Source organism: Candidatus Nitrosotalea sinensis, assembly GCF_900143675.1.
GTDB lineage: Archaea > Thermoproteota > Nitrososphaeria > Nitrososphaerales > Nitrosopumilaceae > Nitrosotalea > Nitrosotalea sinensis.
Genome location: NZ_FRFC01000005.1, coordinates 1 through 57291, shown reverse-complemented (window position 1 = coordinate 57291; position 57291 = coordinate 1). Strand labels below are relative to the sequence as shown.

Here is a 57291-nt window from a genome sequence, read left to right as displayed (position 1 = left end):
TAATTCCCAGAGTCAAGATATTTATCCACACCCAGTCCAAGTTGGGTTGTGCGAAAAATAAAAAAAAATGATAATGTGCTGTTTTTCTATAATGACAGCAAAAAATGGCTGATGAAGGTTACACCAAAACAAAAATTTCATACTCATGTTGGAATAATTGATCATAAAAAAGTAATAGGAAAACCATTTGGCAGTGCAATCAAGACAAACAAAGGAAAGATAATTTTTGCATTAGAGCCTACCATTTATGACTATGTAATGAAAAGCCAACGCGGCACTCAGATAGTTTATCCAAAAGACCTCGGATACATTGCAGCAAGAATTGGACTGCAAAGTGGGCAAAAAATAGTTGAGATTGGTACTGGAAGCGGTTCCTTTACAACCTTTCTTGCAAGTATTGTAAAACCAAAAGGTCATGTATACACTTTTGATGTTGATGAAAACTTTATGGCAATTGCGAGAAAAAATATCGAAAAAGCTGGAATGTCAAAATATGTAACCATGACAAAGCTTGATCTCAAGGTTGCCAAGAAAATGCCACAAAAAGATGTAGATGCAATAATTGTTGACTTGGGAGATCCCTGGGTTGTAGTACCTCAAGCAAGAAAAATGCTCAAAGGCAGCGGTGCATTTGTTGCAATATGCCCCACGATGAACCAGCTAGAGAATCTTGCCTCTGCTCTTAGGAAAAATGACTTTTTTGATATTGAATGTACAGAGCAAATAGTCAGAACCATAGAAGCACGAGAAGGAAAAACAAGGCACTCGTTTAGAGCCATAGGTCATACAACATATGTCGCATTTGCACGCAAAGTTACCACTCCTGCAAGCATGCGCAAAATTTTCGCGCCTGTTGAACCGCAAGAGATTGAATCAGAAGATCTAGATTCTACAGAAGACGAAAGTTTATCATCTCTTAAAAAATAAAATCAACATTGAGAAAAATTCTGCAACCTACTATTGTAAAAAATTTCATACCTTCCCGTAATGTGTATTCTAGAAAAGGAGATAACGGCAAAGTTCTGGTTCTTGGGGGAAACTATCTGTATCATGGAGCTCCTATCTTGTCTTCTATTGCTGCATTGCGTTCGGGAACTGATCTAGTATATACATGTGTTCCAAAGATGAATGTCGAACCTACTCGTGCATATTCTCCAAATCTGATTGTCATTCCTATAGTTGATGCTAAACTAACAAGAGGTGCAGTGCAGAAACTACTTGGAATAATTCCTACTGGTATTGATTCTGCAACAATTGGTATGGGTCTTGGAATCCAAGATAAAGAGGCACTTAAAATTCTCGTATCGTCTCTTTTGGATAGGGCCGTTATGGTTTCACTTGACGCCAGCGCGTTAATACCTGAAATTCTTGATTCGATACGTGGTAAGAAAGTCATAGTCACTCCACATGCTGGTGAATTCAAGCGATTGTTTGGAGAGATGCCTTTTGATGATGTAAAACAGAGATCTTTGATGGTGGAAAAATATGCAAAAGAGTATGATGTTACAATATTGCTAAAGGGCCCGATAGATATTGTATCTGATGGTAAAATCACATACTTGAATCCGAAAAATATTGCAGCCATGACTGTGGGTGGTACCGGTGATGTACTATCGGGTGTTGTAGCAGCAATGCTTTCAAAAAACAAAAACCCTGTACAGGCAGCAGCAGCAGCAGCATATGTTAATGGGAAGGCTGGACTTTTTGCACAGAAAAAATATGGTTTACACATTGTGGCAACTGATCTGTTGGATTTTATACCATCTGCAATCAAACCATTTGATAAAGTGAGAAAATAATGCAAGAAAAATACATTGATAAAAATTTCTCAAGCCTAATTTCTGATTTACAAAAACTGATACGACAACCCAGTGTCTCTGCAAAAAATCTTGGGCTGGAGGAATGCTCGAGATTGATTGTAAATATGATGAAAAATTCAGGAATACACGCAGAGTTACTTTATGTAAAAAAAGGAATTCCTCCAGCAATATATGGTGGAATCAAATCAAAACAAAACCCAAACAAAACCTTGTTATTTTACAATCATTATGATGTTCAACCTGAAGAGCCACTTGAACTGTGGGATGACAAACCATTTAGCGGAAAAATAAAAGGTAACAAGATTTTTGGTAGAGGTTCTGCTGACGACAAGGGTGAATTGATAACTCGAATAAAAGCAGTTGAAGCATTCTTGAAAACCACTGGGGATGTACCATGCAATATCAAATTTTTCATAGAAGGTGAAGAAGAAATTGGAAGTGTCCATATTGAAGATTATTTAAAAAAATACCAAAAAAAATTGTCGTGTGATGCAGTAATCTGGGAATTTGGATATGTTGATGAAAAAGACAGACCTATAATCAGTCTCGGAATGAAGGGCTTGTTGTATGTGGAACTCTCAAAAATGGAATCTATTCGTGACGCTCATTCTAGTCTTGCAGTGCTGATAGAAAATCCTGCCTGGAGGCTTGTTGAAGCACTAAAAACACTTCGTGATGAGGATGGAACTATACTGATAAAAGATTGGTACAAAGATGTAGTCAAATTCACAAAACAAGATATTCAAACAATCTCAAAAGAACCATTTGATAGTGTATCTTTCAAGAAAGAATATAGGATTAGAAAGTTTGTAGGAAATAAAACTGGTCTGCAAATTAAAAAAGCGCTTGTAGGTGATCCCACGTGCAACATAGCTGGATTTACATCAGGTTATGAAGGACCGGGTGCAAAAACTGTCTTGCCATCAAAAGCACTTGTAAAGATTGATTTTCGTCTTGTGCCAAATATGGATCCACATAAACAACTAGCTAGACTGAAAAAACACCTCAAAGAAAATGGATTTGATGACATCAAAGTAATCATGATCCATGGCGAGGCTGCCGCTAGGACTAGTATGTCAGATCCTTTTGTACGGACTGTAAAAAATGCTGCTGATGAGTCATTTGGAAAATCGATTCTAAGCGTTTCTTCTGCAGGAACAGGTCCGATGTTTTCATTTGTCAAATTCTTGCATTCTCCGTGCATTGCAGTGGGAAGTACCTACGTATTTGCAAGAATTCATTCTCCAAACGAATTTGCACGAATCGATCTGTTGAAAAAAACAACCAAGTGTATGTGTAAAATAATTAGAAATTTTGCTCTAGTCTAGGTCTTCTAGTGGGCAAATAATGATTAATTTCTTATCTTGATCCGTGACTAGTAATACAGAAAGGCCTTTATTGTGCTCATTTTGCAATTCAAACATGGCTTATATGTACATGCCAGGAGCCACTGCAGTCGGGATTACATACGACGGTGGCGTAGTTATGGCCAGTGAAAGAAGAATATCATATGGAAATTTTGTAGTAAGCAAGACTACTAAAAAAACATTCAAGATTACTGACTTTGTTGGTGCATGCTGTGCAGGAATGGTTGCAGATATGCAAGTTCTGGCAATGCAGATGAGGGCCATGACAAAGATAAGAAAAATGGAACTCAAACGTGAAATTCCTCCAAACTCTGTGGCAAAAATGATGTCTAGTTTAATGTATGAAAGAAGATACTATCCTTTGCTGACTCAGGTCATAGTTGGCGGGGTAGATGGAGAGCCTGTAATCTATACTCTAGATCCACTAGGCTCTGTTTTACCTGATGATTATGCTTCTGTGGGAACAGGTGCTGAGATGGCACTTGGAGTACTAGATCAAGAATTCAAACCAAAAATGAATGAAAAAGATGCAGTAAAACTTGCAATCAAATCAATAAAATCTGCTATCATGAGAGACAATGCCAGCGGTGATGGGATTGATGTGTTGGTTGTAGACAAGAACGGAACAAGAGAATTTACTGAAAGCTAACTATTTCTTTATCAGCTTGGCAGCTTCCCAGTATTTGTCTGATATGTAATGAAGATTTTTTACAACCTCGCCTTTTGTCATTTCTTGCATCTCGTTGCTTGACACTAGTGCTTTTCCAACTGCAAGGAATTTGTTGTGTGTTTCTTCTATGACGCATATGATGTCGTCTTTCTGAAATTCTGTAAATTTTTTAATTCCTGGTCGCATAACGTTGGCTCCATTGCATACGAACTTTATGGCACCAGTATCAACAGTTGCTTTGGGAAATTTTTCTAATAATTCGGTCTCTGAAAGAAATGGTATGTAAGAATCTCCAATTTGTATTGCAGTTATGTTGTCCCCTTTTATCAGATTCGAATTATCATCCATCTCGTGCATTACCAATGTCTTTGTCTTTGGAATCTCAATATGCCATTGTTCAGTCATCTTGTCTATGATTAGCGATATGTCGCTTTTGGATATATTATGCGATTTCAATTCTTGACATTTCCTGTTTTATGTCTAACAAATCACGTAAAATAGAACTTGCTGTCTCTATTCCTCCAGCTCCTCGGCCTGTTATTGTCTGCTGACCTGAATGCTCTGAATTGAATGTTATTGCATTCAAAGTACCGTTGACACACATTGGATCATCAATTGGTATTTCTCTGGGAGATACTATGAGATCTCTATCACAAGACGCAACTAGCTTCACAGCACAATTGTGAGATGCAGCTTTTTTGATGTCTGATGTGGTAACATCTCGAATTCCAGTTCTGTTAATGTCTTTCATGGTAACTTTCATGTCCATTATCCAGTTGGCAAGTATGACAAGCTTGGCAGCTGCATCAAATCCATCAATATCTAGAGATTCATCTGCTTCGACATATCCTTTTTTCTTGGCATCTGTAAGGGCTTCTTTGAAAGTAAGTCCAGTAGCCATGTTTGTTAGTATGTAATTGGTTGTACCGTTTAGTATCCCTTGAAAAGAAACTATTCTTTCACCTCTTAGACTGTTTTTTGCATAATCTAGGATGGGGGTTCCTCCACCAACTGTTCCACTGAATTTCAACTGGACTTGATTGTATGCCGCAAGTTCTATTAGTGATGGAAAAGCAAGTGCCAGCGGTCCTTTGTTTACTGTAATTACATGTAATCCTTTTTTCATGGCCGCTACAATATGTGACATACCTGGTTCTGCATCCTTGTAATTACTCGGAGTAGTCTCAATCAATACTTCTGCATCCATACCATTAATCATGTCTAATCCGTTGGCATCTTTTTCCTTGTTGTGATATTTTCGTATGTTTCCATATTTTTTCTTGACTTCTAACAATCTATTTAGATCAAGACCTGCAGAAGACGCAGCAGATCCTTTTGAATCAAATACTCCAACAATTCTTGGTTTTAATCCGTGCTTTGCATAAAGATCTTCTGATCTAGAAAGTAAAAGTTTTGCAAAACTTTGTCCAACAACTCCAAAGCCTGATAGTATTATTCGCAACATTCACAGAACATATTTTGGTATTAATTAAGATTGACCAATCCTGAGATTACTTTATTAAAGCACTAAAGAAAACCATCACGTGAAATCAAAGTATCTGTATGCAGGACTAGCTGGTTTGGCTATAGTTACAGCTGTAATTATTACTGTTCAATTTATACTTCCAATGACTGGACAGAACAATCCTCAAAAAAATCAAGTGGCTTTTCTTGATTTCTCGTATGATGAAGAAAACTCTGATCTGCGTACTACCCTTGCTTTACATCATATCAACATGACAAAACCAATACGCCTAAGTAGCAAGTCTGACGTTTCACAATATTGTAACTTTCTTACTGATCCTGCAAAACAAGCGCTTGTGACTTATTGTACCTCTACTGTACTTACAGGTAAACAAGGAAATTTGGGTGATATCACTATGGTTGGCTCTCCTGAAGTGCCTGGACTTGTAGTAGTGGCATTAGAATCAAATCCTGTAATGTCAAACTATGACGATGTGAAAACTGTATTTAGTGTAGTCCTAAACAGCACTATATGTCAATGCTGGGATAAAGAACGTCCAGGTGGATATCCTACCTTATCGGCAATGGTTGATGCATTAAGAGATTTCCATCTAAATGGCAAACAGCCAGATAGCACAACCCATGCTGTAGCACTTGGAGGAAAACACTTTGAAATAGAACTTAGCACAAATACGAGTGGATATCTGTGGAAACTTCTTGTTTCCAAGTAATTAACTCAATATCTTGGTTTACGAAGGTTGACGTGACTCTTTAATCTGTGGTGTATTCTTTTGGTGGTGTAATTGCTAGAGTATTGGTGGTTATTACCGCTTGGTTTTGTAGCTGGTGTAATTGGTTCCATGATTGGACTTGGAGGAGGTTTTGTAGTTGTACCAGTACTTACATTTTTTGGATTCTCTCCCACTCTTGCTGCAAGTAATAGTTTGTTTGCAGCTTTTAGTAATTCCATTGCCTCATCTGTCTCCTATGCAAAACAAAAAAGAATTGTGTATTCGCTTGGAATAAAACTTGCACTGTTGTCAATACCTGGAACTATTGTTGGAGCATATGCCTCTGACATAGTTTCGCCACCTGTGTTCAAATTGTTGTTTGGAGCTGTCCTGATTGCATCGGGAGTGTACATCTACATGAGAAGAAAAATGGAATCACGGGAGTATAATTTATCAAAACAGGTAATGTTGCTTTCTGCTGGTGCGAGCTTTTTTGGAGGTATAGTATCAAGCCTGTTTGGAATTGGAGGGGGAACTGTGTTTGTACCTTTGATGGTGATTGCAATTGGGTTGTCCATGAAACTTGCCGCACCCACATCTCAATTCATTTTGATGTTTACTGCAGCATCTGGAATGATAGTGCATTCTCTTATGGGACATCCTAACTATTTTGAGGCCGGGATGCTTTCAATAGGATCATTTCTTGGTGGTTTGGTGGGAAGTAAGTTGTCTACGCGTGTTAATGAGAGAAGACTACGATTGTTTGTGACTGTTATACTTGGTGTATCTGCACTCAAGTTGGTTCTTGATGCATTGGCGGGTCCTTTTTAATTCTATACAGGTTTCTGTTTGAAATTACTACTGCTTTGTTATCTTGATTGACAGCTTCAAAATCTACTCCCAGCAGTCCAAACTGATCATCAAGTTCTCGTTTCTCTGAAATCTTATATTTCACTTTTAATATGTCTCCAGTATAAACTGGCTTTAGAAATCTTGTCTGCCTGTTGTTCCAATTTGGGTCTCCGTCTATTCCATAGAAAATCAAAAGATTACCGTACATCTCCTCTAATCTTGTAAATTCTCCTTCTATTCTTGACAGTATTGCTCTTCCTGATACCATCTTTTTTTCTTGTTCTGATGGTTTTGCATTTTCATATACTATATTTTTAATTCTTGAAAATGTCAAATATGCATCAAGATCTGATGCACTTATGACAACTTCTGCGTAAAATTCTGCACCTATGTCTATCTGAGAAAATTTCTTCATCAAGTTCTTGCTTCATCTGGATAGTAGATTATCTCTGCATTGTTTACTGCTTTTCCAGATGTAAGATAGTTGATTGCCCTCATGACATTTTCATTATTTGGTTCTGTACCGTCTACGCTACCAGGCAAAATCAAATATGCTCTGAGTTTTGATTTTAGCACATCGCTCAACTCTTGATTTACAGTGGTGGCAAATGGTCTTAATGCTCCTCTAAATACTTCGACTCTTGCTCTATCTGCACCTGAAACCTTTCCTCCTGACGGCATATCTGGTCCTATTATTATCATGGTGCCCTCTTTGTTTTTGAATAATGGTGGATTCTTGGCTCCTCCTGGGACAAACATGCCTAAGGATTCCTGTAAAAATATGGCAGGTGTGTTGATGAATTTATCTACTAGGTTGTCCCACTGACTTCTTGTCAGGTCTACCAATTTGCTTGTCTGTGGAACTTTTCCTGTTATGTAAATTATATTTCCTATTGGGCCTACCTTTTGAGTAGCTGTATTTAGCATTCTTTTCACATTTTCTTGATTTGTCAAATCCATTACATGTGAATGAAATTTCGATAATTTCTCTTCTGCAATCTTGGGGCTTGTCTTTGAAATGAGTATGACTGTTTTCCCTCCGGCACTTTCAATTTTCTGTGCGAGAAACTCAGTTCTTGCAACATCTGCTTCATCGGTTGCATCTAATGCAAATACTGTTATCTTTGAACTAAAGTTTGTTTGAGTGTCTGGTATTGAACACGAAATATGTGGTTTAACTGGGTAAAACACTCTGTCACCTGGTATGACTTTTCCGTTTAGAATCTTTGATATGTTATCATCACTTAACATCAAAACAGTTTCTGCAACTTGTTGTTGTGTGAGAAATTGTTCATCTGCAATCATTTTACTTGTGTTATTTTGAACCTTTTCTGCAATGCTTTGTATCTTTGCAAGCAGTGCTGAGATTGTTACATTTAGTTTCTGTATGTCTGCTTCTGCTGTGATTGATTTTGACTGTGAAAGTTTTGATGCTGCTTTTGCAATTCCCTCTTTAACTATAGTGTCGTTTTCACCCAACAAGGGAAGGATGTCTGCATTTACTGATTCTACTTCTTCTGGAGTAAGACTTTCAAAACCGCTGACTCTCATAAATTCTGCAGCAGCTTTTGGATATACTGTCTTGTAAATCCTGTCAGAATGAACTGGTCCCGGATTTGTGGCTATTGATATTATTCCTTTATCTGTGATTTCCCATGACATTGCTTCTGCAAGTCGATTCTTTGCGCCTTGGGATGCAGTATATGGACTGCGGAATCTATATGGTCTTTGTTCGTATGGTCTTTCTTCAGTAAAGAATGTTGATATTGTTACGATCTTTGAACCTGGTTTCATGGTCTTGATTGCTTGCGATGAGGTCCAAAATGTACCTGTGAGATGAATTCCTACGGTGCTTCTAAATTCTGACATGGGGGCATTTGCAAAGCATGTAACTGGACCTGATACTCCTGCATTGTTTACTACTACATCTACTGCACCATGGGTTTTTTTGAGGTCCTCAAACATCTTTGAAACTCCTTCCTCATCACTTACATCTACACCTGGGAAAATTTTTACAAATGCATTACTCTTAACTCTGGAAATTACTTGTTCCAGTTCTTTTGCAGCTTCTTCAAGTGGTTCTTTTCTTCTGCCTAGTATGACTATGTTTGCGCCATTTTCTGCAAACTTTATGGCAATTGCTTTTCCTATCCCTGTTCCACTTCCTGTTATTACAACTATTTTATTCTGGAACTTTAACATGGACAGTGTCTGAGATTATTGTGGATTATTTAATCGATTACGCTGGTTTGATAATTCTTGATATTTGCGCTTACAAATTTGGTCAGTGATATCACAGACATATTTATTTGTGGGCTTGGTAAAGTCAGACCATGCACGATTCAGAATCTGATACTTTTAATCCAATAAATAAGAATGATGAATTCTGCAAATCATTGAAAAAGATCGGCATTGATGCACAAACCAAGCAAATTGACACTGATGATGTGGAAAAAGGAAATTACTACTCTAGACATTATACTCATACTCCTGCTATGGTGACAAATCATGGTACCATACAACTAAAGAGTTCTAATATCGACGTTGTACAGATAATACAAAAGGGCTAAAGATATGACACAAGATCTAAATCCGATGCCATGGGGCGCACAAGATAGATTCCAGGCTCACTTTATAGTCAAAACAGAACATGATCTTCCCGATGAAAGTTTCCTTGCTAAATCTAATCCTCAAACAAAAGGTCATTTTGCAACAAAAAAAGTGACTGGAGTAAAATGGTCAGGCGGAGAACTTGCAGATACTCTGAGTTCTGATAATGAACTTAGTACTTTGATGACAAGGCTTTCGTATAAAGACGCAGAGATATTTGTAGAACCGACTAATGGGGGTGTACGTATTCATGGAGGATGGAAAGATAGATATGAATTTTCTATTACAAAAGAATTGTTTGCAGTATATGATAGGATAGCATATCACATTAAAAGTAAATTACGCTCTCCACCAGTCCAAAGCTAAACAATCAACTTTGTTGCCCTTTGGTATTGCTAAAATGAATTGTTTTCTTACTGTTGTAGCAAGTCTTCCTGCTAATACTATGCTTGTTGCTGATATTGTGTCTGTTGAATTGTACACTTGCAACAAATATGGTGCATGATCAATTCCTGGACCTTTTTGATATACTGCAAAATCACATCCAAACTTGATTCCTGGATTTACAATGTATCCTTTATCTCTAAAGTCTTTGTACACTGTATATTTTTTATCAAAGTTGTGATATTCTCTTCTGCATATTTCGAGAAGCTCTTTTGACATTATTTGTCTCTTAGATTGAAAAATTCTCAATCTTGATTTTTCTTGTAGATAATATCCTTCAATCAGATCCAAAATTAATGGAACGTTTATCTCTTCAGGTTTTGGTTTTGTTATTCCTATTGGTTTTCCGTAATATCCTGAAACAAAAAGCTGACGTGAATCATCTATGTTTTTTACAATTATTCTGTTCTCAAGTAATTCTCCTTTCAAGTTGTGTTTGTGTTTAACGGTAAATGATTTTAGTGTTTACAATTGTATGTTGAAAAAATAAGAATATGTCTTAAATCTTAAAGGCTGAGTGCTAGTAAGATAAACGAGTCTGATACTTGTAATACTTTGTCAGACATCTCCTCTATCCCTTCTACTGCATCTTTGAGAAGAAGCAATTCTTTGGTTGCTGTTGTCTCATCAAGTACTCTTATGCTCAATGCTCTGTATTTGTCATCCACTTGTCTCTCGATTTTCTGTGCCTCGTGGGCAAGATCTATTGCTACTGTACTATTGTTGCTTGCAAGGGCTCTGATTATCTCATTGATTTTATGAATTTGGTCTACTGCTAATTCGATAAGCTCTGTTAGATCTTTGTCAAGTTTTTCTTTTTTGAGTGTGGCCGATTTGATGTTTGAGAGTTTGAATGCAATTCCTGTGATGTATCCTGCAATCTCATCCATGGTGTATGCTGAATTCAATAGATTCTCTCTGTTCATCATGAGGCCGCCTACATCGGAAATCTCTCTTGTTATCTTTCTTCGTAGGGCCTCTACTTCATCCTCCGTGTTCTTTATTCTCTCTAGGAGCTGTTTTATCTCAGACTTGTCTGCTTTGATTATCAAACTTGGCAGCACTGATAGATCTCTTACTGCATTGAGAATTCGGTTTATCTCGTCTTGTAAAACGGCAAGGGCCTTTCTCTTTGCCTGAACTTCAAGTTCTCCGCTATACATCTAGAAATTTTAGACTATGCCTGTGGCTAATAATCCTTGCGTAAATCTTCAAATCAATTTTTTACCTACTATTTTTCTTCCTGTACTACTCGTTTCTGACTGCTGTACAAGGTAGTCACTTCGTCAATGGTGGTTGCATTCTCTGATGTCTTCTCAAATCTTATTCTTCCTGTAAATTTTGGGAATCTAAGAGCAAGTCCGCTACCTTTTCTAATTTTATCCATCGCAACTTTGTGGATTGGACTGAGTGTTATCTCGGATGCCACTATTTCTATTACTACCTCCGGTTCAAACCAAACATCTGCCTCAAGACCGCTTTCAATTCTCCGGTCTTTTTTTATGGTTATTTTATCTGAAAGAATTTGATAAATTTGATCCAATCCTTCATCTGTAAACCCTGTGCCAACCTTGCATATGCTTGGAAACGTATCTGTCTGTTCATCATATGCAGAAAGCAATAATGCTCCATATCTTCCAGTTCTTCTACCTCTGCCATAAAATGCTCCTACGATTACAAGATCTAGGCTGTCTCCAAGCTCGTTTCTGTATTCACGTTTTAGTTTTAACCAGTTGCTTGCTCTAGCACCTGCCCTGTATGGAGAATCTAATTGTTTGAGCATTATTCCCTCACATCCTGAATTTATTGCATTTTCTAAACTGTCCTCCACCTCGCTATCTGTTCTTACTAGTGTCATTGGCATAATTTTTGCAAATGAGTCTTCAACAATGTTTGTTTCAAGCAATTTTCTTCTCTTGCTGTATGGCAAATCAAGACAACTCTTTCCATCTGATGATAAAACATCAAAGAAATTTACAGTGATGGGGTATTCTTGAACTGCTTTTGCTATCTTGTATTTTCTTCTTCTGTGCATAAGTTCTTGAAATGGCAAAAATTCTCCAGTATCATCATTTATTGCAACAATTTCTGCTTCTAATATCATTTCATTTGATTTGAGAGACTTTCCAATATTTTCAACAATGTCTGGATAATAACTTGTAATGTTCTCAAGGCTACGTGAATACAGAATTATTTTGTCATTTTGTCTGTGGATCTGTACTCTTTCTCCATCAAGTTTGTATTCTGATGCAAACTCTGGACCCATTTTTTCATGTGCCTCTTGTGGGCTCTTTACGCGTTCTGCAAGCATTGGACGAATTGGACTGAACGTTGTAACTTGAAAATCCTTCAATGATGAAATTCCATTTTCTGCAACAGACTGTGCAACTTTTCCCAAATCACTACATACATTGTATGCGTTCTCGAGCAGTGGTCTGTTGTCTTTAGTTCCTGTATATGATATTGATAATGCGTCAAGTATGGTGTAATCTGCTATGCCGAGCCTAAGATTTGATGTTATTATTTTTGCGATAAGGCCTCCTTCTATTGGAGTTGCATCATTTAGAAGACTTGAGATATATTTCATCTTCATATCTTGAGACCTGGCGCCTTTGAGTTCTGCTATTTTGTATAGTGTGTCATAAACTCTCTCCACTGTTATGTTCTGACTCAAGAAAGTGGTTTGGGTTTTTTGTTTTAATATCTTTGAAGCAACCTGCCCAAAATCGCCTGCTTCTTTGTACTCTGAGTCTATTTTTTTGATTGGTATGCCAGATGATTTTGCTAGTGCTTTTATTGCAATTTTCTCTGCAATGCCTATCTCAACACCCTCATGATCAGGCCTTAGTTTTCCTTGCAGTAGATAGATAACTTTGGGTATGACATTTGGAGGGGTTATTTTGAAAAGATCAACTAGATGTTGAGTCAGTTCTAGTCTCTTTGTTGTATTTTCCATATAACTTAGCGTATCTGCAACAAGTGAGAACTTCATCTAGGAATTCTAATTATATCAAGAATAAAAGCATGAGTTATTTTCTATGTATGTGTGACTGTATTTTTAATTTGATCTCGGCAGTTCTTTTAGATATGGCCGCATGAAAATCTACATGTTCTTCAGAATCTAAGAACCGCTTGTTTCTTCTTAGAAAACCATCAAAGAATACTCCACACACATATCCTATGTATAGGCCAACTGCAAAGTCTTCCATGTTTGTTGTAGGCCATGATTTTGTTTCAGATAAAACCATGGTAGGATAATCAAGCGCGTATGTTATCACATCATTTAGATTTTTTTCCTCTATGACATCAAGACCCATGCCCAAAAACATCATTTGCTAGTATTTAGAATTTCTCAAATTTTGTTCGTTTATAAATAGGAGTAGAAGAGACTCTGATATGGGTGGAGGAAAGAAACAATCTCCGGCACAGGCAGAAAAGTCTCAAGCAGCAGAAACTGCAAAGAAGGAAGGACAAAAGAAGGGTGACAGAAAAGATCAAAAACCCAAGGCAAACACAATATCTGTTATTATAGATGAAGGACAAGCAATGAATTTCATAAAGGGTGCAAAGGTTTTCACGGCACAAGAATTATCCAGACAGACTAATGTAAAAATTTCAGCAGCTAATGCATTACTGCAAAATCTGCTAAAGAAAGGCACTGTTAAAAGAGTCGGTGGATATAGCGGACACCATATTTACGTTCCAGCTTGAGTTATTGTAAAAATATCTCCAGGTTTTACTTTTAGATTTTCAAGATTTGCTGTTACTTTTCCAATCAATGTCATTGGTTTGGTTGATGATACGTCCTCGATGAAAAAACAGATTGAACCATTTGCAGCCAAAAAAGCAATATCTCCTTTCTTGAACTGGGTTTTTAGCTTCTCCCCTCCTGTTTTGATGGCAGTGTCTACATATGCAATACTTGAGCCCATCATGTGAGCATTACCCTCAAGTGGAATGGATCTAGATATCGTTCCAACTGTTTTTGGGGCAAGATGTCTCTTCAATTCTAGGGTAAAAGTAGATTTATTCTTCAGTGATAAGGTCAGATCAATCTTAGAAACAGATCCTGCGCTCATTTTTGTGGAGAAGGATTATGAATATATAACGTTTCTTTATCCAAGTCTTCAATGTCGGATGAACCTGAGGAAGTAAGTGTAGATACCGAAGAGGTTCAGCCAATAGAAGATGAAGAACCAGTTTTAGGTCCGGTAGTTGAGGCAACTGAAACACCAGTTGAGGAAGAAGAAGAGGTCAAGCCTGGAAAGAAAGGAAAGAAAGAGCTAAGTGCAGAAGAGATAGCTGAACAAGAAAGATTACAAAAGATAATTGACGCACGTGAGATTATTGATATTGATCCAGTTCATGAACCTGTGGAATATGAGACCACTGGTAAAGGCAAAATAATGATTGGTCCTCCTACTTTGACTAGATTTGAAAAAGCAAGAATACTAGGTGCTAGAGCATTACAGCTGTCATTGGGAGCACCACCTTTCATCTCTGTCCCAAAAGATGTGGCTACATCTCTTGATCTTGCATATGCCGAACTTGAAAAACGAGTGATCCCAATCACAATTAGACGTGTATTACCAAATGGCGATTTTCAGAATATTCCTATCGATCTTTTTGACTAATGGATGAATGGTCGATAAAACTTTAATAGAATGCAGAAATGGTGGTGGTAGTGTTTTGATGAGTGGCGTAGAAAAAATCCAGTTGAACAATTCTCCATATGCCGAAGGCCATGTTGTAACAATTTATCAACAAGATATAGTTCCATGCGCCCTTGACATATTGACCGATCTTGTAAAATACAAAACTGTCACACTTGTAGCCAAAGGTCACTCTATTCCTACTGCTGTAGCAGTTGCTAATGTAATCACAGAAAATATGATGAAGGGAAATTCAAAAATTCTTGATATTGTTGTAGATAGTGAAGAAACAGATGACAAACCACTACTTTCAATTATAAAAATTGTAATAATGAAGACTAACTAGAAAGAAGAATTTCCTGGACCTTTCAACAACATATTTTCACATTCCTTACATACTGCTTCATCTATGTTTGATTCAAGTTTGTGGTGTATGTCGCAAATTAGCAAACTTGATTTGATGTAATTGCATAGCCCTATGAATTTAGAAAGACTAGCAGGCGTGTATGCCATCTTTGATGCAAGATTGTTTGCTATGTCGTTTAACATGTCTGCAACCTCTTTTACTGATAATAGTTTGTTAATCAAAACGGGATCTCCTCGCGTGCCTCTGACATAATTGCTGATTGCTGCCTGTGTCACGCCCAATAATTTCGACACCTCTTCTTCTCTTATCTTGTGTTCTTCTATGAGTTTCTTTGCCAATATTGCCCTTAATGCCGGTATGAGTGTTTTGGTCTCTATTTCTGATGGGAGAAGCACATGAAAAAATGTTGTTATAAAATATTTAAACCTAGTCATATTTTTCGTGATAATTTAATTTAGAGACAAAATCACAGTTGTCGATTGCAAGAGATCCTTTCTAAAATAAGAATACTAGTGAATAAATCTGTACAACGTCATAGTTCTGATTCTATTGCGCTATCTGGGGGATTGGACAGCTCTATTCTTGCCTCCTGTACTGAAAATAAGACAATGAATGCATTTACTATGATTGCAAAAGATTTCGTCTCTACCGATCTTGTCAACGCGCAACTTGTTGCAAAAATAAAAGATCTACAACTTGATATAATATCTGCTAATGTAGACGATCTACTTTCTGCAGCAGAAGAGACGATCAAAATCCTCAAAGTCTTCAATCCAATTGAGATTCGTAATAACATTGTAGTATACCTTACAATGAACTCTGCCAAGAGATCTGGGTGTGATTCCATAATGACTGGTGATGGGGCAGACGAGCTATTTGCAGGGTATAATTTTTTCAAAAAAATGTCACAAACTGAATTAGAAAAAGATCTGGAAAGAATCTGGCGTGTAATGCACTTTCCATCTAAATCCATTGCTGATGCAATTGGCATATCTCTTCATGCTCCATTTTTAGATCCTATTGTTTCAGAGTATGCAAAGAATATGCCGTCTGGCCTAAAAGTTAGAGATGAAAAAGGGAAAAGATATGGTAAATGGATACTCCGTAAGGCATTTGAAAATGATTTGCCAGAATCAATAATCTGGAGAGATAAATTTGCAATGCAGGATGGTTCTGGCACTAGTGGACTTACATCTTTTATTGACAATTTGATACCTGATATTTTGTTTCTACAAAAATCACAATATTACGCAGAAAACGAAAATGTCCGACTAGCATCAAAAGAATCATTGTATTATTATGAACTATATCGCAAGTATTTTTCCATTCCATCCACTTTGTATGATTCTGATACGAAGTGTCCTAATTGTAATTATGCACTAAGTGCAGGTTCTCATTTCTGTCGTATGTGTGGAAGCTATCCTATTTAGATTTCTTCCACTTGTTAGGTTTCTTTGTAAAAATCCTCTTACAGCCGTGACAGCAGAAATAGTATTTCTTACCTTCATGTTCATAAACTAATGCAAGACTTTCATCCAACTCAATTCCACATACTGGGTCAACTGGCATATTGAGATTCGTCTTGTGTTTGTATTTAAAACTTACAATTACGATGATAATTTCTTTATCAGATCTGAAAATTCTCCCTCATTTAAAACTGGAGTATTCACGATGCTCAAATTCTCTTGTACATGTTCTTGAGATTTTTGTCCCACTAAAGGAGCAATGATTCCTGGAGTGGATCTAACAAACTGTATTGCTCTATGTGACGGTCTTGACATTCCTCCAAATTCTGGTATTATGTTTGGTCCAAGCAATTTTGATTGCATAAGCGGTACACTTGCAAACACTCCGATGCCAAGTTTGATTGCAGCTTCCAATATGCTACATTGTTCTTCTCCAACTTTTTGATTTTTCATAGTAAGTGCTTGGTCAAGATACATGTTGTATGGAAGCTGAATGAATCTAAACCCGTTATCTTTGCCTCCTACTTTTTTTGCCAGTTCCACAATTTCTGTAATTGGGAGATACTGTGGATTGTCTTGAGCCACTCTGAAACAATCCCATGTTGCCATGCCGTAATGCTTGATGAATCCGCTTCGTCTTTGTTCTTCGTAAAACTCAAAGACACTCTCTAATTTTTTGATAAATTCTTCTTTTGAAATGTCTTGCAGCTGACCTTCAGCAGCATTGTGTATGTATATCAAATCTATACAATCTAAATCCATGTTTTTTAGACTGCGCTTGAGCTGATCTTGTAAATATGGTATTGTCATACAATGATATCCTGATGATATGTCTCCTGGTTGTATCACTCCTGGCTTTACCAGTGTGTTTTGTATGTTTATCCAAAAATCCTCTTTAACATCTCCATCATTTGTAACATATCCATTCTTTGTGCTGATGAAGATTTCTTCTCTCTTTAATTCTCCTGACTGGATAATCTCTGAAATAGCACGTCCTACTACTCTTTCTGCTTTTTGAGATCTGTAATTGATGGCAGTATCAATCACGTTTATTCCTGATTTTATTGATGCCTTGATTGCTTCATTAACTAGTTTGTCTGTCATATCGTCTGGGTTTCCAAGGTATGTTCCTATTCCAACAGATGAGAGGGTCAATCCTGCAAATTTCTTGAAATGATTTTTTGCTACATTTACCTGTTTTTTTGCAAAATTGGCAGTACCGTCTGGTGTTGCAAACCCTGGTGTCATAAACTAAATGAAGACAAAGATGATTTAATTCTACTGAAAGTTTTTCAATATTATTTCTATCACAAAAGAGATTGCAAATAAGATTCCAGTTATCCTGCTGTATGTAACAAATTTTTCCATTATGTCTACAATTTTTTCACTGTTGTCATAATGTCTTTTAAGCAAAATTCCTGATTTTATTGCAATAGGAATTGTAGCAAACGTAACAAGTGTAATTGTGGGGAATATTCCGGTAATTGTAGTTCCTAGTATGATTCCATATATGGCAATTGGGAAAATCCAAACTATGGACGAAGCTCTATTTTTACCCAGTATTATGACTAGTGTCTTTCTTCCATGCTTTTTATCAGCATCGTGATCTGGAAAAGAATTCACAAACAACACCGTTGATGAAAGAATTCCTGAAACAATTCCTGCAATTATGGGATCTGTTGCTATGTGTCCACTCTGAACAAAGTATGTTCCAAGTACTATCATGGAACCTTTTATTGCAACAAATATCTCTCCCAAGCCAGAATCTACTATTCTTGTAGAATAGAAATAGATGGAAACAATTGCAAATCCCAAAATTATTGCAATGGTTATTCCTTTCTCAATTACGAAAAATACTCCTATGATAGAACCTATTATGAGCATGATCACTCCTGCATGATACACTTGTTTTGGTTTTAGCAGTCCTTCTGGCAAGACTCCTGTTCCGCCACTAAATTTAGTTCTCTGAGTGTCTGTGTCTATCTGTCTTTTAAAATCCCAGTAATCATTGAGAAGATCTACGCTTGCATGAAGTGCTGCTACCCCAATAAAGGTCAGTACTGCAAATCCTATGTCTATTGTATTGTTTTGCCAGCTATCTATTGCCAGACCAAGGCAAACTGAAATGATTGATGCAAGAAGAAAGCGTATTCTTACTGCTCTTAGCCATACTCTTAACATTATGTCTTTACTATGTTCTGGGATATTTTGATATTTGTTTGAATTATCGTAGCTTTTCTAGATCTATACTTTCAATTGGTTTTCTGCCGTTAAATCCCTCATCTTTTCCATGCCAGAATTTTATCTCAGTTTCTCCTTGTTTCCAACATAGCCAGATTTCTTCATTGAACATCAATGATGGGAAATCTAACAATCCTTGATCAATGCTCTTTATTGAAACTCCTGTTGATTCTAATTCTTCAATTGATTTGTAGAAATTGGTTATGGCTGAATTCAATTCTTGTTTCTTGATGCTGTAATCCTTGAAACTTGCAGTATATTTTGGGTTTGTTCCAAAGTCTGATTGGATTTTATTTATTTCATTTTTCATCTTGACAACATGGTCAAATTTCTGTATTATTGTGGGCAGCATGTCGTTTGCTTGTTTTAAGGTGAAATGTGAAAACATTATTTTCTAAACGACTGATGGCCAGTTAAAAGTATTGGCTATGTTTTATCTTGCAGATGATATGACTTCACCAATTATTCTTGATACCAGGTGTGACGTTCTGTCTTTAATGTCATAATTTGGACATGTTTCCATTATGTCCAAACCTGACATGCCTTTTGCTGCAAGAGCCTTTAGAAGATATGTTACCTCTATGTTTCCCAAGCCTAGTGGTACAGGTACTGATACACCTGGAGCAAACGCTGGATCTATCACATCCATATCAAGTGAAATGTATACATTTTTGCCAAGCTTATTCATTATTCTCTGTTCTGTTTTATGTATGCCGTCTCTTGATATGTCAAATGGAGTGACCACTTCAATGTTGTATTTTTTAATATTATCAATCTCCTCTTTTTCTGGAGTTCTAATTCCTATCTGTATGCTAGATTCAATGTCTATGCTGTCTAAAACATCATAGAACACAGATCCATAATATCCGCGAACTGAACTTATAAAATCTGGATGAGCGTCAAAATATACCAAAGAAAGTGGACCGTATTTTCTTGATATTGCTTTTATTATCTCTGTAGATATTGAATGATCCCCGCCGATTGCTATTGGGATCTTTTTCTCTGCAACTATCTTGGTTATAGTCTCGCTTACTTGGTTTCGTTCTATGTTCCCATGATCATAAATTTTTTTAGTAATGCCATCAAGCGGTAAACCTATTGAAATGTCATTACCTCTTCTGTAAGTGTCTCTTATTGTTGAAATTTCTCTTATCTTATGTGGTGCTTCTGATGTGCCTTTTCTTAGTGCGTGTGATTTGGACTCGTCAGGAATTCCAACTACCACTATATCTGCTTCATTAAAACTATCTGTGTTTGCCCAGCAAATATTCATTACATAGTGGGAATCTAATATTTAATAAAATTCACTATTTTTCAGATTATGTTCATAATCATTTGTCAAGTAAGAAAACTAGCTGAGTTTTAATGACTAGAGCTGATAAAACACTATTATGATGAATTATGGATGACTCACATGAACCAGTCAGCTGAAATATTCTTGCGAAGGCTACTCTTTCCGCATTGGATGGAGATAATGGCAGGAATTCTAATAGGAACTAGTCTTATACTGATTTCTCACAAATAATCTACGTTTTGTATGATATGTCTGCTGCCAGTAATTTTTGAATTTTACCGTCTTTTGATAAAAGTAAAGCACCTGTCTTGTCAATTCCAATGGCTTTTCCTCTGAGAACTTCAGTAGTCGTTGTGGCTGTAATGTTTTTTCCGATTGTAGACGATCGTTTGATCCATTTTTGCTGAATATTGCTAACATGACCTGACATTATCTGATTGTACACATGCTCCAATTCTAGTAGGAATTGTTGTACAAGTTTTACTTGGCTGTTGTTTTCTTTTTCCACTAGTGTTGCTACACCATAATTTTGATTTTTAATTTGTCTTGTTATTGCGGATGGTTTTACTTGGAAGTTAATTCCAACTCCAATTATCAAATATTCGATTTTATTTGATTCAATTGATGCGTCAATTAGTATGCCTGCTACTTTTTTATCATTTATAGTCAAGTCATTTGGCCATTTGAGTTGCGTATCTATTTTCAGTATTTTTTTAATTGCGATGGAAAGAGCAAGAGATGTGGCCATGGGAAACAATGATGTATGTGATGAATCAAAATTTGGTTTTAACAATACTGATAGCCATATCCCTCCACTTGGTGAAACCCATTTCCGATTTAATCTGCCTCTTCCCCTTGTTTGCTTTTTTGCTATTATGACAGAACCGTTTTCATGAGGCCATTCCGATAATCTCAGAGCAAAATTCTGTGTAGAGTCAATTGTATTGAAATAGTAGATCTTTCTTCCTATGATGTCGGTCTGCAAACCGTCTGAAATTTCCCATGGTAGCAAAAGGTTAGATCTTGAATGTAATTTGTATCCTGTCTTTGGCTTGGATTCTATCTTGTATCCTAATGATTGTAATATCTTGATATTCTTCCAGACTGCAGCTCTGCTGAGTTGCAGTATCTGACTTATCTTTTCTCCCGATAAGAATTTGGATTGATGAGATTTTAATAAAGTTACTATCTTGTCAAGATTAGTCTCGTCAAATGTGGTATACATGACTAATTGGTACTAAATTGTCACTCAAAAACATTATTCGTTTAATAGTTTCTTTATGTTTTCTTCAAGAAAATCGTTTGTACCAAATGATACATCTCTGAGAATCCCTTTTTTGTCTATGAGTATGGATGATGGTGTTCCTCTTAATGCAAATTCTTCAAATGTCTGAGCAGAATATTCTTTGTTTTTTAGATATTGTTTTACTCTTTCAATAATTTCCAACTTTTGATTCTGACTGTATGATTCGTAACTTGGTACGTTTGCATTAATTATTTCGTCAATCTTACTTTGACTTGTGGGTTCGTCTTCCTTTTTGAGCATGTCCATTGCAACCGGGAATGGAATTTTGTATGGAATCTTATTCTTGTCTATGAGTTGACCGTATTGACCCAATGCCTTCAATGTCTCGCCGATTACTTCTCCTGTGGTGAGCAACAATCGCAAATTCTCTAATGTGTTTTTGTCAAAATCCTCAAATGCTGTCGCAACCCCAAGTACAGTTACTCCTTCCTTTCTATATTTTTGATAAATGTCAATTGCTTGGGGAATACCATAAAGGAAGCAACCAGGACAGTTTACCTGAAAGACTTCCACCAAAACAACATTGTCTTTTTCTTTGTCTATGTTTGTAGGTAATCCTTGTACCCATTCTGAGACCTTGAGATTGGGCGATTTTGCACCTATCTGTACTGTCATGTCAGCATGACCTGTTGAATTATTGATATCTGTTTCCATGTGGTCAACATACGATCATTTGATTAACCTTGATTCATAAATCTTTTATATGCCGTTAGTGGAACCAAACCGATGTCTAGTAAAACAGCATTACTATTACTTACCATCTCAGTTCTAATGACATCCTTGTTGGCAGTTAACCTTCAACAAGCAAATGCTTTGATTCAAAGAGACTTTTCCGTGTATGATGATAGTCATACCACAGCAAGCTATGGAATTAGCAAAGTATGTGGCAATCACATCTGTGCACCTGGAGAACATGCTCAATGGGTGAAAGCTTTGTGGGATTCACAGAGAACAGGCTATGGTAACTCTGCAAATGCTCAGCATGGAGAAGATATCATGCATTCAATGGCAACATCCTCTACAACCTCAAGTGGAAACATGAAGATGTCTGGCAGCATGAGTAACATGACTGGCAATATGCCAAATACCAAGTAATACTTAGGTATTGTTCACAATTATTTTTATCATGAATAATTTCATCATAATTCTTTTATATGCCACATCGCGAACAAAAACTAATGTCCAATAAAATAGCAGTACTACTGTTAACAGCATCTGTACTTTTAGTATCATTTGCTGCAACATCTGTTCCACATGCTAGTGCTTTGACTCCAAGCACTTGGAATGATAACATATCCACTGCAAGCTATGGTAATAGTGTAATTTGTGGTGATCACATCTGTGCACCAGGAGAGCACACCAAGTGGGTAAATGCAATATGGCAATCACAAAAAGTCAGCTATGGCAAAGTAGGATCTCTTCCACACGGTGAAGATGTCATGCATGACTTGGCAGGCTCTGTTGCACCGGGAACAACTTCTCATGGAAATGAGAAGACAAGTAGTGGTAACATGACAACCACTGGTAGTATGCCAAATAAATAAAAATAGATGAAATTATTTCCGTCAAATCGGAAATTAACCGTTTTTTAATTCTGTTATTTGTATTGCTTTTTTAGAAATTAATGTCAAAACCGCCCATGTCTCCTGGGCCGCCGTCTCCATGAAAATCTCCGCCACTGAAATCCTGTCCTGAGTCGTGACCTGAATCATGCCCAGTGGTATCATGTCCCATGTCTTGATTGTCCATGTATTGGTCTGGTATGAAACTTGTCATGGCAAGGCCCATGAAACTCATCATTGTTGAAAACATCATCATATCCATTATGCCCATGAACATCATTGAAGGAATTAGTGACTTGTTGTCTTCCATATGTTGCTGCAATTTTTGCTTGTCTCCTGATTTCCATATCTCAACCATCTGATTCCAGTTCTGTTGTAATTCGAATCTTCTTTCTTCCAATTCTTTATTGCCTTTGTCTGTCAGGATGATTTCTTTTTTGGGTCCAAAGAAACCCTTTTTCTCAACTACTGTGATTAATCCTTTATCTTCAAGTTGTTGAAGTAATGATTCTAATTCTTGATGACTTATTTTTGTCTTTTTTGAAATTTTATCAAATTTCTTTGCACCTTGACTTATCGCACTTAGTACAATTACGTCACTTGGTTCTTCTTCCACATCAAAATAACTTTGTTTGCCATATAAATCGGTTATTCCATAAGATATTAAACAGATGATGCTCTCAACAACACATGGAGAGAGATTCTCACACTGATGATGAAATTCGCACAATCTATTCTATGAAAAATATTGCAGTGGTTGGCATGTCTAAGAATCCTGACAAAGCTGCACATTATGTACCAAAATATCTGCTTGAGCACGGTTTTAACATAATTCCAGTAAATCCGACTAGTGTAGAAATTTTGGGCAGAACATGTTATTCTAATTTACTTGATATTTCTCAAGAAATTGATATTGTGGATGTTTTTCGACCTTCTGATCAGGTTATGCCTGTTATTGAAGAAGCTATCAGAATAAAACCTAAAGTTATCTGGCTTCAAGAAGGAATTCATAATCCTGAGGCAGAAAAGATTGCTCTTAAAGCAGGAATTGATGTAGTGTATAATCGCTGTATGCTTGCAGAACATCAGAGATTGTTTTAGACCATGTCTGACGACTTCACCAATTTTTGTAAATCTGTTTCAGATCTTGCTAAATCATTTGAAAAGAAAAATGTTCTGATAAAAATACATTCTGAACCTGATTCTGGAATTCTTCGAATATATGGAGAAAGATCTAACAGTGTGGCTCTTGCAAAAACTGGCCTTGAAGAAATTGAAGAGCTAGCATTTACTACTGCCGAACATCATCCATACTGGAATTTTTTGTATAATTCCTCCCAAATACTAAAAATTGTACTTGAAAAGTGGGATGGCGATATAACTGAGGATGAAATAAAGGAAATAACATGGTATGCTGATGAACTAAAAAACTCGGCAAATCATGTATCACGTAATCATTGTGAATAATATGCCGCAAAGATAAATAGCAAGCATAATCAGATAAATTTATGCCAATAAAAATTGGCCTTTTAGGAAAAACTAATACTGGAAAAACAACTTTCTTTAACGCTGCTACACTGGCAGGTGGACAAGTCTCAACTTATCCGTTTACTACAAAAAAACCTGAAAGAGCACTAGGAAATGCAATCACTCCGTGTGTTCATACTGAATTTAACATAAAAGATAATCCTCAAAATTCTAAATGCATGGATGGTTGGAGGTTTATTCCTATTGAACTAATTGATTTACCAGGATTGATAAAAGATGCCTGGGCTGGAAAAGGACTTGGAAATCAATTCCTTTCTGTTGCAACTCAGTCTGATGCAATATTGCATGTTGTAGATGTATCTGGTAGCATTGATGCTGCAGGAAGAATTGCTGAAGTGGGAAGTGGTGATCCTATTGCGGATGTTTCTGATATTGAAGAAGAATTAATCATGTGGTACTTGAAACTACTTGAAGGCAATAGAGATAAGATATCAAAACTTGTTCAATCTGAAATAGAGCCTGTCGTAGCAATAACCGATGTATTTAGGGGAATTGGTGTAAAAGAAAATCATGTTAAAGAAGCACTAAAAATAACAGGTCTTGATGATAAGCACTTTGAAAACTTTGACATGCATGATAGCAAAAAATTTGCTGCATATCTGAGAAAAATATCTAAACCTACACTAATAGTTGCCAATAAAATTGATGTCCCTGGGGCAGAGAAGAATTTTGATAGATTGCGAGAAAAGTATATCGACACTATAATAATTCCTGCAAGTACTGATAGTGAACTTTCGCTTAGAAAAGCAGAGCAAAAAGGCTTGATAAAATACGTTCCAGGATCAGAACAATTTGAAATTCTTCAAAAAGACAAGCTTAACAAAAAGCAATTAGAGGCACTTGATTTTATCACACAAGGCATATTGGGAGAATATATGAGAACTGGAGTCCAATTTGCAATAAATGTTACAGTCTTCAAATTATTGAAAATGAATTCTATTTACCCTGTGGCAAATCCTGAAACTTTATCTGATAAAAAAGGGCGAGTTCTTCCTGATTTGATTTTGCTAAAAGATGGTGCTACTGTGGAAGACCTGGCAAAAGAGATACACACTGACTTGACAAAAGGACTGCTTTACGCGAAAGATGTGAGATATGGAGTACGACTTCCAATACACTATCAATTAAGAGATAGAGACATCGTATCGTTAGTTAGTGCACAAACCAAAAAGTCTTAATTCTCAATACCTATTTTTTCTTGTTTCATCCATGTAGTTCTTGTCTTGTGATCAATCAAAATGATGTCCATGTCTGAAATTTGTCTTCGTATGACATCTGCATCTTGAAATTTCTTTTCAAGCCGTAATGTATTTCGTAATTTGATCAAATCTGATATCTTGATTTTCTCTTCTTCTGTAATTTCTACGAGTTGTAAACCCAAGATGTTAGACATTCTATAAAAAGCTGGTAATACTATATTGGAAATTTCTCTTGTTAGTGTCTCTACTGATGCCATCTGATTGACATGTTTTACAAGCTTAAAGAAAGCAGATATGGCTAGAGATGTATTAAAATCTGAATCAAGCGCGTTATCAAACTCTAGATTTACTTCATTGGTTATTTCATGAATCTGATTTAGAAGTTCTGGCCTTGTCTGAGTGTTTTCTGCTAGATTCATCTCAAAATAACAATTTTCCACTTGACGCCATTTTGTAACTGTCTCTTTTAACATGTCTTCTGAATAATCAATTGGCTTTGAATAATGACCTGATAAACAAAATAATCTAATTATATTTGGACCCCATCTCTTCAAAACAAAGTCTATTGATTTTGTGTTGCCTAGTGATTTTGACATTTTTTCACCGTTTATAGTTACCATGCCTACATGCATCCAAATTTTTGCAAAGTTGGTACCAGTAAATGATTCTGATTGTGCAATCTCATTTTCATGATGCGGAAATATCAAATCACGACCCCCTCCATGAATCTCAAAATTGCTTCCAAGATATTTCAGACTCATTGCAGAACATTCAATGTGCCAACCTGGTCTTCCTCTTCCCCAAGGACTATCCCATGTTGGTAACTCGCTGGAAAATTTCCATAATGCAAAATCTAGCGGATCTTTTTTTGTTTCATCTACTTCCACTCTGGCACCTGCTACTAATTCATCCACATGTTTTTTGGAAAGCTTTCCATATTCATTAAACCTTAATACTGAAAAATATACCCCGTTTTTTGAAACATAAGCAAATCCCTTGTCTATCAATCCTTTTATGAGATCTATCATGTCTGCAATGTGCTCTGTAGCTTTTGGGTGAAGATCTGCTCTTTTCACTTGTAATCTGTCAAAATCTTCAAAATAATTTGTAATGTATCTTGAAGTTATCTTGTCTGCAGAAGTATTCTCTTTCTTGGCACGATTGATTATCTTGTCGTCCACATCTGTAAAATTTTGTATTAGCTTGACTTTGATACCTTTTGTCTCAAGATATCTTCTAAGAGTATCAAATACAATAATGGTTCTAGCATGTCCTATGTGACTTTCATCGTATACGGTAACACCGCACAGGTAGATTCTTACAACATCTGATGTATCAAGATATTTTTCCGTTACAGATAATGTATCAAAAATTTTCATCTTGATCATATTTGTAGTACGCATGTAGTTGATGTTGTTCTTTTATGTTCGCTTTTTTTATGCATTCTATAAATTCTGTCAACATCTGAAATGGGAACTTCTGTTATTTTTGCAGTTTCGTCTATTGACATTTTTTTGTCTATGACGCAATATAGAATTGAGTCTATTTCTTCATAGTTTAATCCGATTTCTGTTTCTGCGGTGTGACCTTCCCATAAATGCGGTCCACTGGGTTTGGAAATTATGTTCTGAGGTATGTCTAAATTTTTTGCAAGCTCTCTTATCTGTGTTTTATATAATGATGATATGGGAAGCAAATCTGCCGCACCATCTCCAAATTTTGTGAAATATCCTATGAGAAATTCACTTTTGTCTGACGACCCAAGCACGAGGGAATTTCGTGCATTTGCATAATAGTATAACATATTTGCACGAATCCTTGCACCAAGATTTCCAAACGCTAATGGGTTTGGTTCTAAATATTTTGAATATTCTCTATGTATGAATCCTATGTCGATTAATTTGTATTCTAATGAATATTTGTCAACTATTTTTATCGCATCTTCTGTATCACTGTTTGGTGTGATTTTTGAATTTGGCATAATCAGCACAAGTGTTTTTTCTTTGACAAACTTGGCGCATAATCCTGCAATGACTGCAGAATCTATTCCTCCACTTAATCCAAATATTACACCGGTTGATTTCCTGTATGTAATTTCATTCTGCAAAAACTCTCCAATCTGATTTTGTATTGATTCGTAGTCTCTTCTAATGAGATTTTCTATAATTTCACGATTCAATATTTCTCAAAACTAGTCTAAAGAATTAAACTTATCAGATGTCTAGATAAATCCCATCTTTTTTAACTTCAACTTTGTATGTCTCTAACTTGACCCCTTTAATGTAGTCTAACAGCTCTCCTGTTTTGATATTATAGTGCCAAAAATGAAGTGGGCACTCTACGACATCTCCATCAAGTTTGCCAGGTGCAAGAGAACCATCTTGGTGCACGCATATTGAATCCAAGGCATGAAAACCATTCTGATTGAATATTGCTATTTTTTTCCCGTCTACTGTGAATTCTTTTCCTTTTCCTGGCGCAATTGCGTCTTTTTCAGCCACTTTTTTCCAAGTCATATTCTGTAAAACAAAATCGATCTAATATTTAGATTGTCTTTTTTGATACCGTTTTATATCCCCAAGTTCTCGGATTTTTATGAGTCAGGTAAAAGATCCCAGTCTTGCAGACAAGGGAAAAATGTCCTACGAATGGGCACGGGATCATATGCAAATACTCACTAATACCATATCAAGATTAAAAAAATCACAGCCACTAAAGGGGCTACGCATAGGCATATGCCTCCACATTACTAAAGAGACTTCTGTTCTAATCATGGGCGCAAAAGAACTAGGTGCAGATGTGAGTGCATGTGCTGCAAATCCTCTTTCAACGCAAGATGACATTGCAGCATTCTTGGCTGAAAACGGGATTCACATCTATGCTTGGACAGGACAAACTCCTGAAGAATATGATTGGTGTATTGAACAAATGCTAAGTCACAAACCCCAAATTCTTACAGATGATGGTTCTGATAGTCATAGTAAAATTCATGGAAACAAAAAATTTGCATCCCTTAAGGTTTTGGGAGGAACTGAAGAAACTACTACTGGAGTAATCAGACTAAAGGCTTTGGCAAAAGAAAAGAAATTGAAATATCCTGTTATAGCTGTAAATGATGCTTATACTAAACACATGTTTGATAACAGGTATGGTACGGGTCAAAGTACAATTGATGGTTATCTGCGTTCTATGAACTTGCTGTTTGCAGGAAAGCGCGTAGTGGTAGCTGGATATGGTTGGGTCGGAAGAGGAGTTGCATCAAGATGTCGTGGCATGGGTGCCAAAGTCTGTGTTACTGAAGTCGACCCCATTAGAGCACTAGAAGCACACATGGATGGGTTTGAGGTTGCTCCCATGTCAGAAGCTGCAAAGACTGGTGAAATCTTCATCACTGCAACAGGACAAACAGGAGTAATTAGAAAAGAACACATACTTTCTATGAAAAGTGGTGCCATCATGGGTAACGTAGGTCACTTTGATGTTGAAGTTGATGCCAAATTTTTGCTAACAGAATCAAAATCTGTTAGAGAAGTCAGGCCTAATCTGGATGAATGTGTATTAAAGAATGGTAAAAGCGTATATCTTGTAGGAAAAGGAAGAATTGCAAATCTTGTTGCAGCAGAAGGTCATCCTCCAGAGGTAATGGCACAATCCTTCTCTAATCAATTATTGTCAATGATATACATTGCCAAGAATCATAAAAAAATAGGACGAAATGTAATTACGGTTCCAGATGAAATTGATAAACAAATTGCAATAGATGCACTAAAAGCAATGAATGTCAATATGGACAAACCAACTCCAGCTCAAATAAAATACGGACAGAGCTGGGCATAGCTTAAATCATACACAAACTTTATTCAAACAATGAAAAAGGCAATCATCACAAGTGCTCTACCATATGCAAATGGGGAAATACATCTTGGTCATGTGGCATCTACATATCTTCCAGCTGATATTACTACTAGGTTTCTAAAACTAAATGGAGTTGAGGCATACTACTTTTGCGCTTCAGATGATTTTGGAACTCCAATTCTCATACAAGCTGAGAAAGAAAATAAGACACCTGAGGAATATGTAGCAGTGTGGAACAAACGAGATAATGAAGATTTTTCTGCATTTGGAATAAAATTTGATTTTTTTTACAGGACAAGCTCGCCTGAAAATATAGCATTTGTACAAGACGTCTTTAAAAAATTACAATCAAATGGTCATATCTATGAAAAGGAAATAATTCAATTCTATTGCACCACTGATAAAAAATTCCTTCCTGACAGATATGTTCTTGGAAGGTGCCCTTATTGCAAGTCTGAGGATCAATACTCTGATCTTTGTGAGAAATGTGGCAGAGTTCCAGAGGAGATTGAAGACCCGAAATGCTCAATATGCAAAAATCCTCCTACAAAAGAGAAAACAAGACACTATTTTTTCAAACTTACTAATTTTGTCAATGAGTTAAACCAATGGTTGGAATCAAATTCTAATCTTCAAAAAGACGTGAAAAAATACGTACAAAACTGGATAAAGGAAGGATTGGTTGATTGGGACATAACTCGTGACATGAGTTGGGGTGTACCAATTCCACTTGATGATGCAAAAGGACAGGTCTTTTATGGATGGTTTGACAATCACCTTGCATACATTTCTACAGCAGTAAAGTTTCTAAATGATAAAGGAATTGATGGGAAAAGTTTTTGGAATTCCGCAAATATCTATCATTTCATAGGAAAAGACATCGTATATCATCATTATCTGTTTTTACCTGCAATGCGGATTGGAATCGGAAAAGAATTCAAACTGCCAGACTATGTTCCAACACGTGGGCATTTGATGCTTCAATCAAAAAAAATCTCAAAGAGTAGAAATTGGTATATTGGCTTAAGGGATTTCCTGAAAATCTATCGTGCTGATTATCTTAGATTTTATCTTGCATTAATAACGCCCTACAGTCAAGATGATCTTAATTTTGACTGGGATGAGTTTGCATCTAGAATAAACTCTGAATTGATTGGAAATATTGGGAATTTTGTCAATAGGGCACTTGGATTTACACAAAAAAGTTTGTCGGGTATAGTGCCAAACACTAGTGAATTTGATGAAATTGATCTTGATGCAAAAAATAAAATAAGTAATTTTTCATCAGATCTGGCTTTTCTCATACAAGATAACAGTTTGGATAAAGCCTTAAAAAAAATTCTAGAATTTTCAGCCCATTTCAATCAATATTTCCAGAAAAAAGAACCGTGGAAAACTGGACCTGGATCAAATAACTGTGTTTTTATTTCAGTCAACGCAGTACGAAGTCTTGCAATATCCCTTCATCCGTTTTTGCCTGAATCCTCACAACAAATATGGGAACAACTTGGTTTGACTGGAAATGTATCTGATCAGTCTTGGTCGTCTATGTCTGAACTTGCAATAAAAGAAGGACACAAGATAGGTAGTGTTACACCACTATTTGCCAAGATTGAGGCCTCTGATATTGAAATTCACAAGGCTAAACTTGGCAAATAAATGAATCTTGAATGGATTTCTAAAGACGGCAAACTCTTGCTTGGAGCAAGAATTGTACGAACATTCTCATATGGATTTCTAAGTGTAATACTTGCGATTTATCTTAAATTAATTGGGTTCAATGATATCCTGATTGGTCTTGTTCTTACAGCCACACTTGTCAACAGTGTGTTCTTTAATCTCTTTTCAAGTGCATATGCAAACAAATTTGGGAGAAAAAAAATTCTTGCTTTGTATGCTGCTTTAATGATTGTATCTGCCATAATCTTTTTTGTCACTGATAATTATGTTGCACTGGTAATCGCTGCTCTTGTTGGAACGATAAATGTAACTGGATCTGAAGTTGGGGCATTTCTATCCTTGGAGCAGGCGTTGTTACCTCAAACTGTAAAAGATGTCAAAAAACGAAATTCTATTTTTGCAATCTATAATTCTGTTGGAACATTTGCCATGTCTGCAGGTGTAATGGTGTCTGGCTTACCATCTCTGTTACAAAAATATTATGGATTTGATGAAATTGGTGCAATTAAATTTCTATTTCTTATATATGCCACATGTGCAATAGCTACACTTGCGATATATCTAACACTTTCAAAAAATATTGAAGTACGCAGTCAAACTCCAAAATCAAATCTATCTTTAAAAAATATTTCAAGTAAATCAAAAGGAATAATCGGAAAAATGTCATTACTTTTTGCAGTAGATTCGTTTGGAGGTGGTTTTGTAATACAAAGCATAGTCTCATTTTGGTTTTATACTAGGTTTGGAGCTGACTTGTCTACTTTATCATACGTGTTTACCATTGCTGGAATATTGACTGCTGTATCATATATTGCATCAACTAGAATTGCATCAAAGATAGGGCTGGTCAATACGATGGTATTTACACACATTCCATCAAATGTCTTATTGATTCTTCTCGCATTTTCTCCTTCTTTTTCAATTGCAATGTCGTTATACTTTGCAAGAATGAGCCTATCTCAAATGGATGTACCAACAAGGCAATCATATCTGATGGGTGTAGTAAACGAAGATGAAAGAATTCCTGCAGCTGTATTTACAAACACTTCAAGAAACATTGCTCAAGCGACAAGTCCTTCACTTATTGGACTTGTGATATCGGCATTATCGCTTTCTGCTCCTTTTGTATTTGGTGGCGTGTTAAAAATTGCATATGACATTGGGATATTTTTTAGTTTTAGAAAAATAAAACCACCTGAGGAACAATAATTTTCTATTTTTCAAGATATGATAAAATTCCAGTATAATCGATATTCCCAAATCCCTTCTTGACAGCATTTTGATAGATCTTATTTGCAAGATCAGTCATTGGAAGTTTTGCACCTACCTTTTTTGCAGTTGTATTAATTTCATCAAGATCTTTTTGCATCATCTCTAGAAAGAAACTTGGCTCAAAGTTTCCTTTTGCCATCTTTGGTCCTTTTATGCTACTCATTCCAGTTTTGAAATATGTTGAATTTAACACTTCAAGAAATGTTAGTGGATCAAGACCTGATTTTCTTGCAAGTATTATCCCTTCTGATATCGAAAGAGCAAGTAATGCTATTTGAGAATTCATTGCTATTTTCATTGCATGGCCAGAACCACTGTCTCCTAAATGAAATGTTTTTTCTCCAATTAAATCCAAGACATTTTTGATTTTTTCATAGGTTTTCTTTCTACCTCCTACCATGACTATCATTTGTCCTTTTTCTGCTAAATTTGGACCGCCCATAACTGGAGCATCAACCATGGGAATTCCATTATCTGCAAATTCTTTGGCAATCTTTCTTGATGAGATGGGATTTATTGTGCTCATGTCTGCTACTATCAATTTCTTGTGTTTTCCATGTATGATGCCCTTCTTCCCAAATGCTACTTGTTTTAAGGCTGTAGCATCTTTTACTACTGTTATAATAAAATCACATTTCTCTGCTAGCGCCATTGGGGAGTCTTCTACTTGAATCCCGAACTGTTCTAGAATCTTTGCCTTTTCTTTTGTTCTGTTATACACATACACGCTATGAGTTGATACAAGCCGCTTTGCAATAGCGCTTCCAAGAAGACCAGTACCAATTATTCCGATATTCATCAAGTTCTTTTCCATCTGACAGTATTTTTTTCTATTGGATATAATTCGCAACGATCTAAATGTTGTGAATCTACTGTCATGCAAAATCCATATGGAAACTGATATCTTTATGATGCTTGATTTTATTACATGGAAAAAGTCCGAGCATGTCCAATGTGTCCTACATGTGGTTCTAAAAAATTTGACAGGATTTCCTCTGACCTGGTTATTGTAAAGTGTGTTTCATGCGGCAAAGAACTTACAATATGATGTCATGGCAATCAAAATTTTGCTTTCCAGTATAGTACGTTTTTATTTCCTTTGTTTACTGCCTATTGTATGGTAAAAACTTGGAAAGACTCTGATGTTAATTTAGATCTGATAAAAAATCAAACAATAGCAGTAATTGGCTATGGTATACAAGGAAATGCTCAGGCAAATAATCTCAAAGATTCTGGCCTTAATGTTATAGTCGGTTTACAAGAATCAGGTCCAAGCTGGAAAAAGGCCCAACAAGATGGACACAAGGTGTTGACAATTCCCCAAGCTTGTCAACAGGCAGACATTATTCACATATTAATTCCTGATATGGTGCAAGCCCAAGTGTACAAGGAACTGATAGGGCCCAATCTCAAGGCAGGAAAAGCACTTTCATTTTCACATGCTGCTGCAATTCATTGGAATTGGATACAAGCACCTAAGGATGTTGACATAATTATGGTTGCACCAAAAGGTCCTGGTTCAAAGGTCAGGGAAACTTACCAACAAGGATTTGGAACGCCTTCTATTGTTGCAGTGTATCAAGATTATACAAAAAAAGCCTGGGAAAGAACACTTGGAATTGCAAAAGGCTTGGGCAGTACACGTGCGGGAGTTATCGAAACTACATTCAAAGAAGAGGTGGAGACTGATTGGTTTGGAGAACAGGTAGACCTTTGTGGAGGATCTGCTTCTATGGTAATGAATGCTTTTGAAACACTGGTAGAAGCAGGATATCAACCAGAAATTGCATACTTTGAAGTTTTACACGAATTAAAGTTGATAGTTGATATGATTCAGAGATATGGAGTTGCTGGAATGTATAGAAGAGTAAGTGAAACTGCAAGATATGGTGGATTGACAAGAGGCCCGATGGTTATGGATGCTAGTGTAAAAGAAAAAATGAAAAAGGCATTAAAAATGATTCAGGATGGTACATTTAATCAAGAATGGATTTCCGATTATCAAAAGAATGGAAAGAATTCTTTTGACCGATTCATGAAACAGATAGAGGCACATCAAATAGAAACAGTTGGTAAAAACATGCGTAAAATGATGTGGCCTGATTCTACAGAATAGAATAAAGGCGTTATTTCTTTATTTTTGAAAGATTTGTTTGTATGAAATCAATTATTGTTGGAAGTGGGGTTCCAGGTCCAAAATTTCCTAAAACTCCGGATTTTTCAAGATTTGGTTTATCATCTTCAGGTATGACTCCTCCACCTATTACAAGAACATCGTTAATCCCTTTGTCTTTTATGGCTTTTGCAACTCTAGGAAATAGTGTCAAATGTGCACCGTTTAGTAGACTGAGTGCTACCACATCAATGTCTTCGTCTTCAACTATCTGTGCTATTCTCTCTGGAGTGGCAAACAAGCCAGAATAAATCACTTCCATTCCAGCATCTCTAAATGCTCTGCACAAAACAAGTGCCCCTCTATCATGACCGTCTAATCCTAACTTGGAAACTAGTATTCTAATCCTCTTTGTTTGAGTTTTTTGTGACATGTATTTTTTGATAAATTTTGTCTTTTAAAAGCTTTATTTGTATGGATGCCTCTTTGTCGTGACTACTGTAACAAGAAGATTTATTGTGTATCTGTTATTTGAAATTTCTATGGATATTGTGTCTGAACTTAAGAAAGGAAACAGACGAGCAATAGCACGTGCTATCTCCATGGTGGAAAATAATGAAAAAGAGGCAAAATTGATAATAAAAAAGATCTTTCGTACTTCTGGAAAATCTATGAAAATTGGTATAACAGGTCCTGCCGGGGCAGGAAAAAGTACTCTTATCAACAAGACGAGTATGGAGCTAAACAAGCTTGGATACAAGACTGCTGTCCTTGCAATAGATCCAACAAGTCACATTACGGGAGGTGCAATCTTGGGTGATCGGGTAAGGATGACTGAATCTACTGATTCTGGCACGTACATTAGAAGTATGGCTTCACGAGGTGCAACGGGGGCTGTCTCCACTTCACTTCGAAATAGTATCAGAATCTTAGAGTATGCTGGATTTGATCCTATAATAATAGAAAGTGTGGGAGCAGGACAAACAGAGGTGGATATTGAAAAAATTGCAGACATTACAGTGGTGGTTTTTAATCCTAATACTGGTGATAACATTCAAACTATAAAAGCAGGTTTGACTGAAATCGGCGATGTGTATTTGATAAATAAAAGTGATCTTCCTGGATCAAATCAACTCTTTGATTCAGTACGTGATTTTATTGGCATGTCTGAAAAAAACCCAATTGTTATGATGACCTCAACAAAATCAAATAAAGGTATTGCAGAGTTTGCAAAAAAACTAGAAGATCTGATGAAAATACGTCAAAAAACAAAGACCTCTGATGAAAAACAACAATTGGATTTAGAACTCAGAGATATTGTTTTAAATAATGTTAAAAATAAAGTTACCACAATGCTTGATTCAAACAAGTCATATGCTTCATACTTGAAAAAGCTACAATCAAAAAAAATTGATCCATTTGAGGCTGCAGATAAAATAACCAAGGGGATAATATAGAAATGAAACCCAAATCCATCAAGACTGATTCAAATATTCCTGTAAAGAGATTTTACGATTCAAAAATAAAACCAAAAAGTAAGAGTGAGGAGCCTGGGAAATATCCGTACACTAGAGGAATCCATCCTGGAATGTATAGAGACAGACTCTGGACTATGAGACAATATACTGGCTTTGGCACTGCTGAACAAACAAATCAACGATTCAAGTATCTGCTTGAAAGGGGACAGACTGGTCTTTCAATGGCATTTGACTTGCCAACACAAATTGGATATGATGCTGATGATTCACACGCAGAAGGTGAAGTTGGCAAAGTTGGAGTGTCAATAACATCACTGAAAGATATGATGAAATGCTTTAACGGCATTCCTCTTGACAAAGTTAGTACCTCTATGACAATTAATTCCACAGCTTCAACTCTTCTTTCGTTGTATATTGCAACTGGAGAAAAACAAGGAGTTGATAGCAAACAACTTAGAGGCACTACCCAAAATGACATTCTAAAAGAATACATTGCAAGAAACACCTACATCTATCCACCTCGTCCATCCATGAGACTCATTGGAGATATGATAGAATATTGTTCAAAAAAAGTTCCTCAATGGTATCCAATATCAATATCAGGATATCACATGAGAGAAGCTGGTTGTAATGCAATACAGGAAGTTGCTTTTACTCTTGCTAACGCAATAGAGTACATTGAGACTTGTGTTGACCGTGGATTAAAAATAGACGCATTTGCTCCAAGACTTTCCTTCTTTTTCTGTTGCACTAGCGAGTTTCTCGAAGAGATTGCTAAATTCCGTGCTGCTCGAAGAATCTATGCTAAAATCTTGAAAGATAGATTCCATGCAAAAGACAAACGATCAATACAGCTAAAATTCCATGTTCAAACAAGTGGAGAATCTCTTACAGCTCAGCAACCTGATAATAATATCATCCGGGTAGCAATCCAATCAATGGCTGCAGTCCTTGGAGGATGTCAGTCTCTTCATACTAACTCAAAAGATGAAGCACTTGCACTACCGACAGAAGCTGCAGTAAAAATAGCTTTGAGAACACAACAAATAGTTGGATATGAAAGTGGAATAACAAAGACAGTTGATCCTCTTGCAGGCTCTTACTATGTGGAAAACTTGACTGATGTCATAGAAGCAGAAGTCGACAAGTACCTGAAAAAAATCGATAGGATGGGAGGATCACTTGTTGGAATTGAACGAGGATTCTTCCAATCTGAAATTAGGCAAAATGCTTACAGACTAAAGAAGGAAATTGATGGAGAAGAAAGAGTCATAGTTGGTGTCAATAAATTCACAGATCCTACAAAAGAAAAACCAGAAATTATGAAAATCGATGATAGTATACAAACTCAACAAACCCAACAGCTAAAAGAACTACGAAGCACACGTGACAATGTAAAAGTTAGCCATGCTCTTGAAAAGATGAAAACTGCTGCTGACAAAGACGAAAATCTCATGCCCTATATCCTGGATGCTGTTAAAAATTACGCTACCCTGGGAGAAATAAGCAATACTTTCAGGGGAGTATTTGGAATATACCAACCAAAGGAGACCTTCTAAAATGCGACTTGATCATGTTGCTATTGCAGTAAATAATCTGGACGAATCAGTAAAACAATACAAAGAAGCATTAGCAATTCATGATGTAGAATTTGAAACTGTAGAATCAGAAGGAGTCAGAGTAGCAATATTGCATTTGAATAATTCTAGAATTGAATTAATGGAAGCAACAAAAGAATCAAGCCCCATCAAAAAATTTCTGACTACAAAAGGAGAGGGATTGCACCACATTGCACTGGAAACTGAGGGAATAGAAAAAGAAGTTGATAGAATGAAAACATGTGGAATAAGATTCCTTGGGGAAATAAGGCCTGGTTCACGGGGAACGAAAATTATATTCATGCACCCAAAATCATTGAACGGCGTGTTGGCCGAATTGTGTTCTCACCCAAAATCATAATCTGGAAACGTCCTTATTTTCTAACTTGCTAAACTGCTAGTCCACAAGCTTTAGAGTGTCTGATGCAGTAATTATTCCTACAATTTTACTTTGTCTTGATACCAATACACATTTTGAATATCGTATTAGTGATACTAGTGTCTTGACTGGAGTATTGTAATCCACTATGGGTGGTCTTGGCTCCATTATTTCAGATAGTTTGATTCTCTTTCTCTCTGTTTCATCATTATCTAGTATGTGTTTTACAATTCCATCTTCTGTTATTACACCTACTACCTCTATCCCTTCAAATATTGGTATTTGACTTATGGATAACTCTTGCATTTTTTTTATCGCATCATGCAATGAATCTGTAGATTTGAGTTTTGCAACATCTTTGCTGCATATGTCTCCTGCCTTGGTGGATGACTGACTATCTAGTGACCATAATACTTCGAATATCTTTCTAGCAGTGGAATAACTTGGCTGACACCTTCCAGACTCAATTTGGTTTATCATGGATGTGCTAACTCCAGTAAGGGATGCAAGCTTTTGCTGAGTCAATCCTATCTTGATTCTTGCTTGCTTTATTGATTCTAATCTTGGAAGCATTATGCGAGATAAAGCAACAATTCAATATTTCAGTCTTCTTTAAGGTGGTTTGATAGTATGGTTGAAAAAATAGGTGAAAGCCTATTTCAGGCCAGCCTTTCGTCCAAACTTTGCTATCATGAAGATGACAAAGGCAATTATGAGAAAATCAATTACCACCCCTATGAAATCCCCTATTCCAAAAGTCATACCATTTCCTACTGGTATGGTAACTGATGCTTTTCTCCAATCTCCTCCTTCTATGAATGCACTAGGGATTGGCATGATTAGATCCTGTACAAGAGCTGTTACGACTCTTCCAATTACAGTTCCCATTATGAAACCTATTGCTAGTCCGAGAACTCCTGCTTTTCCTATGAAGTCTTTGAACTCTGCAACGAGTCCCTTGGGTGCTGGCGGTGCAGGTGGAGCGGGTTTTGGTGTTACTGCTTCCCTGATTTTCTTTAATTCTTCTAGTATGTCACTTTCAACAGTCATGCGATGTTTTGATTTTAGGCGTATATATTATTCATGCAAAAGGTTCTATAAGTGGAATTTATTTTTTGGTAAACTCTACTGCAAACTCTTCTATGGATTTTTGCCAGTCTGTTGATTTTACAATCCCGCTTGCAACCAATATTCCTTTTGCGCCAAGCTTTAATGCTTGTGATACATCTTCGCCTGATACAATTCCAGCACCGCATAATAATTGAGTGGAATTGTTTGCTTCTTTTACTGCCTGCACTGATTCTGTAATTATTTCTGGTTTTTCTTTTGATACTGCCTTGCCACTGCCTATGAGTTCAGGAGGTTCTATGGCAATATAATTTGGATTGAGTTTGGCATACATTTGAGCCTCTTTTACATCTTGTACACAAACAATTGATATCATGCCTAAATTTCGTAGTCTGTTGACTAGATCTTCAATCTCCTTTGGTGGTATTCGGTGTTCACTGTGATTTATCAGGGAACCTTTGGCGTTGGATTTTTTTACAATTTCTGGTATTACAAAACCTGTAGTACTACCTATTTTTGAATTGTCAAGATGTTGGGCAAAAACATTAGAAGAAATTTTTGATATCTCGGAAAGCAAATGTTGCGGTGGACATACGGCAATGGTTATTTCGTATTTTTTTGCAACTTCTGTAGCAATTTTTGTTAATCTTGTTGCATTCTCGCCTGCTATTTCTTCATAATTTTTAAAGTTGATTACAAACATGTTTCACAAAATCTTGCAGTTCCATATATATCAAGAAATCCTGGAAAATTCTTATACTTAATATATATTTGTTAATTCATGCCTCTTTCAGAAAAATCACTTGTCCTGTTAAACCATTTAAAATCCATTATTCCATCTGATGATTCTCAAGATCTTTTCAAAAACACATTCAAGGAAATATTGTCAAATGGTGACGTGTATAAGATTGGTGAGATTGAAGATTGGCTTGCAGCTAATATGGGAGAAAATCCTTCCCTGTCTGAAAGAATTCTTAATGCTGCGCATTATCAAAAAGCAAAATATGACGCCAAAAACCCTCTGAAATTTGTTCAAGATAGTTGTGGCTGCGGCGGAGACTGTTAGGCTACTTTTTGATTCCTAAAGTTCGGTTCTTTAGTCTAAGGTATATGTTTCTACATTTGCGGCATCTGGATGCACTGATTGGGTTTTTTGCACCGCATGAAAAACAGACTTTGAAGTGAAGTCTTGCCTTTTGGGCTATTGATTTCTTAAGTGGATCTGTAATTGGCATTTCTTTTTTCTTTTATCTCCTGCTATTTGATTCTACCTTTTCCTATTTTTCCTGCTAGGAGCATGGATACCTCGGCTGGTCTTTTGGCTACTGGTACATTTGCTTTTGCATACATGGCAACCTTTGATTCTGCAGACCCATAGTTTCCATATACTATGGCACCTGCATGTCCCATTCTCTTTTCTTTTGGAGCTGCTCTTCCTGCAATGTATGCCACAACTGGTTTGTCAAATTTTGTATCAATTATGTGCTGAGCTAACATTTCTTCTGCGTCTCCTCCTATTTCTCCCACTACAACAATACCGTCGATATTTGCACCATTTCTTATTGTGTCAAATGCCTCAATTAGCGGTGTTCCATTAATGGGATCGCCTCCAATTCCAAGGCATATGCTCTGACCAAAATTGGCAACTGACAAATTATGTGATGCTTCATACATCAACGTACCACTTCTGGAAATTACTGCAATTCTTCCTTGCTTGAATGGGGATGCTGGCATGATTCCTATCTTCATTACTCCGGGAACTATGATTCCTGGAGTGTTTGGACCTATTACTATGGCATCTTTTTTCTTTGCAAGCTCTACTACAGTTAATGCATCTCTGATAGGTACATGTTCTGGTATTGCAATCAATAGTTTTATTCCTGATTCTAATGCGTCTACTGCAGCTGACAAGAAGAATTTGGCTGGTACAAATATTATTGAAATTTTAGCACCAGTGGCATCTACAGCTTCTTTCATTGTTTCGTATATTGGAACACCCTCTAGTTTTTGTCCGCCTTTTCCAGGTGTAACTCCTGCTACTATGTTTGTTCCATATGCCAACATTTGCTGGGTATGAAATGCTCCAAACTTACCTGTGATGCCTTGCACTATGACTGGCTTCTTTTTGAAGTCCTTGTCTCCTTCCTTTCCAATTAGTAATTCAAAAAGATCAACCATTTTTATTCATCTCAATTACTGCTGCATTTATTGCTTCTTCAATAGTGTCAAACATCTTTGTTCTTGACCCTTTTAGCATTTCTTTTGATTTGTCTGCTTCTGCACCTGACATTCTTGCAAATACTGGAAGATCAATGACCTTGTCATCATATGCTTTAATGAATGCAGTTGCAACTGTAGTAGTTTTCACAATTCCTCCGTACAGATTTACCAATATTCCCTTAACTTTTTTCATTTTACTGATTAATGTGAGTGCCTCATACACTGTTTCTGTTGTAGCTCCTCCACCTACATCTAAAAAGCAAGCTGGTTTTCCACCATTATCTGATAACATGTCTAGAGTAGACATGACTAATCCTGCGCCGTTTCCTACAACTGCTATGTTTCCATCTAATTCAACAAGTGAAAACCCACTTTTTTCTGCCCTTTCTTCAAGCTCTGAAACCTCTTGGAATTTACGTAATTCATCATGTCTGAACATTGAATTGTCATCTATGATGACCTTGCCGTCTAATGCAACAACTGATTCGTCTCCAAGAATTGCTAATGGGTTTATCTCTGCTAGTTCTGTCTCTTTTTCTACTGTGATCTTGGCTAATTTTTGTAATATATCTACAAATTGAGATAAAGGTCTGTCCTTCAATCCTATTTGTTTTCCTACTTCTTCTGCAGTTTTTGCATCCACATTACCAAGTCCAACCTCTCGAATCACTTGGTTTTTAACAGATTCTATTTCAACACCTCCTTCACCTGATGCAATTATTGTATAGCAGCGTTTGCCTCTATTCAAGAACAATGACAAATATAGCTCTTTTTTAATATCTGCCATTTTCTCAAGCAGTATTGCCCTGGTTTTTTCTCCTTTGACAACCTTCTGCATTATATCTGGATACTTTAATTCAAATTCATCTGCATTCTGGCATTTCTGAATTGCACCTGCTTTTCCTCTTCCACCTACTGCCATCTGTGCCTTTATTACAAATGGAAATCCAAGCGTAGTTGCATCTTTTCTACCTTGTTCAATATTGGTAGATGTCAATCCTTTTGGAATGGGAATGTTATACTCTGCAAACAAAGATTTTGCTTGGTATTCTAATAATCGCATTTGTGAGTTTTCATTTTTATGGTCTTTATAATCTGTTTGCTGTATTTTCTTTCTACGCGGTGATCTGATCCATGGTAATTGTATTTCAAATTCATTTGTTTTCTTTCTTAATTATGGGATACTATGCATAATGCAATTATAGTAGTATGTTGTTTGCAACTAAAGGTTCGTATGAAAATACGATGAAATGTTTTGGGGTCAGTACCGAGTGTCAAATGACACCCTCTTGCCTGGTATGGCCCCAAAACTGATTTTATCTCTAGTGTGGCTATTTTTAAGCCTCATTATCATAAAAATATAATTTTGTGATATATTGTAAATTGGAATCTAACTGAACTGTTCTTCAAGGACATCTACACATTGGAGAAACAAGTCTTTGCTCTTCTTCATAAGCCAATTTGGAAACTCTTCCAATGTGAAGACAAACTGTTGTTGGAAACTAGGCACTACTCCGCCTCCTGATGTGATTACTTGTACTATGATATATCCCTCAGTTATGGTGCACACTGTTTCTTGATATGCTTCGCCTTCCTCCTCTATTGTATTTCGGTATAACACTAGAGGAACCTTTGTCTTGGTAACATACGATGATGCTTTTTTTAATAAAACTGAAAAATGTGATATGAGCCAACCATCTAGGGTTATCTGTTTGGGCATAAGATACGATGATATTTTTTATTATTTAATACAATGGATGAATCACTACTCAACCGAGATTCGAATCTTTTGACCATCCAAGTCTTCATCTTTGTAGTTTTTAGCCTTGTCCTCAAACTCTATCCTTTTTACTCGCACCAAATATGCAAGATCTGACTGTTTCTCTTTTGTCATATCTAGTGATTCTTCATCAAGACCCAAAATGTATGCAGCTTCTAGAATATCTGTAGGTGTGTATCCTCTCTCCTTTCTTAATACTTGAAGTCTGCGTGCAATGTCTCTTATTAGACCTCTTGATAACATGTCGCGATTCCTTGTGGTGCTTATGAATACAATGAGCGAGTCTCTGTTTGATGTGGCAAATCCTTCTTTTTCTAAATAGCTTACAATGAAATCTTCTTTTAATAATTCCAATTTGTTGTCTCCGAGATCAAAAACATAGGAACCACTTTTCAAGAGGCTGTCAACTATCGTGGCAGGATCTGTATTTGAGAATTTGTCAAGTAATTTGCCCATGTCTTGTTTTGCCTTTGGGCCTATTTTCTTTCGCTCAAGTTCAACTTTGGGAGTTATTGGAAGTTGTGCACGCAATAGGTTTGATACTAATTCCAACCCGTCGGATTTTGGTATCTCTACAACATTATATTTTTCTACATTAAGTTGTGAACGCAATAACTCTGATAATGATTCTATCTTAGTTTTTTGACCTGGACTTACACAAATTATTGCTTCTTCAAGTGGCCATCTTCTCTTTAGCTTGCCTTTCATTCTAGCTGCTGCGGATATTGATACTGATTCTTTCATTAGATCAAAGGCTTCTTCAACACTGTCGTTGGTTAGGGCTGTCTGCGGAATGGGAAAATCTTCTAATAATATATTTTCCTTATCTGAAAATATTGTTCTGTAAAGATATTGGGTTGTAAAAGGACAAATTGGATGTAGTAATATGTCTAATGTCTTTAATATCTCTGCAAGTGTTGCATAAATTGCAAATCGTCTTTCTTTTTGTGATTCATCTTCTGCCCACAACTCTTCTCTTGTGATTGGAATGTAGACTTGACTTACTGAATTTATCAAATAGTCGTCTATTGCTCTTGCAGCTTCATGAAATCTACACTTGTCAAGTGACTCTGTAACTGATGTGATTAATTTTTGTAGTTTTGATAAGGCCCAAATCTCTGATTCTTTTAGAATGTTCTTATCTTTTGACCATTTAATATCGTAAATTTTGTTATCATATTTGTCGTACTCGCTATTTTGTTTAAAATAAAGATGCAAGTGATACAACGTGCTGAGTATTTGATATGGTCTTGATGTCATCTCGTCTGTGCTAAAATTAATTGGTTCTATTGGACTTGATTTCCACATAAAGTACAGCCTTATCAAATCTACAGAATACTTTCCAAGTAATTCTGATGCGTCCATTACATTTCCTTTACTCTTGCTCATTTTGTTACCATTTTTGTCAAGTACATGACCTTGAAACAAAAATGATTTGAATGGAGCAATTGGAGCATTGTTAAAGATCACATTTTCTATCAGTAATGTGTATGCCCAACCTCTTGTCTGATCTATTCCTTCTGTAAGAAACAGTGCTGGAATGTGTTCATTATAGTCCGCGTCTGACAGGGATGCAAATGGGGCAGCTCCGCTATTGTGCCATGTATCTAAAACGAATTGTTCTCTTTCCATGTTGTTTCCACATTTTTCACATTTTATGACTATGTTGTCAATCCATGGCTTGTGCAACTCAAAGTTTGGCCCATCTGGAAGTTCTGATGCGGACTTGATAATGTCATTTCTTGAGAAAAACCATTTGTTGTGATTACAGTTTTTACAATTCCATACAGGTAATGGACATCCCCAAACACGTTCACGTGATATACACCATGGATGCTTGTCTTTTATTATTTCAAGGAATCTGTTTCTAGGAGGTTCGAAAAAATACTCTACATTTTCTGCCGCTTTTACTGCTTTATCTCCCAACCTGTCAAGAAAATAAAAGAATCCTCTTCTTGCAAGCCAGAGCAATTTATGCTGTGATCTCCAGCATAATGGGTATTGATGTTTTATTTTTCCAATTTTTACAAGTGCACCTTTCTCTCTTAGTGCTTCCACTATCTTTTCATCTGCATCTCTTACAAATAATCCTGAATAGATGCCAGCTTGTTTTGTAAATTTAGCTTCATCGTCTATGGGGTTGAATATTGGTATCTTTCGCTTGCTAGCAATTTCGAAATCCTCTTCTCCATTTGCTGGAGATAAATGAACAAGGCCACTACCTGTCTGTATGTCTACAAAACTTTCTGCAACTGCAATATGGAACTTGTCCGATTTTGAAAATTCTTCAAGACCGGAAATTTGATCTAATAGTGGATGAATGTATTTTTTCTCTTCAAATGCATCTCCCCTGACTGTTTTGATTATGGTATATTCGTCAGTTTTTGTTTCTTTCATAAATTCAACTAATCTTTTTTCTGCTACAATCCAAGTTTCTGCTGCTATCTTTACATACGTATAATTTTCATCAGGATTAAGACCTACCATTGTATCTGTAACTAGTGTGAATGGCATTGTTGTCCAAACAATTAGGTATGCATCTTCATCTTTTAGCTTGACTTTGTAATATAATGATGGATCTACTACAGTGTCATATCCCTGATTTACTTCTGCGTGACTGAGTGATGTTTGGCAGCTAGGACAGTATGCTACAACCTTGTATGATTCTGATAAAATCCCTAGTTCTAATGCCTTCTTAAGATATTTCCACTCTCTTTCAATGTATTTATCTTTGTATGTCCAATATGCGTTTTTTTGATTAAATGACATGCCGAGTAGTTTGTCCATTTCAACCCATTTTTCATTAAATCTATATACGATTTTTTTACACTCGTTTACTATTTTTTCAATGCCTACTGATTCTATGACCTGTGATTTTCCGCCTGTTATTCCAAGTTCTTTTTCTGCCTGCAGTTCTACTGGAAGTCCTTGAGTATCCCATCCTGCATTAAAAATTACCTTGTATCCACGCAAAGTCATGTATCTGTACCATAAATCCTTCATTATCCTTCCACGCAAATGTCCTGCATGTGGAGTGCCATTCATAGTGGGGGGTCCTTCGATAAATGCGATTTTTTTTGTCTTGTTTTGAGACTGGAAAATTAATTTCTCTAAATCTAATTCTGATGTTTGGGTTTTTACAATATCTTCTATCTTTTTTGGATCAAAATCCGTTGATAGTTGCATTCTGTGATAAAATGACTGGTGTCATATTATAAAGGTACAAAAATGATAAAAAATGGAAAAATGAATTATTGGTGACTTAGTGACTCATGCTTGAGAATGTGGTTGGCATGTTCCCTATCATGATTGCATTCTTGACTACAACTTCACCTGTGGAGAGGTTGTTGTCCCATGCTCTAACTATGATATGACTTGTATCCATTGTCTTGCTTGGAACTAGATGGAATGTAATGTACATTAAAGTTCCATCATATTTCACTGTAGTAGTTACACTCTTGAAGATTCCATTAGGATCTTGCTTTGATACTCCACTGTTTTTGTTCCATTCAACTTCTGTATTTGCTTGATATGCCTGAGGATTGTTGCCATGCAAATTCATGAATATTCCAACATGTTGGATATTCTGTGCACTTGCGTGATGGTAGATCTTTAATGTGATATCTGATTGGTCGTTTACATACAATTTCTGTGTCTTGATTGTTGTAGTTTTGCCTTCTGAGATATCAAATGTAGCACTATTGATCTTAAGGCCATCTGTGTAAGTCAACCATGGTCCTGCACCAAATTGAGGCCCGTATGATGTTCCATGTCCATTAATTGCAAAAGCTGGAGCATTTGATGCAACAACTGCTGCTACAAGAACAGACAAGGTCAAAGCGGTTAAGCCTTTGACTGGTGTGCTTTTCATATGATTTTTAGCAAATGGAGTACATATAACTATTTATCGTATATAGTCACAATCTGACTCTTCATGCCTTATGTAGGCATACTTATTTTTGAATCTACTTTGATGTGGATTCTTTCACCTGTATGAACATGGTCATTGTAAATCATTTTAGTTTTGATTCCTTTTTTGTTTAGATATCCTTCAAGTACTAGTGCCCATGGGATGGAATGACCACTGTTGAGTTTTGATTCTATTACAAAATGATTTGCATTGGAATCATAGCGGAGATGACCTGAACATGTTATGTCTAATGTAGAATTTACAAGTGATATTATTTCATCTAATGTCTTTGATTCTACATCTATGCCGCTCTTGTTTAGGAAATTTACAATATCAACTGCTTTACTTTTTGAATTTATGATGGAATTTAACACATATCCTAATCCGTTTTGTGTTATGATTTGAACTGCCTTGAGTGTTTCTTGAGCTTCGCTCTTGGTCATGTCACTCAAATTGCTTATCTTGATACTGTTTTTCCATATTTGATCAAATGACTTGACTTGATTTGTACCAAGTACATCATTTGAATGAAATATTGCTCCTTTTCCATTGTTGCTATTTATCATCAATATTTCGGAATCGTCGAAAATGAAAATATTTTGTGCAATGTCTGATGTTTTAATTTTAATTCCTGCGGGAAGTTCACGAAATGTCTCAGATCCTACAAGATTTGGCGGAATTACCATTTTGATGTCTATGTTTTTTCGCATTGCATGTAGTAGAGCTTCCTTACACTGTGACAGTAAATTCAAACCCCATGAATCTATCACTACATGTACTGATGTTTTTGAACCTTCGACCATTGTCTGCAATTGCTTAAAGACATAATTTGCAGCAAGATGGAAATATCTCTGCTCCTCTGAACCTCTTGCTTTTTTGCTATCTTCGCTTAGCTGTTTTAATTTTGTAATTAAGCTATTCATTGCATTAACCTTATTGATCTGCTCTTCTATGATTTCATCAAACGCATCTTCAGGTGCAATCGCTGTGCACATGATAGGTTTGCTTTTTGATAACATTGCAATCTTTTTTTTCTCTAACTTGAGAAGAGTCGGGTATACCTTGGTTCTTGGCAAGTTTGAATAATAGGCAAGCTCACCTGCTGAAATGGTTCCTTTTGTTATGAGGGCCACATATGCTTGGGCCTCATACTTGCTTAATCCGAATTCTTCTAAACTTACTGCCAAGTCTTGGCCTTTGACCATGAGAAAACACCTACAAATTGGAAGGTAAACTGAATAGCTAAATTCATTGCACAAAGGTTTGAAAAAATACTAAGCTGTATCTGTCGTCTATGTTACTGCGGTTACAGTAATTGCTGTAACAAGGACCGTATAAGTACAAAATCAGGGTTTTGTATGAAATGATTAACCAGTCAAAATGGGTTCTAGAGGATCAAAGCAAAAGTCAGCTTGTTAGGGCTAGTACTATAAAACCAAGAATTGACTATGCAACAGAAATTGTAGATGGTTTACTGGATGTTCTTGTGCAGCATAAACACGACATAACGCAAAATAATCTTGAATTGTATAGGCAGCTTAAAGTCAATCCTGTGGCTAATACTACACTTGAAAAACAGGTAAAATATGAACTTGAATTATCCTATACTGTAGAATCACTAAGACAAGTAAGGAGAAGTTTGGATTGTGTTGCAGGGATGGGAAATGTATCAACTGTCTTGTCGCCTACAGTGTCTATTGTAAGGACAATACGCTCCAGGCTCTTGGCATTAATGCCTGCAATGGATTTCCAATTAGGTGAATTGTCTTTACTTTTAAGTGGAATAATAATAGATGCCGCACATCTTGCAAGTCTTATTCTTGATTTTTCAAAGGCAAATGAAGCATCAAGCCGCCTCCTAGATGAAGCTAAATTGATCGCTGACTCTAAAATATGCAAGCAGTTCCCTAATCTAGATTTACCGTGACTGTGTAAAATGCTCAATTTTACAAAAAATGATGCCCAATCTGACTTGAATGGGCATCTTGATAAAATCAGAGTCCTATCTTCAAAAATTGAACAAAAGGTCTCTCAAAAAGATATTGATGAAAATGATACTTTTGTTGAATCCTTGTCTATTGAAGAGCTAAAAGATATACGTCAAGTCATACGTGCAGCTGAATATCTTCTTACAAAATATCAGGATAAAAAAGATGTAAAATTCTTCCTACAGGAATTCGTTGGTATAATCATGCATGCCTCAAACTCTATTGATGGCTTGAAAGATGAGCTCGAAGATCTAGTAGTATCTGCAGAATTTGCTCTAAAGCAAATCCAGTCACTACATAGAGATGTTACTGAAAACCTTACCTTTGAGAAGGCAAGCCAAACAAAAATTGATGATTTTAAAATACCCTCATTACTTGATACTCTAGCACCTGCCCAGTCCAATGTTGAATCATCCAAGGCAGAAACACCTTTGCCAAAAGTTAGTTCAATTAATTTAACAAATTCTACTAGACGAATTAACACTAATGATTACCTTGAAAGAACTGCAGTCGAGATATAGTTGATGATATTATGAGTCTGGCTCCACAAGAATTAGAAAATAGTGCAAGCAAATTTGCCGCTGAAGCCATTAAACTTGATTCGCAAGGCGCTAGAGGGATGGCAATTGCAAATTATCAGAGAGCAATAGAATCCCTGGTTAAACTAATACAACTTTATCCTGAAAATAAGCTCAATAGGGTATACCAAGAGAGAACAGCTGCTTATCAAAATCGCATCAAGGCATTACAAATGAATAATGTTGAAGTAGAACCAGCTGTTGACCCCAAGGCAACTCCTGAAGAGCAAAAACAATCACTTGCAAAAAATGAACTTGATTCACTAATAATGAAGGAAAAACCCAATGTATCATGGAAAGAAGTTGTGGGTCTTGATGATGCAAAGAATGCATTAAGAGAATCAATTGTTTATCCTGCAAAAAGACCTGACCTATTTCCTTTGGGATGGCCAAGAGGAATTCTTCTTTATGGTCCTCCGGGATGTGGTAAAACAGTTCTTGCCGCAGCTACTGCAAGTGAGATTGATGGTTATTTCATAAATGTTGACGCTGCATCCATGATGAGCAAATGGCTTGGTGAAGCAGAGAAGAATGTCTCAAAATTATTCCAGATGGCGCGAGGGTTGGCAGAAAAAGAAGGTCTTCCTGTAATTCTTTTCATAGATGAAGTTGATTCATTGCTAGGAAATAGAAATAGTGAGATTGGTGGTGAAATCCGTGTCAAAAATCAATTTCTAACTGAGATGGATGGTATTAATGGTAAAGGAAAAGATCTTAAACTCTATGTGATTGGTGCAACCAACAAACCTTGGAGTCTTGACTGGCCATTCCTTAGAAGATTCACCAAGAGAGTCTATGTATCACTTCCGTCACTTGAAGCAAGAGAAAATCTCTTTGATCTTTATACCTCTCCATTGCACAAAGATGATAAAGTAAAATCAGGTGATCTTGCTAAATTGGCAGATGGATACAGTGCATCAGATATCAAAGATATCTGTCAATCTGCACAACTGATGGTAGTAAATGACTTGTTCCATTCTCCAAACTTTGGAGAGGAAGTGCTTGGTGAACCAAAGGCTCAACCACGAGTAATTACAACCTCTGATTTTAAGGAAATAATATCAAGGAGAAAACCAAGTGTGTCCATGGAAATGATTAGGGCCTACTACAAGTGGACCGAACAATTCAAAGCATTATAGATCTTTTTACTAATTCTATTTTGTAAATAAGATCGACATAAAATTTAAATTCCTATTAAAATCCACATGCAGAGGGTTTCAAGAATACCAACAAAAAAATCCAAATATGCAAACAAATTTGGTGTGCTGATTTTGGAAGATGGTACTGTTTTTGAAGGCATGGGTTTTGGTTATTCTACTAGTGTTTTTGGTGAGGCTGTCTTCAACACTGGCATGACTGGATATATTGAGGCATTAACTGATCCTTCCTATAGCGGCCAGATTCTTACCCTGACATATCCTCTTGTTGGAAATTACGGAGTTCCGGATCCTACTGCCAAAGACTCTGACGGCATACGCAAGAGCTTTGAATCTGAGAAAATACAAGCAAGGGGTCTTGTGGTTCATGAATTGTCACTTACTGCAAGTCACTGGAATCTAGCAATGACACTTGATGAATGGCTGTATAATGAAAAAATTCCTGGAATTTCTGGAATTGATACCAGGGAGTTGACAATCAAACTTAGGACAAGCGGAGTCATGATGGCAGCACTTGTAGTGTCTGACACTCAAATTGACATATCAGAGGTGAAAAAACAATTGGAATCTGCAAAAAAATACAATGATGAGGAATTCATGAATGCTGTATCTACAAAAGAGCCGCAAACATTTGGTACTGAATCAGAGTCCATAGTGGTTATTGATACTGGAGTGAAAAATGCCATACTGCGAAACATTCGAAGCCTGGGATACAAAGTAATCAAAGTTCCATGGAATTATTCTTTAGAAAAAATAATGTCTTACAATCCAAAAGGAATTGTATTCTCAAATGGGCCTGGTGACCCAATAAAATGCGTTGAAACAATGAACACTGCAAAACAGGTAATAGAAAAAAATATTCCGACATTGGGAATTTGTCTTGGAGCACAAATTTTGGGGCTGGCCGGTGGTGCAAATACGTACAAATTAAAATATGGTCATAGGGGTCAAAACAAATCCTGCATTAATCTTGACAATGATCAAGTCTATGTAACAAGTCAAAATCACGGGTATTGTATTGACCCAGAATCTCTCAAAAATACTGATTTTAAATTATGGTTTACAAATGCTGATGATAAAACAGTGGAAGGAATAAAACATAAACAAAAAAAGATAATTGCGGTACAATTTCATCCTGAAGCATCTCCGGGACCTTTTGATTGCATGTTTATTTTTGAAGAGCTCAAGAAACTCATAGGGGAGGACAATGCCAAAAGATGAGTCGTTAAAGAAGATTCTAGTTCTTGGTAGTGGGGCAATTAAAATCGGAGAAGCAGGCGAAAGTCATCAAATGACCGTCAATTCGACTACTCCGGTAGCCAATGCCTCAAAGCTATACAAGAAGAAGGAATCAAGAGTGTACTTGTAAATCCAAACATTGCAACAATACAAACTGATACCAGGTTTGCTGACAAGGTATACTCTATTCCTGTGAATCCTTCTTACGTTGAATCTATCATTGAAGCAGAACGACCAGATGGTCTAATGCTTGGCTTTGGAGGCCAGACTGCACTAAATTGTGGAGTAAAACTAGAGGAACTTGGGGTACTCAAAAAATATGGAGTCAAGGTGCTTGGAACTCAGGTAGGTGGAATCCAGGCAACAGAAGACCGACAATTATTCAAGGATTCCATGATTGCATGCGGTGTTCCTGTATTGAAAAGTAGAACAGTATACAATTTTGAGGAAGCGAAAAAAGTTGCAAATGAAATTGGATATCCTGTAATCATACGAGTTGCATACACTCTTGGAGGAAAAGGTGGTGGAGTTGCTCATAATGAAATTGAATTACATGAAATTGTGACAAGGGGTCTTAATGCAAGTCTTGTTGGTCAAGTTTTAATTGAAGAGTATATTGGACATTGGAAGCAAATAGAATATGAAGTAATGGCAGATTATACTGGAAACAATGTCATAATTTGCAATATGGAAAATGTTCTATCAATGCGAGTACATACTGGTGATAATATAGTAGTTGCACCATCTCAAACACTTGATAACTATGAATATCAATTGCTAAGATCTGCAGCACTTCGTGCTGCAAAACATGTTGGAATTGTTGGTGAATGTAATGTACAGTTTGCACTAGACCCAGACTCTGACAAATATGTTGCAATTGAAATGAATCCAAGGTTGTCGCGTTCGTCGGCGCTTGCAAGTAAAGCAACTGGATACCCAATAGCATACATGGCTGCAAAAATTGTAATGGGATACACTCTGCCAGAACTTGTTAATCGCATAACAAAAACTACTACTGCATGCTTTGAGCCATCGCTTGATTATATTGTGTGCAAGCATCCTAGATGGGATTTTAGCAAATTTGAATTGGCAAATAGAAATCTTGGTCCTACAATGAAGTCTGTAGGTGAGGTGATGGCAGTTGGAAGAAGGTTTGAAGAATCATTACAAAAGGCAATACGCATGCTTGAAATCGGAAATGATGGGCTTGTTGCAAACCGAGGTGCAGATAAAAAATATGATATCGAAGAGATTGAAAATAAACTACAAAAATCTGATGACAGGATTTTATACTATGTAGCAGAGGCACTGCGTCATGATATGCCAATTGAACGCATATACAAATTATCTGCAATAGACCCATGGTTTATAGAAAAAATTGAAAATATTGTAAAGATAGAAAAGAGGCTCAAGGAAGAAAAACTCGATAACTCGCTATTACGTGAAGCAAAACAGTTTGGATTTTCTGATAAACAAATTGGCAGATTGGTGGGAAAAGAAGATCTCGAAATTCGAAAAGTCCGCAAGGCTGCAGGAATTACACCTGTGGTAAAACGTATTGATACACTTGCAGCAGAATGGCCTGCAAAAACTAATTATCTGTATTTCACTTATGGTGGAAAAACAAATGATTTTGAAGTCAAATCTGATCAGCAAAAAATAGCAGTGCTTGGTGCAGGCCCATATAGAATCGGCAGTAGTGTAGAATTTGATTGGGGAACTGTAAACATGGTTTGGGGACTAAAAGAAAATGGGGCAAAAGAAGTGTCCGTGATTAATTGTAACCCTGAAACGGTATCTACTGATTATGATATTTGTGATAGGTTGTATTTTGAAGAATTGACACTTGAACGAGTCCTTGATGTGGCGGATTTTGAAAAACTTGATGGTATTGTAACTGCTGTAGGTGGTCAGACTGCCAACAATTTGACTCCAAAGCTTGCACAAAATGGTATAAAAATAATTGGTACCTCTTTTGAGGATATTGATAAGGCTGAAAATCGCTCTACTTTTAGTAAAATGTTGGACGATTTGAATATACGCCAACCTCCATGGCAGGCATTTTCAAGTTTGACTGATGCCAAAAAATTCGCTACAAAAGTTGGATATCCAGTGCTTGTTAGACCTTCATATGTTCTAAGTGGAGCTGCAATGAAAGTAGTCTGGTCTGAGACCCAGCTAAAAAAATACCTTGAAGAGGCAACTAATGTTTCACCTGATTATCCTGTAGTCATAACAAAATTCATGCTCAACTCACTTGAAGCAGAAGTTGATGGTGTAAGTGATGGAGAAAATGTGGTAATTGGTGCTGTAATTGAACACATTGAAGGAGCAGGTGTGCATTCTGGAGATTCTATGATGTGCATTCCTCCATGGACACTGAACAACAAAGTTGTTGACACCATACTTGATTATGCAAAAAAGATTGCCGTTGCGTTTAAAATCAAAGGACCGTTTAATTTACAATTTCTAATCAATCAAGATCAAGTCTATGTGATTGAACTTAACATAAGGGCGTCACGTTCAATGCCATTTATTTCAAAATTTGTTAAAATGAATCTGATTAACTTGGCTGCACGTGCAGTACTTGGTAAAAAACTGCCTATTGTACCTCCTGACAGATGGCGCAAGATTCATCACTATGGCATAAAAGTTCCCCAGTTTTCCTTCATGCAACTTGATGGTGCTGATATCATTCTTGGTGTGGAGATGCAATCTACTGGTGAAGCTGCTTGTTTTGGTGAAAGCTTTTATGATGCACTTGCAAAGGGACTGACCTCTGTAGGCTATTCGCTTCCAATGAAAGGCTCTGTTCTAATAAGTGTCGGGGGTTCAGAAAATAAAGAGAAATTACTACAGACTGCACTTTTACTCAAAAGCCTAGGATACAAGTTGCTTGCAACAGAACATACTGCAGAATTTCTTTCTGATAAGAGAATAGGTGATGTGGAAGTGGTATACAAAATAAGTGAACCTCAGAGAAAGCCAAACATAGCTGATTTGTTATATGAAAGGAAAATAGATTTTATCATAAATGTTCCAAGCACATCCACTCTTGAAAAATATGTTGGCATGCTTTATGACGAATACCAAATAAGAAGAAAAGCTGTAGAGCTTGGAATTCCAGTTCTTATCACAACAGAGCTTGCAGATTCTTTTGCGAAAACACTTGAATGGCTCAAACACAATGAAACTACAAAGAAACCTCTAGAACCATACGAAAAAGTAGACTAGTTATATTATTTCTCTTAAGATGGACTCGTCACCGATTATTGATCCATCTAGTGTTACAATTTTTGCAGAATGCAAATTCCTTATTCTTTGAAGTATTGGTGAAATGGATTTTTTATTGCGTTTCTTATATGTGGCATAAAAATATCTATTAAAAGATGGAACTATTATTATCTCTAAACTTCCCTTACTTGATGGAAAGATGTCTTTCTTTTCAGCAATGATTGATATCCACAATCTCTGCCCGTCAAGAACCGAGCCTTCTTGAAGGTATACTGGATGAAGATGGCCCATTACTATTCTAGTTATATCTGAAAAATTCTCTGATGGTAACACATGTCCGTGTGTTAGTAATGTGTCATCTATGATCAAACCTGAGGGACCTGTCATGGTGACATAATTTGGTATTATGGAAGCTAAGTTTCCATCATGATTGCCAGGAATCACTATTGTGTTGATTTTTTTTCCAATCTCAAAAAACAAAGGAAGAGTTTGCCATTCTATTTTTGAAATTGAGCTCACACTTGATTTTATGTCACCAAGGATTATCAGATTATCAGGTTTCTCAGACTCTATGAGTTGATGGAGGGATGAATGAATTTCTTGAATCATATCACTTGGTTGTACGTTAATATTGTTTGAAATCATGGATGCTTCAAATCCTATGTGTAGATCAGTTACAACAATGGATTTTTGCCCATTTTCTAAAACTAGTGCTGGTTGTAGTGGGATTATTCTTGTCTTTACCATCAAAGATATACACTTGTTTTTTTAATTAAATTCTTGTGAAACACGATTCTGGAAATGTGGATCTTGTTGTGTCATCAAATGGGGTCAAGTTACATCGTTTTTGTCCTAGTAATCGGGAGATATGGACAGTGGTAGGAAAAGAAAACGAACACTGGCTTGATCTAGGACTGGAATATTGTTCATGTGAGGATTATTACTATAATGCTATGGAAAAAGGAAAACAATGTTATCACATGAAGGCAGTACAGGCAGCAAAAGAACAAAACAAAGTAGAGATCGTCCAATTTGATGATTCAGAGTTTCCAAGTTTTATGTCTGCTCTAGTGCAAGATCTGGTATGATGTCTTTTCGTATTTTATAGATGGTCTTATCTTGCAGATTTATCATTAAAGCACTGTCAAATCACTTTATTTGAACAAAAATGATATTGTCTGTACTTTGAAGAGTTTGTCATATCACATTTTTCAGTTTTATTAAAAAACTACCTAACAAAGAATCAACAAATGCGTGTCATTCTCTATTATCATGAGTGATATTGTGCATTTTATTAAATACCTGTAAGTACTATTTTTCTGCTATTGGTTCTAGATCGTGGTTATATGGCACATGTTATGAATGTGGCCTTAGCATCTCTTTTTCTTCTAATTTTATCCCACCCTCAACAAGCCGGATTTGCTGATGATGAGAATTCAACCAAGTCTGTATTAAACACGGTGTTATCTTGGCATCTTTATGATTTTAGTCCTGATGATGTTATTGTCACAAAATCATTAAGTGTGGTAGATGAAAAACCAAGAACCTTATTTTTTGATGGCAATTCTAGCAGCATCGAATTTGACAGTCCACTTGTAAATACTACGCATATCATAACTGCAGCAACAATAAAACCATTGTTTGATGGAAAAGATGATGTTATTGTAAATGTCCCTGATAAATTCAATCTAGAACTAAAAAATCACACTGAAGGATATTACCTCACTATGGAAATTCGTGAAAATTCTTTATGGCATGTTTTTCAATTTCCTAATCCTATATTTGAAAACTACACACATGTTTTTGGTATGTATGATGGACAAACCGTTACACTTGGAATAAATGGTGAATACAAAACATACAGAATAAATCAAGATGAAAATAATGTATTTGATGATTCTAAATATGTAGAATTTGAAAAAATTCCTTCGGACACGATTTACTATAATGAAACTACCGTATCTCATATCCACATAGGTGAAATGCATTATCATGGAAGGCATTATAATTTCTTTTTGGGTCAAATTGGAGATGTTGTAATCTATCCTATTCAGAATTATACTTCAAGTCTGCTCTTCACACAAACTAATTCTACATTCACAAATAATGTTGGCATAATTACTACACAGACAAATGTTACTGAAATACC

At 36.4% G+C, this 57291-nt stretch carries 65 protein-coding genes and 1 pseudogene; 32 read left to right on the top strand and 34 right to left on the bottom strand.

From position 1 onward, the window contains the following. The first annotated feature begins 48 nt into the window (after nucleotides 1-48). The 4 genes from NSIN_RS07875 to NSIN_RS07860 all read left to right on the top strand — a co-directional run bounded on the left by NSIN_RS07875 (nucleotide 49) and on the right by NSIN_RS07860 (nucleotide 3836). Complete coding sequence (locus NSIN_RS07875; protein ID WP_101010677.1) at nucleotides 49-927, top strand: tRNA (adenine-N1)-methyltransferase; 879 nt, start codon at nucleotides 49-51, stop codon at nucleotides 925-927. A gap of 8 nt (nucleotides 928-935) precedes the next feature. Further along, entirely contained in the window at nucleotides 936-1799 is an 864-nt protein-coding gene (locus NSIN_RS07870; protein ID WP_245871944.1) for an NAD(P)H-hydrate dehydratase, read from the top strand. Continuing rightward, on the top strand, nucleotides 1799-3148 hold the full coding sequence (locus NSIN_RS07865) for a M20/M25/M40 family metallo-hydrolase (RefSeq protein ID WP_394340817.1): 1350 nt from the start codon (nucleotides 1799-1801) through the stop codon (nucleotides 3146-3148). The genes NSIN_RS07870 and NSIN_RS07865 overlap by 1 nt, the downstream gene beginning before the upstream one ends. 109 nt (nucleotides 3149-3257) lie before the next feature. Next, on the top strand, nucleotides 3258-3836 hold the full coding sequence (locus NSIN_RS07860) for a proteasome subunit beta (RefSeq protein ID WP_101010836.1): 579 nt from the start codon (nucleotides 3258-3260) through the stop codon (nucleotides 3834-3836). Here NSIN_RS07860 and NSIN_RS07855 read toward each other — a convergent pair whose 3' ends face one another. Next, entirely contained in the window at nucleotides 3837-4313 is a 477-nt protein-coding gene (locus NSIN_RS07855) for a PUA domain-containing protein (RefSeq protein WP_101010675.1), read from the bottom strand. Further along, nucleotides 4300-5319: a homoserine dehydrogenase gene (locus NSIN_RS07850; RefSeq protein ID WP_101010835.1), complete on the bottom strand. Its 1020-nt coding sequence runs from the start codon at nucleotides 5317-5319 to the stop codon at nucleotides 4300-4302. The genes NSIN_RS07855 and NSIN_RS07850 overlap by 14 nt, the downstream gene beginning before the upstream one ends. An 82-nt stretch (nucleotides 5320-5401) precedes the next feature. On the opposite strand from NSIN_RS07850, the gene NSIN_RS07845 reads away from it, so the two are divergent. Further along, nucleotides 5402-6052, top strand: coding sequence for a hypothetical protein (locus NSIN_RS07845; RefSeq protein WP_101010674.1), 651 nt, complete (start codon nucleotides 5402-5404; stop codon nucleotides 6050-6052). 72 nt (nucleotides 6053-6124) lie between these two features. Next, nucleotides 6125-6883, top strand: coding sequence for a sulfite exporter TauE/SafE family protein (locus NSIN_RS07840; protein WP_101010673.1), 759 nt, complete (start codon nucleotides 6125-6127; stop codon nucleotides 6881-6883). Here the strand turns inward: NSIN_RS07840 and NSIN_RS07835 are convergent. Next, nucleotides 6846-7319 carry a hypothetical protein gene (locus tag NSIN_RS07835; RefSeq protein ID WP_101010672.1) on the bottom strand — a complete coding sequence of 158 codons (474 nt, stop codon included), beginning with the start codon at nucleotides 7317-7319 and terminating at the stop codon, nucleotides 6846-6848. The genes NSIN_RS07840 and NSIN_RS07835 overlap by 38 nt on opposite strands. Next, a complete protein-coding gene (locus tag NSIN_RS07830) occupies nucleotides 7319-9106 on the bottom strand; it encodes an SDR family NAD(P)-dependent oxidoreductase (RefSeq protein ID WP_101010671.1) in 1788 nt (595 codons plus the stop codon). Before NSIN_RS07830 ends, NSIN_RS07835 begins: the two co-directional genes overlap by 1 nt. Before the next feature lie 131 nt (nucleotides 9107-9237). On the opposite strand from NSIN_RS07830, the gene NSIN_RS07825 reads away from it, so the two are divergent. After that, a complete protein-coding gene (locus tag NSIN_RS07825; protein ID WP_101010670.1) occupies nucleotides 9238-9474 on the top strand; it encodes a hypothetical protein in 237 nt (78 codons plus the stop codon). Nucleotides 9475-9478: 4 nt separating this feature from the next. After that, on the top strand, nucleotides 9479-9880 hold the full coding sequence (locus tag NSIN_RS07820; RefSeq protein ID WP_101010669.1) for a hypothetical protein: 402 nt from the start codon (nucleotides 9479-9481) through the stop codon (nucleotides 9878-9880). On the opposite strand, the gene endA is transcribed toward NSIN_RS07820, so the two are convergent. From endA to NSIN_RS07800, 4 genes are all read right to left on the bottom strand, one after another. Beyond that, nucleotides 9854-10387, bottom strand: a complete 534-nt coding sequence (gene endA, locus NSIN_RS07815; protein ID WP_101010668.1) for a tRNA-intron lyase — start codon at nucleotides 10385-10387, stop codon at nucleotides 9854-9856. The genes NSIN_RS07820 and endA overlap by 27 nt on opposite strands. A 77-nt stretch (nucleotides 10388-10464) precedes the next feature. Further along, nucleotides 10465-11121 (bottom strand): DUF47 domain-containing protein, encoded by a 657-nt coding sequence (locus NSIN_RS07810; RefSeq protein WP_101010667.1) that lies wholly within the window; start codon nucleotides 11119-11121, stop codon nucleotides 10465-10467. Nucleotides 11122-11189: 68 nt separating this feature from the next. Then, nucleotides 11190-12950 (bottom strand): ATP-dependent DNA ligase, encoded by a 1761-nt coding sequence (locus NSIN_RS07805; RefSeq protein ID WP_101010666.1) that lies wholly within the window; start codon nucleotides 12948-12950, stop codon nucleotides 11190-11192. A gap of 37 nt (nucleotides 12951-12987) precedes the next feature. Next, nucleotides 12988-13275 (bottom strand): hypothetical protein, encoded by a 288-nt coding sequence (locus tag NSIN_RS07800; RefSeq protein ID WP_133124118.1) that lies wholly within the window; start codon nucleotides 13273-13275, stop codon nucleotides 12988-12990. Between the two features lie 79 nt (nucleotides 13276-13354). Between NSIN_RS07800 and NSIN_RS07795 the strand changes: the two genes are divergently transcribed. Next, on the top strand, nucleotides 13355-13669 hold the full coding sequence (locus NSIN_RS07795) for a hypothetical protein (protein WP_101010664.1): 315 nt from the start codon (nucleotides 13355-13357) through the stop codon (nucleotides 13667-13669). On the opposite strand, the gene NSIN_RS07790 is transcribed toward NSIN_RS07795, so the two are convergent. Beyond that, nucleotides 13654-14037: a cyclophilin-like fold protein gene (locus NSIN_RS07790; RefSeq protein WP_101010663.1), complete on the bottom strand. Its 384-nt coding sequence runs from the start codon at nucleotides 14035-14037 to the stop codon at nucleotides 13654-13656. The two genes, NSIN_RS07795 and NSIN_RS07790, sit on opposite strands and share 16 nt — an antisense overlap. Nucleotides 14038-14088: 51 nt before the next feature. Between NSIN_RS07790 and NSIN_RS07785 the strand changes: the two genes are divergently transcribed. Continuing rightward, entirely contained in the window at nucleotides 14089-14592 is a 504-nt protein-coding gene (locus tag NSIN_RS07785) for a DNA-directed RNA polymerase subunit K (protein ID WP_101010662.1), read from the top strand. A 58-nt stretch (nucleotides 14593-14650) separates the two neighbouring features. Then, the gene (locus NSIN_RS07780; RefSeq protein ID WP_165775286.1) at nucleotides 14651-14956 is read left to right on the top strand and encodes a DNA-binding protein; all 306 of its coding nucleotides are present in this window, start codon (nucleotides 14651-14653) and stop codon (nucleotides 14954-14956) included. On the opposite strand, the gene NSIN_RS07775 is transcribed toward NSIN_RS07780, so the two are convergent. Continuing rightward, nucleotides 14953-15372, bottom strand: a complete 420-nt coding sequence (locus tag NSIN_RS07775; RefSeq protein WP_101010660.1) for a transcriptional regulator — start codon at nucleotides 15370-15372, stop codon at nucleotides 14953-14955. The genes NSIN_RS07780 and NSIN_RS07775 overlap by 4 nt on opposite strands. Before the next feature lie 84 nt (nucleotides 15373-15456). On the opposite strand from NSIN_RS07775, the gene NSIN_RS07770 reads away from it, so the two are divergent. Then, nucleotides 15457-16407 carry an asparagine synthase-related protein gene (locus NSIN_RS07770; RefSeq protein ID WP_101010659.1) on the top strand — a complete coding sequence of 317 codons (951 nt, stop codon included), beginning with the start codon at nucleotides 15457-15459 and terminating at the stop codon, nucleotides 16405-16407. On the opposite strand, the gene NSIN_RS07765 is transcribed toward NSIN_RS07770, so the two are convergent. The 7 genes from NSIN_RS07765 to NSIN_RS07735 all read right to left on the bottom strand — a co-directional run bounded on the left by NSIN_RS07765 (nucleotide 16400) and on the right by NSIN_RS07735 (nucleotide 21899). Further along, nucleotides 16400-16546, bottom strand: a complete 147-nt coding sequence (locus tag NSIN_RS07765; RefSeq protein WP_101010658.1) for a YHS domain-containing protein — start codon at nucleotides 16544-16546, stop codon at nucleotides 16400-16402. The two genes, NSIN_RS07770 and NSIN_RS07765, sit on opposite strands and share 8 nt — an antisense overlap. A 38-nt stretch (nucleotides 16547-16584) precedes the next feature. Beyond that, on the bottom strand, nucleotides 16585-17691 hold the full coding sequence (locus NSIN_RS07760) for an aldo/keto reductase (RefSeq protein ID WP_101010657.1): 1107 nt from the start codon (nucleotides 17689-17691) through the stop codon (nucleotides 16585-16587). 30 nt (nucleotides 17692-17721) lie between these two features. After that, nucleotides 17722-18624, bottom strand: coding sequence for a prenyltransferase (locus NSIN_RS07755; protein ID WP_101010656.1), 903 nt, complete (start codon nucleotides 18622-18624; stop codon nucleotides 17722-17724). Between the two features lie 43 nt (nucleotides 18625-18667). After that, nucleotides 18668-19072 (bottom strand): DUF2203 domain-containing protein, encoded by a 405-nt coding sequence (locus tag NSIN_RS07750; RefSeq protein WP_101010655.1) that lies wholly within the window; start codon nucleotides 19070-19072, stop codon nucleotides 18668-18670. 45 nt (nucleotides 19073-19117) lie between these two features. Further along, nucleotides 19118-19957 carry an agmatinase gene (speB, locus tag NSIN_RS07745; protein ID WP_101010654.1) on the bottom strand — a complete coding sequence of 280 codons (840 nt, stop codon included), beginning with the start codon at nucleotides 19955-19957 and terminating at the stop codon, nucleotides 19118-19120. Between the two features lie 253 nt (nucleotides 19958-20210). Next, nucleotides 20211-21203: a biotin--[acetyl-CoA-carboxylase] ligase gene (locus NSIN_RS07740; RefSeq protein ID WP_101010653.1), complete on the bottom strand. Its 993-nt coding sequence runs from the start codon at nucleotides 21201-21203 to the stop codon at nucleotides 20211-20213. Nucleotides 21204-21236: 33 nt separating this feature from the next. Next, nucleotides 21237-21899, bottom strand: coding sequence for a peroxiredoxin family protein (locus tag NSIN_RS07735; protein ID WP_101010834.1), 663 nt, complete (start codon nucleotides 21897-21899; stop codon nucleotides 21237-21239). 111 nt (nucleotides 21900-22010) lie between these two features. Here NSIN_RS07735 and NSIN_RS07730 point away from each other — a divergent pair, with 111 nt between their 5' ends. Beyond that, on the top strand, nucleotides 22011-22379 hold the full coding sequence (locus NSIN_RS07730; RefSeq protein WP_101010652.1) for a hypothetical protein: 369 nt from the start codon (nucleotides 22011-22013) through the stop codon (nucleotides 22377-22379). An 83-nt stretch (nucleotides 22380-22462) separates the two neighbouring features. Next, the gene (locus tag NSIN_RS07725) at nucleotides 22463-22828 is read left to right on the top strand and encodes a hypothetical protein (RefSeq protein WP_101010651.1); all 366 of its coding nucleotides are present in this window, start codon (nucleotides 22463-22465) and stop codon (nucleotides 22826-22828) included. 70 nt (nucleotides 22829-22898) lie between these two features. Here NSIN_RS07725 and NSIN_RS07720 read toward each other — a convergent pair whose 3' ends face one another. Continuing rightward, complete coding sequence (locus tag NSIN_RS07720) at nucleotides 22899-23462, bottom strand: PadR family transcriptional regulator (protein WP_101010650.1); 564 nt, start codon at nucleotides 23460-23462, stop codon at nucleotides 22899-22901. A gap of 74 nt (nucleotides 23463-23536) precedes the next feature. Here NSIN_RS07720 and NSIN_RS07715 point away from each other — a divergent pair, with 74 nt between their 5' ends. Genes NSIN_RS07715 through ychF form a run of 3 tightly spaced genes read left to right on the top strand, consistent with a single transcriptional unit; the run spans nucleotide 23537 to nucleotide 25572 of the window. Continuing rightward, the gene (locus tag NSIN_RS07715) at nucleotides 23537-23947 is read left to right on the top strand and encodes a CoA-binding protein (RefSeq protein ID WP_101010649.1); all 411 of its coding nucleotides are present in this window, start codon (nucleotides 23537-23539) and stop codon (nucleotides 23945-23947) included. Nucleotides 23948-23950: 3 nt separating this feature from the next. Next, complete coding sequence (locus tag NSIN_RS07710; protein WP_245871943.1) at nucleotides 23951-24313, top strand: hypothetical protein; 363 nt, start codon at nucleotides 23951-23953, stop codon at nucleotides 24311-24313. 41 nt (nucleotides 24314-24354) lie between these two features. Further along, nucleotides 24355-25572, top strand: coding sequence for a YchF-related putative GTPase (gene ychF / locus NSIN_RS07705; RefSeq protein WP_101010648.1), 1218 nt, complete (start codon nucleotides 24355-24357; stop codon nucleotides 25570-25572). Here the strand turns inward: ychF and cysS are convergent. Genes cysS through NSIN_RS07690 form a run of 3 tightly spaced genes read right to left on the bottom strand, consistent with a single transcriptional unit; the run spans nucleotide 25569 to nucleotide 28109 of the window. Beyond that, nucleotides 25569-26972: a cysteine--tRNA ligase gene (gene cysS / locus NSIN_RS07700; RefSeq protein ID WP_101010832.1), complete on the bottom strand. Its 1404-nt coding sequence runs from the start codon at nucleotides 26970-26972 to the stop codon at nucleotides 25569-25571. The two genes, ychF and cysS, sit on opposite strands and share 4 nt — an antisense overlap. Nucleotides 26973-26977: 5 nt before the next feature. After that, nucleotides 26978-27772 (bottom strand): NAD+ synthase, encoded by a 795-nt coding sequence (locus NSIN_RS07695; RefSeq protein WP_101010647.1) that lies wholly within the window; start codon nucleotides 27770-27772, stop codon nucleotides 26978-26980. Nucleotides 27773-27806: 34 nt separating this feature from the next. Next, nucleotides 27807-28109, bottom strand: coding sequence for a Rieske (2Fe-2S) protein (locus tag NSIN_RS07690; protein WP_101010646.1), 303 nt, complete (start codon nucleotides 28107-28109; stop codon nucleotides 27807-27809). Between the two features lie 79 nt (nucleotides 28110-28188). Here NSIN_RS07690 and NSIN_RS07685 point away from each other — a divergent pair, with 79 nt between their 5' ends. From NSIN_RS07685 to NSIN_RS07675, 3 genes are read left to right on the top strand one after another with little or no spacing between them, the layout of a single operon-like run. Continuing rightward, nucleotides 28189-29430, top strand: coding sequence for an adenosylhomocysteinase (locus tag NSIN_RS07685; RefSeq protein ID WP_101010645.1), 1242 nt, complete (start codon nucleotides 28189-28191; stop codon nucleotides 29428-29430). A gap of 30 nt (nucleotides 29431-29460) precedes the next feature. Further along, nucleotides 29461-31107: a methionine--tRNA ligase gene (metG, locus tag NSIN_RS07680; RefSeq protein WP_101010644.1), complete on the top strand. Its 1647-nt coding sequence runs from the start codon at nucleotides 29461-29463 to the stop codon at nucleotides 31105-31107. Then, a complete protein-coding gene (locus tag NSIN_RS07675) occupies nucleotides 31108-32337 on the top strand; it encodes an MFS transporter (RefSeq protein WP_101010643.1) in 1230 nt (409 codons plus the stop codon). 4 nt (nucleotides 32338-32341) lie between these two features. Here NSIN_RS07675 and NSIN_RS07670 read toward each other — a convergent pair whose 3' ends face one another. Further along, complete coding sequence (locus NSIN_RS07670) at nucleotides 32342-33250, bottom strand: NAD(P)-dependent oxidoreductase (RefSeq protein ID WP_281259601.1); 909 nt, start codon at nucleotides 33248-33250, stop codon at nucleotides 32342-32344. Nucleotides 33251-33517: 267 nt separating this feature from the next. On the opposite strand from NSIN_RS07670, the gene ilvC reads away from it, so the two are divergent. Beyond that, on the top strand, nucleotides 33518-34516 hold the full coding sequence (gene ilvC / locus NSIN_RS07665) for a ketol-acid reductoisomerase (RefSeq protein WP_101010831.1): 999 nt from the start codon (nucleotides 33518-33520) through the stop codon (nucleotides 34514-34516). 10 nt (nucleotides 34517-34526) lie between these two features. Here the strand turns inward: ilvC and NSIN_RS07660 are convergent, their stop codons facing one another. Next, nucleotides 34527-34946: a cobalamin B12-binding domain-containing protein gene (locus tag NSIN_RS07660; protein WP_101010641.1), complete on the bottom strand. Its 420-nt coding sequence runs from the start codon at nucleotides 34944-34946 to the stop codon at nucleotides 34527-34529. Nucleotides 34947-35055: 109 nt separating this feature from the next. On the opposite strand from NSIN_RS07660, the gene meaB reads away from it, so the two are divergent. The 3 genes from meaB to mce are packed head-to-tail and all read left to right on the top strand — an operon-like array spanning nucleotide 35056 to nucleotide 37950. Continuing rightward, complete coding sequence (gene meaB / locus NSIN_RS07655; RefSeq protein ID WP_101010640.1) at nucleotides 35056-35970, top strand: methylmalonyl Co-A mutase-associated GTPase MeaB; 915 nt, start codon at nucleotides 35056-35058, stop codon at nucleotides 35968-35970. Nucleotides 35971-35972: 2 nt separating this feature from the next. Beyond that, a complete protein-coding gene (locus NSIN_RS07650; protein WP_101010639.1) occupies nucleotides 35973-37550 on the top strand; it encodes an acyl-CoA mutase large subunit family protein in 1578 nt (525 codons plus the stop codon). 1 nt (nucleotide 37551) lies between these two features. Beyond that, a complete protein-coding gene (mce, locus tag NSIN_RS07645; protein WP_101010638.1) occupies nucleotides 37552-37950 on the top strand; it encodes a methylmalonyl-CoA epimerase in 399 nt (132 codons plus the stop codon). Nucleotides 37951-37986: 36 nt separating this feature from the next. Here mce and NSIN_RS07640 read toward each other — a convergent pair whose 3' ends face one another. The 3 genes from NSIN_RS07640 to tpiA form a co-directional block, all read right to left on the bottom strand. Then, complete coding sequence (locus NSIN_RS07640; RefSeq protein WP_101010637.1) at nucleotides 37987-38541, bottom strand: CBS domain-containing protein; 555 nt, start codon at nucleotides 38539-38541, stop codon at nucleotides 37987-37989. Nucleotides 38542-38622: 81 nt separating this feature from the next. Next, nucleotides 38623-39018 (bottom strand): MscL family protein, encoded by a 396-nt coding sequence (locus NSIN_RS07635; RefSeq protein ID WP_101010636.1) that lies wholly within the window; start codon nucleotides 39016-39018, stop codon nucleotides 38623-38625. A gap of 58 nt (nucleotides 39019-39076) precedes the next feature. Beyond that, nucleotides 39077-39739 carry a triose-phosphate isomerase gene (gene tpiA / locus NSIN_RS07630; RefSeq protein ID WP_101010635.1) on the bottom strand — a complete coding sequence of 221 codons (663 nt, stop codon included), beginning with the start codon at nucleotides 39737-39739 and terminating at the stop codon, nucleotides 39077-39079. A gap of 78 nt (nucleotides 39740-39817) precedes the next feature. Between tpiA and NSIN_RS07625 the strand changes: the two genes are divergently transcribed. Further along, complete coding sequence (locus tag NSIN_RS07625) at nucleotides 39818-40102, top strand: hypothetical protein (RefSeq protein ID WP_101010634.1); 285 nt, start codon at nucleotides 39818-39820, stop codon at nucleotides 40100-40102. Nucleotide 40103: 1 nt separating this feature from the next. On the opposite strand, the gene NSIN_RS07620 is transcribed toward NSIN_RS07625, so the two are convergent. The 7 genes from NSIN_RS07620 to NSIN_RS07590 form a co-directional block, all read right to left on the bottom strand. After that, a complete protein-coding gene (locus NSIN_RS07620) occupies nucleotides 40104-40271 on the bottom strand; it encodes a 50S ribosomal protein L40e (RefSeq protein WP_101010633.1) in 168 nt (55 codons plus the stop codon). Between the two features lie 22 nt (nucleotides 40272-40293). Beyond that, the gene (gene sucD, locus NSIN_RS07615; RefSeq protein WP_101010632.1) at nucleotides 40294-41214 is read right to left on the bottom strand and encodes a succinate--CoA ligase subunit alpha; all 921 of its coding nucleotides are present in this window, start codon (nucleotides 41212-41214) and stop codon (nucleotides 40294-40296) included. Continuing rightward, the gene (locus NSIN_RS07610; protein WP_101010631.1) at nucleotides 41207-42319 is read right to left on the bottom strand and encodes a succinate--CoA ligase subunit beta; all 1113 of its coding nucleotides are present in this window, start codon (nucleotides 42317-42319) and stop codon (nucleotides 41207-41209) included. Before NSIN_RS07610 ends, sucD begins: the two co-directional genes overlap by 8 nt. A 327-nt stretch (nucleotides 42320-42646) precedes the next feature. Further along, nucleotides 42647-42976, bottom strand: a complete 330-nt coding sequence (locus NSIN_RS07605; protein ID WP_101010630.1) for a hypothetical protein — start codon at nucleotides 42974-42976, stop codon at nucleotides 42647-42649. Nucleotides 42977-43021: 45 nt separating this feature from the next. After that, nucleotides 43022-46222: an isoleucine--tRNA ligase gene (gene ileS, locus NSIN_RS07600; protein ID WP_101010629.1), complete on the bottom strand. Its 3201-nt coding sequence runs from the start codon at nucleotides 46220-46222 to the stop codon at nucleotides 43022-43024. Between the two features lie 76 nt (nucleotides 46223-46298). Beyond that, nucleotides 46299-46907 carry a hypothetical protein gene (locus tag NSIN_RS07595; protein ID WP_101010628.1) on the bottom strand — a complete coding sequence of 203 codons (609 nt, stop codon included), beginning with the start codon at nucleotides 46905-46907 and terminating at the stop codon, nucleotides 46299-46301. A gap of 68 nt (nucleotides 46908-46975) precedes the next feature. Continuing rightward, nucleotides 46976-48151, bottom strand: a complete 1176-nt coding sequence (locus NSIN_RS07590) for a TrmB family transcriptional regulator (protein ID WP_101010627.1) — start codon at nucleotides 48149-48151, stop codon at nucleotides 46976-46978. Between the two features lie 158 nt (nucleotides 48152-48309). Here NSIN_RS07590 and NSIN_RS07585 point away from each other — a divergent pair, with 158 nt between their 5' ends. The 5 genes and pseudogenes from NSIN_RS07585 to carB all read left to right on the top strand — a co-directional run bounded on the left by NSIN_RS07585 (nucleotide 48310) and on the right by carB (nucleotide 55142). Then, nucleotides 48310-48873 (top strand): hypothetical protein, encoded by a 564-nt coding sequence (locus NSIN_RS07585; RefSeq protein ID WP_101010626.1) that lies wholly within the window; start codon nucleotides 48310-48312, stop codon nucleotides 48871-48873. A gap of 9 nt (nucleotides 48874-48882) precedes the next feature. Then, nucleotides 48883-49455: a hypothetical protein gene (locus NSIN_RS07580; protein WP_101010625.1), complete on the top strand. Its 573-nt coding sequence runs from the start codon at nucleotides 48883-48885 to the stop codon at nucleotides 49453-49455. An 11-nt stretch (nucleotides 49456-49466) separates the two neighbouring features. Further along, nucleotides 49467-50651 (top strand): AAA family ATPase, encoded by a 1185-nt coding sequence (locus NSIN_RS07575; RefSeq protein ID WP_101010624.1) that lies wholly within the window; start codon nucleotides 49467-49469, stop codon nucleotides 50649-50651. A gap of 66 nt (nucleotides 50652-50717) precedes the next feature. Continuing rightward, complete coding sequence (gene carA / locus NSIN_RS07570) at nucleotides 50718-51890, top strand: glutamine-hydrolyzing carbamoyl-phosphate synthase small subunit (protein WP_177346301.1); 1173 nt, start codon at nucleotides 50718-50720, stop codon at nucleotides 51888-51890. Further along, nucleotides 51877-55142, top strand: a pseudogene (gene carB / locus NSIN_RS07565) (carbamoyl-phosphate synthase (glutamine-hydrolyzing) large subunit). The gene carA and the pseudogene carB overlap by 14 nt, the downstream one beginning before the upstream one ends. Here carB and NSIN_RS07560 read toward each other — a convergent pair. Further along, nucleotides 55143-55889, bottom strand: coding sequence for a metallophosphoesterase (locus NSIN_RS07560; RefSeq protein ID WP_101010621.1), 747 nt, complete (start codon nucleotides 55887-55889; stop codon nucleotides 55143-55145). Between the two features lie 35 nt (nucleotides 55890-55924). Between NSIN_RS07560 and NSIN_RS07555 the strand changes: the two genes are divergently transcribed. Together NSIN_RS07555 and NSIN_RS07550 are read left to right on the top strand one after the other, a co-directional pair. After that, nucleotides 55925-56230 (top strand): hypothetical protein, encoded by a 306-nt coding sequence (locus NSIN_RS07555; RefSeq protein WP_101010620.1) that lies wholly within the window; start codon nucleotides 55925-55927, stop codon nucleotides 56228-56230. A gap of 237 nt (nucleotides 56231-56467) precedes the next feature. Continuing rightward, a partial coding sequence (locus NSIN_RS07550; RefSeq protein ID WP_133124117.1) for a hypothetical protein occupies nucleotides 56468-57291 on the top strand: 824 nt, incomplete at its 3' end.

Bases quoted from the DNA above. Each gene is read 5' to 3' on its own strand.
- NSIN_RS07865 (WP_394340817.1), top strand. From the start codon at position 1,799: ATGCAAGAAAAATACATTGATAAAAATTTCTCAAGCCTAATTTCTGAT.
- NSIN_RS07860 (WP_101010836.1), top strand. From the start codon at position 3,258: ATGCCAGGAGCCACTGCAGTCGGGATTACATACGACGGTGGCGTAGTT.
- NSIN_RS07835 (WP_101010672.1), bottom strand. From the start codon at position 7,319: ATGAAGAAATTTTCTCAGATAGACATAGGTGCAGAATTTTACGCAGAA.
- NSIN_RS07830 (WP_101010671.1), bottom strand. From the start codon at position 9,106: ATGTTAAAGTTCCAGAATAAAATAGTTGTAATAACAGGAAGTGGAACA.
- NSIN_RS07825 (WP_101010670.1), top strand. From the start codon at position 9,238: ATGCACGATTCAGAATCTGATACTTTTAATCCAATAAATAAGAATGAT.
- NSIN_RS07820 (WP_101010669.1), top strand. From the start codon at position 9,479: ATGACACAAGATCTAAATCCGATGCCATGGGGCGCACAAGATAGATTC.
- NSIN_RS07810 (WP_101010667.1), bottom strand. From the start codon at position 11,121: ATGTATAGCGGAGAACTTGAAGTTCAGGCAAAGAGAAAGGCCCTTGCC.
- NSIN_RS07805 (WP_101010666.1), bottom strand. From the start codon at position 12,950: ATGAAGTTCTCACTTGTTGCAGATACGCTAAGTTATATGGAAAATACA.
- NSIN_RS07800 (WP_133124118.1), bottom strand. From the start codon at position 13,275: ATGGGTCTTGATGTCATAGAGGAAAAAAATCTAAATGATGTGATAACA.
- NSIN_RS07795 (WP_101010664.1), top strand. From the start codon at position 13,355: ATGGGTGGAGGAAAGAAACAATCTCCGGCACAGGCAGAAAAGTCTCAA.
- NSIN_RS07790 (WP_101010663.1), bottom strand. From the start codon at position 14,037: ATGAGCGCAGGATCTGTTTCTAAGATTGATCTGACCTTATCACTGAAG.
- NSIN_RS07785 (WP_101010662.1), top strand. From the start codon at position 14,089: ATGTCGGATGAACCTGAGGAAGTAAGTGTAGATACCGAAGAGGTTCAG.
- NSIN_RS07780 (WP_165775286.1), top strand. From the start codon at position 14,651: ATGAGTGGCGTAGAAAAAATCCAGTTGAACAATTCTCCATATGCCGAA.
- NSIN_RS07765 (WP_101010658.1), bottom strand. From the start codon at position 16,546: ATGCCAGTTGACCCAGTATGTGGAATTGAGTTGGATGAAAGTCTTGCA.
- NSIN_RS07760 (WP_101010657.1), bottom strand. From the start codon at position 17,691: ATGACACCAGGGTTTGCAACACCAGACGGTACTGCCAATTTTGCAAAA.
- NSIN_RS07755 (WP_101010656.1), bottom strand. From the start codon at position 18,624: ATGTTAAGAGTATGGCTAAGAGCAGTAAGAATACGCTTTCTTCTTGCA.
- NSIN_RS07750 (WP_101010655.1), bottom strand. From the start codon at position 19,072: ATGTTTTCACATTTCACCTTAAAACAAGCAAACGACATGCTGCCCACA.
- speB (WP_101010654.1), bottom strand. From the start codon at position 19,957: ATGAATATTTGCTGGGCAAACACAGATAGTTTTAATGAAGCAGATATA.
- NSIN_RS07740 (WP_101010653.1), bottom strand. From the start codon at position 21,203: ATGTATACCACATTTGACGAGACTAATCTTGACAAGATAGTAACTTTA.
- NSIN_RS07735 (WP_101010834.1), bottom strand. From the start codon at position 21,899: ATGACAGTACAGATAGGTGCAAAATCGCCCAATCTCAAGGTCTCAGAA.
- NSIN_RS07730 (WP_101010652.1), top strand. From the start codon at position 22,011: ATGTCTAGTAAAACAGCATTACTATTACTTACCATCTCAGTTCTAATG.
- NSIN_RS07725 (WP_101010651.1), top strand. From the start codon at position 22,463: ATGTCCAATAAAATAGCAGTACTACTGTTAACAGCATCTGTACTTTTA.
- NSIN_RS07715 (WP_101010649.1), top strand. From the start codon at position 23,537: ATGGAGAGAGATTCTCACACTGATGATGAAATTCGCACAATCTATTCT.
- NSIN_RS07710 (WP_245871943.1), top strand. From the start codon at position 23,951: ATGTCTGACGACTTCACCAATTTTTGTAAATCTGTTTCAGATCTTGCT.
- ychF (WP_101010648.1), top strand. From the start codon at position 24,355: ATGCCAATAAAAATTGGCCTTTTAGGAAAAACTAATACTGGAAAAACA.
- cysS (WP_101010832.1), bottom strand. From the start codon at position 26,972: ATGAAAATTTTTGATACATTATCTGTAACGGAAAAATATCTTGATACA.
- NSIN_RS07690 (WP_101010646.1), bottom strand. From the start codon at position 28,109: ATGACTTGGAAAAAAGTGGCTGAAAAAGACGCAATTGCGCCAGGAAAA.
- NSIN_RS07685 (WP_101010645.1), top strand. From the start codon at position 28,189: ATGAGTCAGGTAAAAGATCCCAGTCTTGCAGACAAGGGAAAAATGTCC.
- metG (WP_101010644.1), top strand. From the start codon at position 29,461: ATGAAAAAGGCAATCATCACAAGTGCTCTACCATATGCAAATGGGGAA.
- NSIN_RS07675 (WP_101010643.1), top strand. From the start codon at position 31,108: ATGAATCTTGAATGGATTTCTAAAGACGGCAAACTCTTGCTTGGAGCA.
- ilvC (WP_101010831.1), top strand. From the start codon at position 33,518: ATGGTAAAAACTTGGAAAGACTCTGATGTTAATTTAGATCTGATAAAA.
- NSIN_RS07660 (WP_101010641.1), bottom strand. From the start codon at position 34,946: ATGTCACAAAAAACTCAAACAAAGAGGATTAGAATACTAGTTTCCAAG.
- meaB (WP_101010640.1), top strand. From the start codon at position 35,056: ATGGATATTGTGTCTGAACTTAAGAAAGGAAACAGACGAGCAATAGCA.
- NSIN_RS07650 (WP_101010639.1), top strand. From the start codon at position 35,973: ATGAAACCCAAATCCATCAAGACTGATTCAAATATTCCTGTAAAGAGA.
- mce (WP_101010638.1), top strand. From the start codon at position 37,552: ATGCGACTTGATCATGTTGCTATTGCAGTAAATAATCTGGACGAATCA.
- NSIN_RS07640 (WP_101010637.1), bottom strand. From the start codon at position 38,541: ATGCTTCCAAGATTAGAATCAATAAAGCAAGCAAGAATCAAGATAGGA.
- NSIN_RS07635 (WP_101010636.1), bottom strand. From the start codon at position 39,018: ATGACTGTTGAAAGTGACATACTAGAAGAATTAAAGAAAATCAGGGAA.
- tpiA (WP_101010635.1), bottom strand. From the start codon at position 39,739: ATGTTTGTAATCAACTTTAAAAATTATGAAGAAATAGCAGGCGAGAAT.
- NSIN_RS07625 (WP_101010634.1), top strand. From the start codon at position 39,818: ATGCCTCTTTCAGAAAAATCACTTGTCCTGTTAAACCATTTAAAATCC.
- NSIN_RS07620 (WP_101010633.1), bottom strand. From the start codon at position 40,271: ATGCCAATTACAGATCCACTTAAGAAATCAATAGCCCAAAAGGCAAGA.
- sucD (WP_101010632.1), bottom strand. From the start codon at position 41,214: ATGGTTGATCTTTTTGAATTACTAATTGGAAAGGAAGGAGACAAGGAC.
- NSIN_RS07610 (WP_101010631.1), bottom strand. From the start codon at position 42,319: ATGCGATTATTAGAATACCAAGCAAAATCTTTGTTTGCAGAGTATAAC.
- NSIN_RS07605 (WP_101010630.1), bottom strand. From the start codon at position 42,976: ATGCCCAAACAGATAACCCTAGATGGTTGGCTCATATCACATTTTTCA.
- ileS (WP_101010629.1), bottom strand. From the start codon at position 46,222: ATGCAACTATCAACGGATTTTGATCCAAAAAAGATAGAAGATATTGTA.
- NSIN_RS07595 (WP_101010628.1), bottom strand. From the start codon at position 46,907: ATGAAAAGCACACCAGTCAAAGGCTTAACCGCTTTGACCTTGTCTGTT.
- NSIN_RS07590 (WP_101010627.1), bottom strand. From the start codon at position 48,151: ATGGTCAAAGGCCAAGACTTGGCAGTAAGTTTAGAAGAATTCGGATTA.
- NSIN_RS07585 (WP_101010626.1), top strand. From the start codon at position 48,310: ATGATTAACCAGTCAAAATGGGTTCTAGAGGATCAAAGCAAAAGTCAG.
- NSIN_RS07580 (WP_101010625.1), top strand. From the start codon at position 48,883: ATGCTCAATTTTACAAAAAATGATGCCCAATCTGACTTGAATGGGCAT.
- NSIN_RS07575 (WP_101010624.1), top strand. From the start codon at position 49,467: ATGAGTCTGGCTCCACAAGAATTAGAAAATAGTGCAAGCAAATTTGCC.
- carA (WP_177346301.1), top strand. From the start codon at position 50,718: ATGCAGAGGGTTTCAAGAATACCAACAAAAAAATCCAAATATGCAAAC.
- NSIN_RS07560 (WP_101010621.1), bottom strand. From the start codon at position 55,889: ATGGTAAAGACAAGAATAATCCCACTACAACCAGCACTAGTTTTAGAA.